The sequence below is a fragment of the Mycobacterium sp. genome (assembly GCF_035640695.1).
Lineage (GTDB): Bacteria > Actinomycetota > Actinomycetes > Mycobacteriales > Mycobacteriaceae > Mycobacterium.
The window spans coordinates 1-52,687 of record NZ_DASQVQ010000152.1 but is presented as its reverse complement, the minus strand read 5'-3'; the positions used below and the strand labels follow the sequence as shown (position 1 = coordinate 52,687).

General features: G+C 67.7%; 56 protein-coding genes and 1 pseudogene. 41 read left to right on the top strand and 16 right to left on the bottom strand.

What is annotated here, in order from left to right:
* The coding region (locus tag VE759_RS18225; RefSeq protein WP_324934999.1) for a TerC/Alx family metal homeostasis membrane protein at nt 1-775 on the top strand (775 nt) is incomplete at its 5' end.
* A 35-nt stretch (nt 776-810) separates the two neighbouring features.
* Here the strand turns inward: VE759_RS18225 and VE759_RS18220 are convergent.
* Nucleotides 811-1,653 carry an aldo/keto reductase gene (locus tag VE759_RS18220; RefSeq protein ID WP_324934998.1) on the bottom strand — a complete coding sequence of 281 codons (843 nt, stop codon included), beginning with the start codon at nt 1,651-1,653 and terminating at the stop codon, nt 811-813.
* Between the two features lies 1 nt (nt 1,654).
* Nucleotides 1,655-2,500, bottom strand: coding sequence for an aldo/keto reductase (locus tag VE759_RS18215; RefSeq protein WP_324934996.1), 846 nt, complete (start codon nt 2,498-2,500; stop codon nt 1,655-1,657).
* 196 nt (nt 2,501-2,696) lie between these two features.
* Between VE759_RS18215 and VE759_RS18210 the strand changes: the two genes are divergently transcribed.
* From VE759_RS18210 to VE759_RS18115, 20 genes are all read left to right on the top strand, one after another.
* Nucleotides 2,697-3,461 (top strand): DsbA family protein, encoded by a 765-nt coding sequence (locus tag VE759_RS18210; protein ID WP_324934995.1) that lies wholly within the window; start codon nt 2,697-2,699, stop codon nt 3,459-3,461.
* Nucleotides 3,462-3,480: 19 nt separating this feature from the next.
* On the top strand, nt 3,481-4,134 hold the full coding sequence (locus VE759_RS18205; protein WP_324934993.1) for a vitamin K epoxide reductase family protein: 654 nt from the start codon (nt 3,481-3,483) through the stop codon (nt 4,132-4,134).
* On the top strand, nt 4,134-7,517 hold the full coding sequence (locus VE759_RS18200) for a pyruvate carboxylase (RefSeq protein ID WP_324934991.1): 3,384 nt from the start codon (nt 4,134-4,136) through the stop codon (nt 7,515-7,517). Before VE759_RS18205 ends, VE759_RS18200 begins: the two co-directional genes overlap by 1 nt.
* Nucleotides 7,514-8,077, top strand: coding sequence for a 16S rRNA (guanine(966)-N(2))-methyltransferase RsmD (gene rsmD, locus VE759_RS18195; protein ID WP_324935009.1), 564 nt, complete (start codon nt 7,514-7,516; stop codon nt 8,075-8,077). Before VE759_RS18200 ends, rsmD begins: the two co-directional genes overlap by 4 nt.
* 186 nt (nt 8,078-8,263) lie before the next feature.
* The gene (locus tag VE759_RS18190; protein ID WP_324934990.1) at nt 8,264-9,841 is read left to right on the top strand and encodes an FAD-dependent monooxygenase; all 1,578 of its coding nucleotides are present in this window, start codon (nt 8,264-8,266) and stop codon (nt 9,839-9,841) included.
* 124 nt (nt 9,842-9,965) lie between these two features.
* Nucleotides 9,966-10,445 carry a pantetheine-phosphate adenylyltransferase gene (gene coaD / locus VE759_RS18185; RefSeq protein WP_324934988.1) on the top strand — a complete coding sequence of 160 codons (480 nt, stop codon included), beginning with the start codon at nt 9,966-9,968 and terminating at the stop codon, nt 10,443-10,445.
* A 100-nt stretch (nt 10,446-10,545) separates the two neighbouring features.
* The gene (locus VE759_RS18180; protein WP_324934986.1) at nt 10,546-11,112 is read left to right on the top strand and encodes a hemerythrin domain-containing protein; all 567 of its coding nucleotides are present in this window, start codon (nt 10,546-10,548) and stop codon (nt 11,110-11,112) included.
* Nucleotides 11,113-11,291: 179 nt separating this feature from the next.
* Nucleotides 11,292-12,029, top strand: coding sequence for a cell division protein SepIVA (gene sepIVA / locus VE759_RS18175; RefSeq protein ID WP_324934984.1), 738 nt, complete (start codon nt 11,292-11,294; stop codon nt 12,027-12,029).
* A gap of 59 nt (nt 12,030-12,088) precedes the next feature.
* The gene (locus VE759_RS18170; protein WP_324934982.1) at nt 12,089-12,667 is read left to right on the top strand and encodes a DUF177 domain-containing protein; all 579 of its coding nucleotides are present in this window, start codon (nt 12,089-12,091) and stop codon (nt 12,665-12,667) included.
* Nucleotides 12,668-12,681: 14 nt separating this feature from the next.
* Nucleotides 12,682-13,368: a ribonuclease III gene (rnc, locus tag VE759_RS18165; RefSeq protein WP_324935007.1), complete on the top strand. Its 687-nt coding sequence runs from the start codon at nt 12,682-12,684 to the stop codon at nt 13,366-13,368.
* A complete protein-coding gene (gene mutM / locus VE759_RS18160; protein WP_324934980.1) occupies nt 13,361-14,248 on the top strand; it encodes a bifunctional DNA-formamidopyrimidine glycosylase/DNA-(apurinic or apyrimidinic site) lyase in 888 nt (295 codons plus the stop codon). Before rnc ends, mutM begins: the two co-directional genes overlap by 8 nt.
* A 72-nt stretch (nt 14,249-14,320) precedes the next feature.
* Nucleotides 14,321-14,740, top strand: a complete 420-nt coding sequence (locus VE759_RS18155) for an OsmC family protein (protein WP_324934978.1) — start codon at nt 14,321-14,323, stop codon at nt 14,738-14,740.
* A complete protein-coding gene (locus VE759_RS18150) occupies nt 14,724-15,008 on the top strand; it encodes an acylphosphatase (protein WP_324934976.1) in 285 nt (94 codons plus the stop codon). Before VE759_RS18155 ends, VE759_RS18150 begins: the two co-directional genes overlap by 17 nt.
* A 26-nt stretch (nt 15,009-15,034) precedes the next feature.
* Complete coding sequence (smc, locus tag VE759_RS18145) at nt 15,035-18,628, top strand: chromosome segregation protein SMC (RefSeq protein ID WP_324934974.1); 3,594 nt, start codon at nt 15,035-15,037, stop codon at nt 18,626-18,628.
* A gap of 30 nt (nt 18,629-18,658) precedes the next feature.
* The gene (gene ftsY / locus VE759_RS18140) at nt 18,659-19,990 is read left to right on the top strand and encodes a signal recognition particle-docking protein FtsY (RefSeq protein ID WP_324934972.1); all 1,332 of its coding nucleotides are present in this window, start codon (nt 18,659-18,661) and stop codon (nt 19,988-19,990) included.
* 278 nt (nt 19,991-20,268) lie between these two features.
* Nucleotides 20,269-21,624, top strand: a complete 1,356-nt coding sequence (locus VE759_RS18135) for an ammonium transporter (protein ID WP_324935005.1) — start codon at nt 20,269-20,271, stop codon at nt 21,622-21,624.
* Between the two features lies 1 nt (nt 21,625).
* Complete coding sequence (locus VE759_RS18130; RefSeq protein ID WP_324934970.1) at nt 21,626-21,964, top strand: P-II family nitrogen regulator; 339 nt, start codon at nt 21,626-21,628, stop codon at nt 21,962-21,964.
* An 89-nt stretch (nt 21,965-22,053) separates the two neighbouring features.
* Nucleotides 22,054-24,549 (top strand): [protein-PII] uridylyltransferase, encoded by a 2,496-nt coding sequence (locus tag VE759_RS18125; RefSeq protein WP_324934969.1) that lies wholly within the window; start codon nt 22,054-22,056, stop codon nt 24,547-24,549.
* Nucleotides 24,550-24,558: 9 nt separating this feature from the next.
* A complete protein-coding gene (gene ffh, locus VE759_RS18120) occupies nt 24,559-26,130 on the top strand; it encodes a signal recognition particle protein (RefSeq protein WP_324934967.1) in 1,572 nt (523 codons plus the stop codon).
* Between the two features lies 1 nt (nt 26,131).
* Complete coding sequence (locus VE759_RS18115) at nt 26,132-27,211, top strand: amidohydrolase family protein (RefSeq protein ID WP_324934965.1); 1,080 nt, start codon at nt 26,132-26,134, stop codon at nt 27,209-27,211.
* A gap of 15 nt (nt 27,212-27,226) precedes the next feature.
* Here the strand turns inward: VE759_RS18115 and VE759_RS18110 are convergent, their stop codons facing one another.
* The 6 genes from VE759_RS18110 to VE759_RS18085 form a co-directional block, all read right to left on the bottom strand.
* Nucleotides 27,227-28,102 carry a D-alanyl-D-alanine carboxypeptidase family protein gene (locus VE759_RS18110; protein WP_324934963.1) on the bottom strand — a complete coding sequence of 292 codons (876 nt, stop codon included), beginning with the start codon at nt 28,100-28,102 and terminating at the stop codon, nt 27,227-27,229.
* 67 nt (nt 28,103-28,169) lie between these two features.
* Nucleotides 28,170-28,484, bottom strand: a complete 315-nt coding sequence (locus tag VE759_RS18105) for a MoaD/ThiS family protein (RefSeq protein WP_324934961.1) — start codon at nt 28,482-28,484, stop codon at nt 28,170-28,172.
* Entirely contained in the window at nt 28,477-29,592 is a 1,116-nt protein-coding gene (locus VE759_RS18100; protein WP_324934959.1) for a WD40/YVTN/BNR-like repeat-containing protein, read from the bottom strand. Before VE759_RS18100 ends, VE759_RS18105 begins: the two co-directional genes overlap by 8 nt.
* A gap of 94 nt (nt 29,593-29,686) precedes the next feature.
* The gene (locus VE759_RS18095) at nt 29,687-30,505 is read right to left on the bottom strand and encodes an SDR family oxidoreductase (protein WP_324934957.1); all 819 of its coding nucleotides are present in this window, start codon (nt 30,503-30,505) and stop codon (nt 29,687-29,689) included.
* The gene (locus VE759_RS18090; protein ID WP_324934955.1) at nt 30,502-30,936 is read right to left on the bottom strand and encodes a nitroreductase family deazaflavin-dependent oxidoreductase; all 435 of its coding nucleotides are present in this window, start codon (nt 30,934-30,936) and stop codon (nt 30,502-30,504) included. Before VE759_RS18090 ends, VE759_RS18095 begins: the two co-directional genes overlap by 4 nt.
* A gap of 175 nt (nt 30,937-31,111) precedes the next feature.
* Nucleotides 31,112-31,840 carry an MgtC/SapB family protein gene (locus tag VE759_RS18085; RefSeq protein ID WP_324934954.1) on the bottom strand — a complete coding sequence of 243 codons (729 nt, stop codon included), beginning with the start codon at nt 31,838-31,840 and terminating at the stop codon, nt 31,112-31,114.
* A 246-nt stretch (nt 31,841-32,086) separates the two neighbouring features.
* On the opposite strand from VE759_RS18085, the gene VE759_RS18080 reads away from it, so the two are divergent.
* The 7 genes from VE759_RS18080 (at nt 32,087) to trmD (ending at nt 37,546) form a co-directional block, all read left to right on the top strand.
* Nucleotides 32,087-32,962 (top strand): adenylate/guanylate cyclase domain-containing protein, encoded by an 876-nt coding sequence (locus tag VE759_RS18080; protein ID WP_324934952.1) that lies wholly within the window; start codon nt 32,087-32,089, stop codon nt 32,960-32,962.
* 109 nt (nt 32,963-33,071) lie between these two features.
* Nucleotides 33,072-33,491, top strand: coding sequence for a nuclear transport factor 2 family protein (locus VE759_RS18075; RefSeq protein ID WP_324934950.1), 420 nt, complete (start codon nt 33,072-33,074; stop codon nt 33,489-33,491).
* A 223-nt stretch (nt 33,492-33,714) separates the two neighbouring features.
* Entirely contained in the window at nt 33,715-35,304 is a 1,590-nt protein-coding gene (locus VE759_RS18070; protein WP_324934948.1) for an MASE1 domain-containing protein, read from the top strand.
* A 201-nt stretch (nt 35,305-35,505) separates the two neighbouring features.
* Nucleotides 35,506-36,072, top strand: a complete 567-nt coding sequence (gene rpsP, locus VE759_RS18065; protein ID WP_324934946.1) for a 30S ribosomal protein S16 — start codon at nt 35,506-35,508, stop codon at nt 36,070-36,072.
* An 8-nt stretch (nt 36,073-36,080) separates the two neighbouring features.
* A complete protein-coding gene (locus tag VE759_RS18060) occupies nt 36,081-36,323 on the top strand; it encodes an RNA-binding protein (protein WP_324934944.1) in 243 nt (80 codons plus the stop codon).
* Nucleotides 36,324-36,341: 18 nt separating this feature from the next.
* Nucleotides 36,342-36,866 (top strand): ribosome maturation factor RimM, encoded by a 525-nt coding sequence (gene rimM, locus VE759_RS18055; protein WP_324934942.1) that lies wholly within the window; start codon nt 36,342-36,344, stop codon nt 36,864-36,866.
* A gap of 2 nt (nt 36,867-36,868) precedes the next feature.
* The gene (gene trmD / locus VE759_RS18050; protein ID WP_324934940.1) at nt 36,869-37,546 is read left to right on the top strand and encodes a tRNA (guanosine(37)-N1)-methyltransferase TrmD; all 678 of its coding nucleotides are present in this window, start codon (nt 36,869-36,871) and stop codon (nt 37,544-37,546) included.
* On the opposite strand, the gene VE759_RS18045 is transcribed toward trmD, so the two are convergent.
* The gene (locus tag VE759_RS18045; protein WP_324934938.1) at nt 37,543-37,749 is read right to left on the bottom strand and encodes a hypothetical protein; all 207 of its coding nucleotides are present in this window, start codon (nt 37,747-37,749) and stop codon (nt 37,543-37,545) included. The two genes, trmD and VE759_RS18045, sit on opposite strands and share 4 nt — an antisense overlap.
* 269 nt (nt 37,750-38,018) lie before the next feature.
* On the opposite strand from VE759_RS18045, the gene rplS reads away from it, so the two are divergent.
* The 9 genes from rplS (at nt 38,019) to dprA (ending at nt 44,579) form a co-directional block, all read left to right on the top strand.
* Nucleotides 38,019-38,360, top strand: coding sequence for a 50S ribosomal protein L19 (gene rplS / locus VE759_RS18040; protein ID WP_324934936.1), 342 nt, complete (start codon nt 38,019-38,021; stop codon nt 38,358-38,360).
* 37 nt (nt 38,361-38,397) lie between these two features.
* Nucleotides 38,398-39,240 carry a signal peptidase I gene (gene lepB, locus VE759_RS18035; protein ID WP_324934934.1) on the top strand — a complete coding sequence of 281 codons (843 nt, stop codon included), beginning with the start codon at nt 38,398-38,400 and terminating at the stop codon, nt 39,238-39,240.
* Between the two features lie 6 nt (nt 39,241-39,246).
* Nucleotides 39,247-39,939 (top strand): ribonuclease HII, encoded by a 693-nt coding sequence (locus VE759_RS18030; protein WP_414687950.1) that lies wholly within the window; start codon nt 39,247-39,249, stop codon nt 39,937-39,939.
* Nucleotides 39,940-39,979: 40 nt separating this feature from the next.
* Nucleotides 39,980-40,285, top strand: a complete 306-nt coding sequence (locus tag VE759_RS18025; protein WP_267316933.1) for a DUF2469 domain-containing protein — start codon at nt 39,980-39,982, stop codon at nt 40,283-40,285.
* Nucleotides 40,286-40,387: 102 nt separating this feature from the next.
* Nucleotides 40,388-40,777 carry a hemophore-related protein gene (locus VE759_RS18020; RefSeq protein WP_324934930.1) on the top strand — a complete coding sequence of 130 codons (390 nt, stop codon included), beginning with the start codon at nt 40,388-40,390 and terminating at the stop codon, nt 40,775-40,777.
* A gap of 259 nt (nt 40,778-41,036) precedes the next feature.
* Nucleotides 41,037-41,435: a heme-binding protein gene (locus tag VE759_RS18015; RefSeq protein WP_324934928.1), complete on the top strand. Its 399-nt coding sequence runs from the start codon at nt 41,037-41,039 to the stop codon at nt 41,433-41,435.
* Nucleotides 41,436-41,566: 131 nt separating this feature from the next.
* Entirely contained in the window at nt 41,567-41,935 is a 369-nt protein-coding gene (locus VE759_RS18010; RefSeq protein WP_324934926.1) for a YraN family protein, read from the top strand.
* Nucleotides 41,935-43,446 carry a YifB family Mg chelatase-like AAA ATPase gene (locus tag VE759_RS18005; RefSeq protein WP_324934923.1) on the top strand — a complete coding sequence of 504 codons (1,512 nt, stop codon included), beginning with the start codon at nt 41,935-41,937 and terminating at the stop codon, nt 43,444-43,446. The genes VE759_RS18010 and VE759_RS18005 overlap by 1 nt, the downstream gene beginning before the upstream one ends.
* The gene (gene dprA / locus VE759_RS18000; RefSeq protein ID WP_414687949.1) at nt 43,443-44,579 is read left to right on the top strand and encodes a DNA-processing protein DprA; all 1,137 of its coding nucleotides are present in this window, start codon (nt 43,443-43,445) and stop codon (nt 44,577-44,579) included. Before VE759_RS18005 ends, dprA begins: the two co-directional genes overlap by 4 nt.
* Before the next feature lie 25 nt (nt 44,580-44,604).
* Here dprA and VE759_RS17995 read toward each other — a convergent pair whose 3' ends face one another.
* Nucleotides 44,605-44,964: an Rv2640c family ArsR-like transcriptional regulator gene (locus tag VE759_RS17995; RefSeq protein ID WP_324934921.1), complete on the bottom strand. Its 360-nt coding sequence runs from the start codon at nt 44,962-44,964 to the stop codon at nt 44,605-44,607.
* Between the two features lie 104 nt (nt 44,965-45,068).
* Between VE759_RS17995 and VE759_RS17990 the strand changes: the two genes are divergently transcribed.
* A complete protein-coding gene (locus VE759_RS17990) occupies nt 45,069-45,548 on the top strand; it encodes an ArsI/CadI family heavy metal resistance metalloenzyme (protein ID WP_324934918.1) in 480 nt (159 codons plus the stop codon).
* 87 nt (nt 45,549-45,635) lie between these two features.
* Here VE759_RS17990 and VE759_RS17985 read toward each other — a convergent pair whose 3' ends face one another.
* The 3 genes from VE759_RS17985 to VE759_RS17975 are packed head-to-tail and all read right to left on the bottom strand — an operon-like array spanning nt 45,636 to nt 47,430.
* Complete coding sequence (locus tag VE759_RS17985; protein WP_324934916.1) at nt 45,636-46,310, bottom strand: arsenate reductase ArsC; 675 nt, start codon at nt 46,308-46,310, stop codon at nt 45,636-45,638.
* Nucleotides 46,307-47,062: an MIP/aquaporin family protein gene (locus tag VE759_RS17980; protein WP_324934914.1), complete on the bottom strand. Its 756-nt coding sequence runs from the start codon at nt 47,060-47,062 to the stop codon at nt 46,307-46,309. Before VE759_RS17980 ends, VE759_RS17985 begins: the two co-directional genes overlap by 4 nt.
* Nucleotides 47,062-47,430, bottom strand: coding sequence for a metalloregulator ArsR/SmtB family transcription factor (locus VE759_RS17975; RefSeq protein ID WP_324934912.1), 369 nt, complete (start codon nt 47,428-47,430; stop codon nt 47,062-47,064). Before VE759_RS17975 ends, VE759_RS17980 begins: the two co-directional genes overlap by 1 nt.
* 180 nt (nt 47,431-47,610) lie before the next feature.
* On the opposite strand from VE759_RS17975, the gene VE759_RS17970 reads away from it, so the two are divergent.
* Nucleotides 47,611-48,468 carry a siderophore-interacting protein gene (locus VE759_RS17970; protein WP_324934910.1) on the top strand — a complete coding sequence of 286 codons (858 nt, stop codon included), beginning with the start codon at nt 47,611-47,613 and terminating at the stop codon, nt 48,466-48,468.
* 31 nt (nt 48,469-48,499) lie between these two features.
* Here the strand turns inward: VE759_RS17970 and VE759_RS17965 are convergent, their stop codons facing one another.
* Both VE759_RS17965 and VE759_RS17960 read right to left on the bottom strand, forming a co-directional pair.
* A complete protein-coding gene (locus tag VE759_RS17965) occupies nt 48,500-48,790 on the bottom strand; it encodes a DUF1330 domain-containing protein (RefSeq protein WP_324934908.1) in 291 nt (96 codons plus the stop codon).
* 129 nt (nt 48,791-48,919) lie between these two features.
* Nucleotides 48,920-49,249: a hypothetical protein gene (locus tag VE759_RS17960; RefSeq protein ID WP_324934906.1), complete on the bottom strand. Its 330-nt coding sequence runs from the start codon at nt 49,247-49,249 to the stop codon at nt 48,920-48,922.
* 209 nt (nt 49,250-49,458) lie between these two features.
* On the opposite strand from VE759_RS17960, the gene VE759_RS17955 reads away from it, so the two are divergent.
* Nucleotides 49,459-50,361, top strand: coding sequence for a tyrosine recombinase XerC (locus tag VE759_RS17955; protein WP_324935001.1), 903 nt, complete (start codon nt 49,459-49,461; stop codon nt 50,359-50,361).
* 4 nt (nt 50,362-50,365) lie between these two features.
* Here VE759_RS17955 and VE759_RS17950 read toward each other — a convergent pair.
* A pseudogene (locus VE759_RS17950) lies at nt 50,366-50,458 on the bottom strand (hypothetical protein); the annotation flags it as partial.
* Between the two features lie 99 nt (nt 50,459-50,557).
* Between VE759_RS17950 and VE759_RS17945 the strand changes: the two are divergent.
* Nucleotides 50,558-52,687, top strand: a 2,130-nt coding sequence (locus VE759_RS17945) for a patatin-like phospholipase family protein (RefSeq protein WP_324934904.1), incomplete at its 3' end; no start/stop codon positions are given.

The window sequence follows — 52,687 nt, the reverse complement described above, 5'->3', positions numbered from 1 at the left end:
CACCGAATACAGCTTGTCGGTCGACAACCTGTTCGTCTTCATCCTCATCATGGCCAGCTTCAACGTGCCGAAAAAGTACCAGCAGCAGGCGCTGATGGTCGGCATCGTGCTCGCGCTGGTCTTCCGTGGCGTGCTGATCGGACTGGGCGCGATCGCCATTCAACAGTTTTCGTGGATCTTCTACGTGTTCGGGCTGTTCCTGGTTTACATGGCGATCAATCTCGCCCGCGACACCGAACACCACGAAGCAGACAACACCGTGGTGCGGTTTGCCCGCAGCCACCTGCGCGCCACCGACCGGTGGGACGGTCTCAAGCTGTACATCAAACAAGGCTCCAACCGGTTGATGACGCCGATGTTCCTCGTCATCGTGGCGCTGGGAGCCACCGACCTGCTCTTTGCCTTGGACTCCATTCCCGCGATCTACGGGCTCACCCGCGAGCCCTACCTGGTGTTCACCGCCAACGTGTTCGCATTGATGGGTCTTCGGCAGCTTTACTTCCTGCTCGGCCGCCTGCTGCAGCGGCTGGTCTACCTCTCGCAAGGCCTGGCGTTCGTCTTGTTCTTCATCGGCGTCAAGCTTGTCCTGCACGCGCTGCACGAGAACCAGGTGCCGTTCATCAACAGTGGCGAGCACGTCGACGTCCCGCAGATCCCGACACTGCTCAGCCTCGCGGTCATCGTGGTCACCCTAGCCATCACCACCGCGGCCAGCCTTTACAAGACCCGCGCCGTCGACAAGACGCGCAAACCGATTCCGGCCGAGCGGAACTAGCGACCACAGACACGGCCGCCCGAATCCGCGATGGCCTACGTGCCGGTGTAGGTCGCCGGGTCCTGACCCCGAACCCGGGTGCCGTCGTTCAGCGCGTTCAGCGATCCCATCTCGTCGTCGGTCAATTCGAAGTCGAACACATCGACATTGCCGACGATCCGCTCCGGGGTCGCCGACTTGGGGATGACGACGTCACCAAGCTGCAGATTCCAGCGAATCAGCACCTGCGCTGGCGTCTTGCCGTGGGCGTCCGCAACAGCCACCACGGCCGGATGGTCGAGCAGCTTGCCGAGGCCGAGCGGGCTGTAGGCCTCGGTCACAATTCCGTGTTTGGCGTGCAGTTCCCGCAGGCTGGCCTGATTCAGCAGCGGATGCAGCTCGATCTGGTTGACCGCCGGGGTGTGGTAGGTGAGTTCGACGATCGTGTTGATGTGGTCTTCCAGGAAGTTGGACACCCCGATCGACCGGACCTGCCCCTTCCCCTGCAGCACCAGAAGTGCGCCGTAGGTGTCGACGAACTTGCCGAGCTGCGCGGCGGGCCAGTGCACCAGGTACAGGTCCACGTAGTCCAGCCCGAGCCGCTCGAGGCTTTTGTGCAGCGCCTCCTGGGTGGTGGTGAAACCCTGGTCCGCGGTGGCCACCTTGGTCGTCACGAACAACTCCGACCGCGGAATGCCCGACACGGCGATCGCCCGACCGACGGCCGCCTCGTTGCCATAGGCGGCCGCGGTGTCGATCAGTCGGTAGCCGGCATCCAGCGCGGTCGCGACCGCGCGTTCGGCTTGATCGTCCGATATTTCGGCGACACCCAGGCCCACTGCGGGAATCGAGTGGCCGTCGTTGAGGGGGATCGTCGGAACAGCCGGCGTCGGCGTCATTTCACCTGCCCGTGAAGTTGAAACTGCGTGGATCGGGACCCAGTCGGGTGCCGTTCTCGAGCGAGGCTATCGACGCCATGTCGTCACCGCTCAGCTCGAAATCGAACACGTCGAAGTTGCTCACAATCCGTTCAGGATTCACCGACTTGGGGATCACGATGTTACCCAGCTGCAGATGCCACCGGATCAGGACCTGCGCCGGGGACTTGCCGTGCGCGTCGGCGATCCCGGTGATCGTCGGGTTTTGCAGCAGTGAACCCTGCCCCAGCGGGCTCCACGCCTCGGTCGCGATGCCGAGCTTTGCGTGCATTTCGCGCAGCTCGGTTTGCGGCAGCAGCGGGTGCAGTTCGATCTGGTTGACCGCGGGCACGATGCCCGTCGCGTCGATCAGCGTGGTCAGGTGTTCCGGCTCGAAATTCGACACCCCGATGGACTTGATCCTGCCGAGGTCGTGCAGTGCGGCGAAGGCGCGGAAGGTGTCGACGAACTCGCCGAGCGCCGGCACCGGCCAGTGGATCAGATACAGGTCGAGGTAGTTGTCCGGCTGGTTGACGCCGAGCCGCTCGGCGCTGTGTTCGAACGCCGCCATGGTGTTGTCGTAACCCTGGTCTGAGTTCCACAGCTTGGTGACGATGAACACGTCCTCCCGCGGCAGCCCGGAGTCCCTGACGGCCTTGCCGACCTCGCGCTCGTTGCCGTATCCCGCGGCCGTGTCGATGTGCCGGTAGCCGGCCGTCAGCGCCGCGGCGACGGCCCGCTCGGTGACTTCCGGCGGTGTCTGCCACGTGCCGAGCCCGACGCTCGGGATCGAATTGCGGTCATTGAGCGCGATCGTGGGTGCAGCCATGGCGACAAGTCTGCCAGCGGTCGACGGGCGCTCACCCGATAGAAGGTAGCCGACCCTTCCGGCTCGGCCGGAAGGGTTCACCTGCAAAGTGTTTGGATCGGACGCCGGCCGACATCGCCGTTGCTTTGCGACGTGCCGCGGGCGCCTGGCTACCGGTGAGGTCAGCGCGCACGGCCACGCCGGTAGGCTGTGGGCCGTGGCCGCCAACTCCAAACGTCCGGTTCGCTATGACCTGAAGAAGCAGGACCGCCGCCGCAATCTGCTCATCCAGCTCGGATTGACCGCGATCGTGGTGGTCTTCGCGGTGGGTCTGGTGCTCTACATCGTGCTCTCACACGACAAGAAGGTCGCCGCGGGCCAGGCGAAGGCGATCCGCGTCACGTCGAGCAAGCTGATCACCAAGCCCGGCAGCAGCGAACCCAAGGCCGTGCTGTCGATGTACGAGGACTTCCTGTGCCCGCACTGCGGCGAGTTCGAGAAGCAGTTCGGCGCGTCGATCAGCCAACTAATCGACACCGGCGCCGTCGCCGCCGACTACTACATGGTGGGCATCCTCGACTCACCGCGGAACAACAACTATTCGTCGCGCGCCGGTGCCGCGGCCTATTGCGTCGCCGACGTGTCGACCGACGCGTTCCGGCGATTCCACGCAGCACTGTTCGCAATGCAGCCCCCCGAGACCTCGCCTAGCTATCCCGACAATGCGCGGCTGATCGAGGTCGCTCGTCAGGCCGGGGCCGCGGGTAGCGTCTCCGACTGCATCAACAGCGGCAAGTACGTCCCGATGGTGCAGGGCATGGCCGAGGCCACCAAGATCACCGCGACGCCGACGATCAAGATCAACGGGCAGGACTTCCCGATCACCCAGCAGACGACACCCGACGTGCTGGTGGGCAAGATCAAATCGATTGTCGGCAATGTTCCCGGGCTCGACGCGCCGGCGCCGGCACCGGCGCCATGACCGCCGCGGGACCGGCGTCATGACCGCCGCGGGACCGGCGTTGGGCACTCCCACGCCGGAGTCGGCGGAGCCGCCCGACAGCCCCCAGGCGGCCGGCGGGCGCGCCCGGGTGCGGCCCGCGAGTGCGTGGTGGGTGCTCATCGCCGGCGTGGCCGGACTCGCCGCTTCGGTAACGCTGACCATCGACAAGATCAAGATTCTGATCGACCCGTCGTACCGGCCGTCGTGCAGCATCAACCCGGTGCTGTCCTGCGGGTCGGTGATGGTCACCCCGCAGGCGGAAGCATTTGGTTTTCCGAACCCGCTGATCGGCATCGTCTCGTTCACTGTGGTCGTGGTCACCGGTGTGCTCGCGGTCGCGAAGGTCGAGCTGCCGCGCTGGTATTGGGTGGGGCTGGCGATCGGAACACTGGCGGGCGCCGGGTTCGTTCACTGGCTGATCTTTCAGAGCCTCTACCGCATCGGCGCACTCTGCCCGTACTGCATGGTGGTCTGGGCGGTGACGATCCCGTTGCTCGTGGTGGTGTCGTCGATCGCGCTGCAACCGGTTCTTGACCGCGGGGTCCTGCGGGTGCTTTACCAATGGCGGTGGTCGATTACCGCGCTGTGGTTCACCACGCTAATTCTGCTCATCTTGGTGCGGTTCTGGAATTACTGGTCGACCCTTATCTAGTGATCTCAAAAGTCCTGGTCGCCAACCGCGGCGAGATTGCGATCCGCGCGTTCCGCGCCGCCTACGAATTGGGCATCACGACGGTGGCCGTCTATCCGTACGAGGACCGCAACTCCCAGCACCGGCTGAAGGCTGACGAGTCCTACCAGATCGGCGAGAAGGGCCACCCGGTGCGGGCCTACCTGTCGGTCGACGAGATCGTGTCGACCGCGCGCCGCGCCGGCGCCGACGCCATCTATCCCGGATACGGCTTCTTGTCCGAGAACCCCGAGCTGGCCTCCGCGTGCGCGGCTGCCGGCATCACGTTCATCGGACCCAACGCCGAAATCCTGAAGCTGACCGGCAACAAGTCCCGTGCCATCGCCGAGGCCCGCGCCGCCGGGCTGCCGGTGCTGAACTCCTCGCCGCCCTCGTCGACGGTGGACGAACTGCTCGCGGCGTCCGACACCATGCAGTTTCCGCTGTTCGTCAAGGCGGTGTCCGGCGGCGGCGGGCGCGGCATGCGCCGGGTCACCGACCCCGACTCGCTGCCAGAGGCGATCGAGGCCGCCAGTCGGGAGGCCGAGTCGGCGTTCGGGGACCCGATGGTCTATCTCGAGGAAGCGGTGCGCAACCCCCGCCACATCGAGGTGCAGATCCTGGCCGACACCCACGGCAACGTGATGCACCTGTTCGAGCGCGACTGCAGCCTGCAGCGCCGCCACCAGAAGGTGATCGAGCTGGCGCCCGCGCCCAACCTTCCCGCCGCGCTGCGCGAGCGGATCTGCGCCGACGCGGTCGCGTTCGCCCGGCACATCACCTACACCTACGCGGGCACCGTCGAGTTCCTGCTCGACGAGCGCGGCCACTACGTGTTCATCGAGATGAACCCGCGCATCCAGGTCGAGCACACGGTCACCGAGGAGATCACCGACGTCGACCTCGTCGCCAGCCAGATGCGCATCGCCGACGGCGAATCACTCGAGGATCTCGGGCTGCGGCAAGACGCACTGCAGGTGCGCGGCGCGGCGTTGCAGTGCCGGATCACCACCGAAGACCCGACCAATGGGTTCCGGCCGGACACCGGCCGCATCACCGGCTACCGGTCGGCCGGCGGTGCCGGCATCAGGTTGGACGGCGCGGCGAATCTGGGCGCCGAGATCAGCGCTCATTTCGACTCGATGCTGGTCAAGCTGACCTGCCGCGGGCGGGACTTTTCCGAGGCGGTGGCCCGGGCCCGTCGAGCGCTCGCGGAATTCCGCATTCGCGGGGTGTCGACGAACATCGGATTCCTGCTCGCGGTCGTCACCGACTCGGATTTCCGCGCCGGACGGATCAACACGTCGTTCATCGACGAACGCCCCTATCTGCTGACCGCCCGCACGCCGGCCGACCGCGGCACGAAAATCCTGAACTATCTGGCCGACGTCACCGTCAACCAGCCGCACGGCCCACGGCCGTCGGCGGTGTACCCGCACGACAAGCTGCCGCCCATCGACCTGTCGGCCCCGCCGCCGTCCGGGTCCAAACAGCGGCTGATGGAGCTGGGCCCGGAGGGCTTCGCCCGCTGGATGCGCGACGACAAGGCCGTCGGGGTCACCGACACCACCTTCCGCGACGCGCACCAGTCGCTGCTGGCCACCCGGCTGCGCAGCACCGGATTGCTGTCCGTGGCGCCGTACGTCGCGCGGATGACCTCGCAGCTGCTGTCCATCGAATGCTGGGGCGGCGCGACTTACGATGTGGCGCTTCGGTTCCTGAAGGAAGACCCGTGGGAGCGGCTGGCCGCATTGCGTGCGGCGGTGCCCAACATCTGCCTGCAGATGCTTTTGCGAGGCCGCAACACAGTCGGCTACACGCCGTACCCGGAACAGGTGACCAAGGCATTCATCGAAGAGGCAACCGCCACGGGCATCGACATCTACCGCATCTTCGATGCGCTCAACAACATCGAGTCGATGCGGCCCGCGATCGACGCGGTTCGCGAAACAGGAACGGCGATAGCCGAAGTGGCGATGAGCTACACCGGCGACCTGTCCGACCCGCAGGAAAACCTGTACACGCTCGATTATTACCTGAAGCTGGCCGAGCAGATCGTCGACGCCGGTGCGCACGTGCTCGCGATCAAGGACATGGCCGGGCTGCTGCGTGCCCCGGCAGCAACGGCATTGGTCGGCGCGCTCCGCAGCCGGTTCGACCTGCCCGTGCACGTGCACACTCACGACACGCCGGGAGGACAGCTGGCCACGTATCTGGCGGCCTGGCACGCCGGGGCGAACGCGGTCGACGGCGCGGCCGCGCCGCTCGCGGGCACGACCAGTCAGCCCGCGTTGTCGTCGATCGTCGCCGCCGCCGCGCACACCGAATACGACACCGGTCTTTCTCTCACCGCCGTATGCGATCTGGAGCCGTATTGGGAGGCGCTGCGAAAGGTTTACGCGCCGTTCGAATCCGGGGTGCCCGCGCCGACCGGCCGGGTGTACAGCCACGAGATCCCGGGCGGGCAGCTGTCCAATCTGCGTCAGCAGGCCATCGCGCTCGGGCTGGCTGACCGGTTCGAGGAGATCGAGACGAGTTACGCCGCAGCCAACCGTATCCTCGGCAGACTGGTCAAGGTGACGCCGTCATCAAAGGTGGTCGGCGATCTCGCGCTTGCGCTGGTCGGCGCTGGTGTCAGCGCCGACGAATTCGCCGCGGACCCCGCCCGGTTCGACATCCCCGATTCGGTGATCGGGTTCCTGCGCGGCGAGCTGGGCGATCCGCCCGGCGGCTGGCCGGAGCCGTTGCGCACCAAGGCACTTGACGGCCGTCCGCCGGCCAAGCCGCAGGGCGATCTCGGCCCGGACGACGAAGCAGCGCTCGAGATCCCGGGATCCAAGCGGCAAGCGACGCTCAATCGGCTGCTCTTCCCGGGTCCCACAAAGGAATTCGAAGCACACCGTGACCTCTACGGCGACACGTCGAGTCTGTCTGCCAACCAGTTCTTCTACGGCCTGCGACACGGTGAGGAGCACCGGGTGCGACTGGAACGCGGCGTCGAGCTGCTGATCGGGTTGGAGGCCGTCTCCGATCCCGACGAACGCGGCATGCGCACCGTGATGTGCATCCTCAACGGCCAGCTGCGCCCCGTGCTGGTCCGCGACCGCAGCGTGGCCAGTGCGGTGCCGACCGCCGAAAAGGCCGACCGCAACAATCCCGACCACATCGCCGCGCCGTTCGCCGGGGTCGTAACGGTCGGCGTCTCCGAGGGCGACGAGGTCGACGCGGGTCAGACCGTCGCGACCATCGAAGCCATGAAGATGGAAGCGGCGATCACCGTGCCCAAGGCGGGGAATGTTGTGCGCGTGGCGGTTTCGGAGACCGCTCAGGTCGAGGGCGGCGATCTGTTGATGGTGGTCGCCTGACCCGGATCATCGGCGGCAGCGCCGGTGGTCGACGAATCACGGTGCCGCCGAAGGGAACACGGCCGACCTCTGACCGGGTCCGTGAGGCATTGTTCAATCTGCTGGCCGCCCGAATGGACTTCGACGGAATGGCGGTGCTCGATCTGTACGCCGGCTCCGGTGCCTTGGGCCTGGAAGCGTTGTCGCGCGGAGCGGCCGACGTAACGTTCGTCGAGTCGGATTCGCGCGCCGCGGAGGCGATCCGGCGCAATGTCGACGCCCTCGGACTGACCGGGGCCACGGTGTTGACCCGACCGGTCGCCGTGGTGCTCAGGGGCGACGCCGAGCGCCCAGTCGACCTGGTGCTGGCCGACCCGCCGTACGACGTCGACACCGCGGAGGTCGAGCGGGTGCTCGACGCGTTGGCCGCCGGTGGTTTCACCAGGCAAGGCACCGTCGTGGTGGTCGAGCGCGGGGTCGCCGGCCCGCCGCTGAGGTGGCCACGGGACTGGAGCGCGTGGCGAACTCGCCGCTATGGCGATACCCGTCTGGAGATCGCCGATGCCGGTAATCGGCCCTGACTCAGGGCAGGTCGGGGATCCGCCGGGTGGTGTCGACGCTCGATAGCCATCATTGCGCCCCCGGGACCGGCGGCTTTAACCTCCCCGGGAAGGCCATCTCGCGAACGTGGCTGCGATGGTCGGTACCGCAGATTTCGGCCGCGCGTTCCCGACGAGTGCCCAGACACCACGCAGGAGGAGCCCGACATGCCCGTCGCAGACGCCGAGGTGGCAGTTCTGATCGTCGGTGCCGGGCCAGTCGGCCTGACCGCCCGAGCGCTACTGGAACGCTGGGGGCTGACGACAATGCTGGTCGAGAAACAGCGCGAGCTGTCACCCTTTCCGCGGTCGCGGCTGATCAACGCGCGTTCGATGGAGATCTATCGCCAGCTCGGGCTCGCCGCCGAGATCACGGCCCGCGGGTTCGCGCCGGAGTATGGCCGCGTCCGCTTCCGCGACACCCTGCTTGACCGCGACTTTGCCACAGCGGCGATGGTCGGGATCAATGCGCCGATACCGGAAAGCCCCGTGATCGGTGTGGTCACCTCGCAGGATCGGTTGGAACCCACCCTGCTCGCCGGAGCAGACGCACGAGTGCGGTTCGGGGTCGAGCTTATCGACCTGGCCGAAGAGACCGATAGTGTCGTTGCCTTACTCGTCGACCACCAACGCGGTGAACACACCCGCATCCGTGCCCGTTATGTGCTCGCCGCCGACGGTGCGAATTCCACTGTCCGCCAACAGCTGGGAATCGACACCACCGGCCCTGGGGCGTTGGGGGACTTCACCACCGTCGTGTTCGATGCCGACCTTCACCGCTGGTGCGCCAATCAACCCGCCGGGGTCTACTTCACCGCCCATGGATTATTCGCACCGCTCTACCCCGAACGAGGCTGGGCCTGGTTCGTCGCCACACCCGAAGACGCGGCGCGCGCCGACTGGCCCGACCTCGTCTCGCGCGCCCTCGGCCCGGACAGCAACGTCCAAACCGACGTGTTGCGGGTTCAGCACTGGGTGATGAACGCGTTCGTCGCCGAACGCTTCCGCCACGGCCGGATCCTGCTGACCGGCGATGCCGCGCACGCGGTCCCCATCGTCGGTGGCCTTGGCATGAACACCGGCATCGCCGATGTGCACAACCTGTGCTGGAAACTCGCAGGTGTTCTCCACGGGTGGGCCCGACCAAGCCTGTTGGAATCCTATGAGACGGAACGACAACCCGTCGCCTACGAGACGCTCCGTCAAACGGTGGCCAACACCCAACTGCTGCTCCGCGTACAAAACACCCGGCGCGACCAGCAGCTAAACAGCGAGGCAGCGCCGGCCCAGGTCGAATTGCCCTGGTCGGAGCGGTATTTCGCCCAACTCGGTCTGGTGCTCGGCGTCGCTTACCACTCCGACGCCGTCCTCACCGACGACAGCACCCCACCCGAGGTATCCGACATTGGCACCGACTATGTCCCCACCGCAAAGCCAGGCCACCGCATGCCCCACCTCTGGCTCACACCCAACCGCTCCACGCTCGACGCCCTCGGCGAGTGGTTCACGCTGCTCACCCCAGACCCCGCCGGCTGGGAGCAACAAACCACCGCGGAATCGCCGCTACACATCGAGACCCTCCCCAACGAACACGCCGACCTCTGCGGCCTCGGCCCACACGGTGCGCTACTCGTCCGACCCGACGGCCACATCGGCGCACGCTGGAGCGACCGCCCACCCGGCGACTCCACCCTCCACCAAGCCCTCACCACAATCACCGGCTCGACTCCCCGCCGTGAGAACTGATCACTCTGGTTTGTCGAGATGCCGACCTCGATGCGCCCAGCCACCACTCAGCAGCAAACGGCTTCGCGGGCACCCCGCGCGGCGGAAAGTGCCTCGGCGCGCCGCCCTGCTAGCGTCTGCACCCATGAGTGGCGCGGTCTGTCCTGGGTCGTTCGACCCGGTGACGCTCGGTCACGTCGACATCTTCGAGCGGGCCGCCGCTCAGTTCGACGACGTCGTGGTCGCCGTTTTGGTCAATCCCGCCAAGCAGGGCATGTTCGGCGTCGACGAGCGGATCGCAATGATCGAGGAGTGCACCGAGCACCTGCCGAACCTGCGGGTGGAGTCCGGCGAGGGGCTGGTGGTCGACCTGGCCAGGTCGCACGGGCTGACCGCGATCATCAAGGGCCTGCGTACCGGCACCGACTTCGAATACGAGCTGCAGATGGCGCAGATGAACAAGCACATCGCCGGCGTGGACACCTTCTTCGTGGCGACCACACCGCGGTATTCCTATGTCTCCTCGTCGCTGGCCAAGGAGGTCGCGACGCTCGGCGGCGACGTTTCCGGCCTGCTGCCCGAATCGGTCAACCGGCGGATGCGGGAAAAACTGCGCGGTCGCTGAGCCGCGTTTAGGTAGCCGCACGCTGCGGGTATTTGGGTGTAGCGGCGCTTCAGCCGAGCGCCCGTTCATAATTCCCAGACCCAAGGGGAGGTAGTCCGTCGTGACCGAAGCATCGGGCAAGACGACCGAGGACGTCGTCGCCTTTCTCAAGCAACAGCACAACCGGATCAAGGAACTGTTCACCGAGACCATCAACGCCTCGGACAAGGACCAGCGCGAAAAGGCATTCTTCGAGCTACGCTCGCTGCTGGCCGTGCATGAAACCGCCGAGGAGATGGTCGTGCATCCCAAGGCGCGCAACGCAATCGAGGGCGGCAACGAACTCGTCGAGGCCAGGCTGAAGGAGGAGAACGAGGCCAAGCAGCAGCTGTCCAAGATTGAAAGCATGGACACCGGCTCGCCGCAGTTCGTCGACGCGCTGGCCAAGTTCGAGCGCGATGTGATCGACCACGCCAACCATGAGGAGAACGAGGAGTTCGACAAGCTGCACGGTGCAGTCGGCGAGCAGGACCTCAAGCGCATGACCGACGCGGTCCGCGCGGCCGAGGCGATTGCGCCCACCCGGCCCCATCCCGGAGTCGAGTCCGCGAAGGCAAACCTCGCTGTCGGCCCGTTTGCGTCGATGCTCGACCGCGCCCGCGACGCGATCCAGGCGGCCCTGCGGTAACGGCTTGTGCCCGGTGGCCGGCCCGCGGCGCGAAGGCTGGCCGCCTGCGGTTTACCTATCCGAAAGGGTGGGCCATTCTTGGCACGTGCCAGGCAGCCGACACACCGACGCGGGTCCCCAGTCACAGCAGCCACACCAGGCACACTGGTCACAAGAACTACGCCTGGAGGGGTGTTGCCGTGTACCGAGTCTTTGAAGCGCTCGACGAACTGGGCTCGATAGTCGAAGAAGCCCGCGGCCTGCCGATGACGGCGGGCTGTGTGGTGCCGCGCGGCGACGTCCTTGAGCTGATCGACGACATCAAGGACGCGATCCCCGGCGAGCTCGACGATGCGCAGGACGTCCTCGACGCCCGCGAGGCGCTGCTGCGCGACGCCAAGCAGCATTCGGAGTCGATGGTGTCGACGGCGACCGCCGAGGCCGAGTCGGTGCTGGGCCATGCCCGCGCCGAGGCGGACCGGCTGCTGGCCGACGCCAAGTCGCAGGCCGATCGGATGGTCGCCGAGGCCCGTGCACACTGCGAGCAGATGGTTGGCGACGCCCGTAACGAGGCGTCGCGCGTCAGCGCGACCGCCAAGCGCGAATACGAGATCCTGACGACCCGAGCAAAGGCCGAGGCGGACCGCCTGATCGAGAACGGCAACATTTCCTACGAGAAGGCCGTCCAGGAGGGCATCAAGGAACAGCAGCGGCTGGTGTCGCAGACCGAGGTGGTGCAGTCGGCCACCGCCGAGGCGACCCGGATGATCGACGCCGCCCACGCCGAGGCGGACCGGCTGCGTGGCGAGTGCGACATCTACGTCGACAGCAAGCTCGCCGAGTTCGAGGATTATCTCAACGGCACGCTTCGTTCGGTCAGCCGCGGGCGCCATCAGCTGCGCACGGCGGCGGGCACGCACGACTACGCGCACCGCTGAGCGCCGCCGCGACCGTCCCGGTCCCCGTCCCGGGATGGCTGCCGCCCTACGATGAAGACATGGCCACGCGATCCCGCGCGGCGGCCCACCGTAACCCCCGGTCACCGCTGACCTTCGATGTTTCTCGGCTCGGCCGTCGCCCCGGAGCGATGCTGACCGTCCGGGAGACGGTCCCCACCCCGTCGCGCATCGGTCTGGACCTGATTGGAATCGGCGAGGGTGCGCCCCTTGACCTGGATCTGCGATTCGAGTCCGTCTCCGAGGGCGTGCTGGTGACGGGCACGGTGTCGGCGCCGACGACGGGCGAGTGTTCGCGCTGCCTGACGCCGATCAGCGGGCACGTCGAGATCGGCTTGACCGAGCTGTTCGCCTATCCGGACAGTGCGACGGAACAGACCACCGAGGAGGACGAGGTCGGCCACGTCGTCGACGACACCGTCGACCTCGAGCAGCCGATCATCGATGCCGTCGGCCTGGCTTTGCCGTTCGCCCCGCTCTGCGGGGCTGACTGCCCCGGGCTGTGCCCGCGGTGCGGCGTGCCGCTGGCCGAGGCCGAACCGGGGCACCACCATGAGCTGATCGATCCGCGATGGGCCAAACTAGCGGACATGTTCGAAGCACCGCGAGGTGACGGGTGACCGAAGGCGAGCGCCTGGACCGTCAAGCCCTGGCCGAAGCCCTTGGCGTCGATTTGCCCGATGAACTGCTCACCCTCGCCCTGACCCACCGCAGCTACGCGTACGAACACGGCGGGCTGCCCACCAATGAACGCCTGGAATTCCTCGGCGATGCGGTGCTCGGATTGACGATCACCGACGAGCTGTTTCACCGGCATCCGGACCGGTCCGAGGGCGATCTGGCCAAGCTGCGCGCCAGCATTGTCAACACCCAGGCGCTGGCCGAGGTCGCCCGCAAGCTCACCGACGACGGGCTGGGCGTCTACCTGCTGCTCGGCCGCGGCGAGGAGAACACCGGCGGCGCCGACAAGTCCAGCATTCTGGCCGACGGGATGGAGTCGCTGCTCGGAGCGGTGTATCTGCAGCACGGCATCGACACGGCGCGCGAGGTGATCCTGCGGTTGTTCGCCACGCTGCTGGACACCGCGCCCACGCTCGGCGCCGGGCTGGACTGGAAGACCAGCCTCCAGGAGCTCACGGCCGCGCGCGGACTCGGCGTCCCGTCTTACGTGGTGACCTCGACCGGCCCGGACCACCACAAGGAATTCACCGCGACGGTGGTCGTGGTGGACACCGAATACGGCGTCGGCGTCGGACGGTCGAAGAAGGAAGCGGAGCAGAAGGCCGCGGCGGCGGCGTGGAACGCGCTGGAGCATGCCTGAGCTTCCCGAAGTCGAGGTCGTCCGGCGGGGCCTCGCGGCTCATGTGGCGGGCCGGACCATCACCGCGGTGCGCGTCCACCATCCCCGAGCGGTGCGCCGCCACCAGGCCGGTCCGACCGACCTGACCGCGCGGCTGATCGGGCAGCGCATCGAGGGCACGGGCCGGCGCGGCAAGTATCTGTGGCTGACGCTGCCCGATGAGGCGCTCGTCGTGCACCTCGGGATGAGCGGGCAGATTTTGCTCGGTGCCGTGCCCAACCGCGGCCACTTGCGCATCGCCGCGCTGCTCGACGACGGCACCGCGCTGAGCTTCGTCGACCAGCGCACGTTCGGTGGCTGGATGGTGGCCGACATGGTCACCGTCGACGGCACCGCCGTGCCCGTGCCCGTCGCGCATCTGGCCCGCGATCCGCTGGACGCGCGGTTCGACGCCGAGGCGGTCGTCACGGTGTTGCGCCGCAAGCACTCTGAGCTCAAGCGCCAGCTGCTCGACCAAACCGTGGTGTCCGGGATCGGCAACATCTACGCCGACGAGGCGTTGTGGCGGGCCCAGTTGCACGGATCTCGCATCGCCTCGTCGCTGACGCGTGGCCGGCTGCGCGGCGTGCTCGACGCCGCCGCCGACGTGATGCGCGAAGCGCTCGGGCAGGGCGGCACCTCGTTCGACTCGCTGTATGTAAACGTCAACGGCGAATCGGGTTACTTCGAGCGCTCGCTGGACGCCTACGGCCGCGACGGGAAGCCGTGCCGCCGTTGCGGCGCGGTGATCCGTCGCGAGAAGTTCATGAACCGCTCGTCGTTCTACTGCCCGCGCTGCCAGCCCCGCCCGCGGCGCCGGCCCCACCCGCGCACCCGGGTCTCACTCATTCGCCCAAACTGACGTTTTGGAGATGCCCACTCGCACTTCTGCTGTAAAACGTCAGTCTCGATGCGACCCGGTAGAAATAGAGCCATGACCGAACTGTGGGTCGAGCGCACCGGGGTGCGGCGATACACCGGGCGCAGCTCACGCGGAGCGCAGGTCCTCGTGGGTAACGAGGACGTCGATGGCACTTTCACCCCCGGCGAGCTGCTCAAGATCGCGCTCGCCGCGTGCACCGGGATGAGCAGCGACGCGCCGCTGCGTCACCGGCTCGGCGACGACTACCGGGCGACGGTCAAGGTGTCCGGCCCGCCCGACCGTGAGCAGGAGCGTTACCCGCTGCTGGAGGAGTCGCTCGAGGTGGATCTGGCCGGGCTGAGCGAGGATGAGGTGGCGCGGTTGCTGGTCGTGGTCAACCGCACCATCGACCAGGTTTGTACGGTCGCCCGCACGCTGAAATCCGGCACCAAGGTCACGTTCGAGGTCAACGGCAGTGGCCAACGCGCCTGATGTCCGGCTGACCGCCTGGGTGCACGGCTACGTGCAGGGCGTCGGATTCCGCTGGTGGACCAGGTCGCGCGCGGCGGCGCTCGGGCTGACCGGATACGCCTCCAACCAGCCCGACGGGCGAGTGCTGGTCGTCGCCCAGGGCCCGCGGGATGCCTGCCAGCGCCTGCTTGACCTGCTGCAGAGCGGCAAAACCCCGGGTCAGGTGGACAACGTCGTCGCCGACTGGTCGGAACCCGACCAATCGGTGCGTGGCTTCACCGAGCGTTAGCCCGCGCGCCGGTAGTCTGACCCTGCATGTACCTCAAGAGTCTGACGCTGAAGGGCTTCAAGTCCTTCGCCGCGCCGACGACTCTGCGCTTCGAACCGGGCATCACCTGCGTCGTGGGCCCGAACGGGTCGGGCAAGTCCAACGTCGTCGACGCGATCAGCTGGGTGATGGGCGAGCAGGGCGCCAAGACGCTGCGCGGCGGAAAGATGGAAGACGTCATCTTCGCCGGGACGTCGTCGCGGGCGCCGCTGGGCCGCGCCGAGGTCACCGTGACGATCGACAACTCCGACAACGCGCTGCCGATCGAATACTCCGAAGTCTCGATCACCCGGCGGATGTTCCGCGACGGTGCCAGCGAGTACGAAATCAACGGCAGCACCTGCCGTTTGATGGACATCCAGGAGCTGCTGTCCGACTCCGGCATCGGCCGCGAGATGCACGTCGTCGTCGGGCAGGGCAAGCTCGCCGAAATCCTGGAATCGCGCCCCGAAGACCGCCGCGCATTCATTGAGGAAGCCGCGGGCGTGCTCAAGCACCGCAAACGCAAGGAGAAGGCGGTCCGCAAGCTCGACGCGATGTCGGCGAACCTCGCCCGGCTGACCGACCTGACCACCGAACTGCGTCGTCAGCTCAAGCCGCTGGGCCGTCAGGCCGAGATGGCCCGCCGCGCCCAGACCATCCAGGCCGACCTGCGCGACGCCCGGCTGCGGCTGGCCGCCGACGACCTGGTGGCGCGCCGCGCCGAGCACGACGGCGCCGGCAACGCGGAGGCCGCGCTGCGCCGGGAACACGACGAGGTCGTCGCGCGGCAAAAGGCCGCTTCGGCCGAGCTGGCCGAGCACGAGTCTGCCGTCGCCGCCCTGACCGAGAAGGCCGAAACCGCCCAGCAGACCTGGTTTCGGCTGTCGGCGCTGGCCGAACGCGTGAGTGCGACGGTGCGTATCGCCGCCGAGCGCGCCCAGCACCTCGACGAGCAACCGCCGGCCGCCACCGGCACCGACCCGGACGCGCTGGAAGCAGAAGCCGACCAGGTGGCGGCCACCGAGTCCCGCCTGCTCGCCGAGTTGGCCGACCGGCGAACCGAACTCGAGGCCGCGCAGGCCGAACTGGCCGAGCGGGAGCGGGTGGCCGCCGAGGCCGAACGCGCTCACCTGGCCGCGGTGCGTGCCGAAGCCGACCGCCGTGAGGGCTTGGCTCGGCTGGCCGGCCAGGTGGAAACCATGCGCACCCGCGTCGAATCCATCGACGAAACCGTCACCCGGCTCACCGAACAGATTGAGGAAGCGGCCGCCCGGACCCAGCAGGCCCAGGCCGAATTCGAAGAGGTGCAACGGCAGGTCGGCGAGCTCGACGAGGGCGAGGTCGGGCTCGACGAACACCACGACCGCAGCGTCACCGCGTTGCGGCTGGCCTCCGAGCGGGTCGGCGAACTGCAAGCCGCCGAGCGTGACGCTGAACGACAGGTCGCGTCGCTGCGAGCCCGCATCGACGCGCTGTCGGTGGGCCTGAATCGCAAGGACGGCGCGGCCTGGCTGGCCGAACACCACAGCGGCGCAGGTCTTTTCGGGTCAGTAGCGAAGCTGGTGAAGGTCCGTGGGGGATACCAGGCGGCGGTCGCCGCGGTGCTGGGGGCCGCCGCCGACGCCCTCGCCGCCGAAAACTCTCACGCCGCACACGCGGCGGTGGCCGCGCTGAAGGAATCCGACGGCGGCCACGCCGCGATCGTGCTCGGCGATTGGCCCGCTCCGGCCGAGCCCGCCGAGGCGCCGCTACCCGGCGGCGCGCAGTGGGCCGTCGACCTCGTCGAGGCGCCCGACCGGCTGCGCGGCGCGATCACCGCGATGTTGTCGGGTGTCGCGGTTGTCGCCGACCTGTCCACCGCGCTGCAACTGGTGGCCGGGCAGCCGACGCTGCGCGCGGTCACCCGCGACGGCGATCTGGTCGGCGCCGGCTGGGTCAGCGGCGGGTCGGACCGGCGGCCGAGCACGCTGGAGATCAGCTCCGAGATCGAAACCGCGCGAACCGAATTAGCCGCCGCCGAAAAGCAGTCGGCCGAGCTGTCGGCGGCCCTTGCCGGCGCGCTGGCCGAGCAGGAGACCCGCCAGGACGCCGCCGAACAGGCATTGGCCGCGCTGAACGAGTCCGACGCGAAGATTTCGTCGGCCTATGAGCGACTGGGCCGCCTCGGCCAGGACGCCCGCAGCGCCGAGGAGGAGTGGCGCCGGCTGTCCCGGCAACGCGACGAGCTCGAGCAGGGGCGCACCCAGACGGTCGAGGAGCTCAGCGGACTCGAGCAGCGGTTGCACAACGCCGAACAATCCGCCGAACAGGCCCAGAGCGACACCGAAACGGCTGATCGTCAGCGCAGCGTCGCCGCCGCCGAAACCGCGCGCGCCACCGAGATCGAGGCGCGGCTGGCGGTGCGTACCGCCGAGGAACGTGCGAATGCCGTTCGCGGACGGGCGGGTTCGCTGCGCCGCGCCGCCGCCGCCGAACGGGAGGCGCGGCTGCGCGCCGAGCGTGCACGGGAAGCCCGCCGTCAGGCCGCGGCCGTCGCGGCGGCGGTCGCCGCATCCGGTCAGCAGCTGGCGATGAGGTTGAACCAAGCCGTCGCTGCGGCGTCCCGCGCCCGTGACGGCGTGGCCGCCGAACGCGCGCAGCGGATTTCGGCGCAGTCGTCGGTACGGGCCGTGGTCGCCGACCTCAACGCCAAGATCGCCAGGCTCACCGAGGCGCTGCACCGCGACGAGGTCGCCAAGGCACAGGCGGCGCTGCGCATCGAGCAACTCGAGACGCATGTGCTCGAGCAGTTCGGCATGGCCGCCAACGACCTGATCGCCGAGTACGGCCCCGGCGTGCCGCTGCCGCCGTCCGAGCTCGAAACCGCCGAGTACGAGCGGGCCCGCGACCGCGGCGAACAGGTCACCGCCCCGGCGCCGATGCCGTTCGACCGGCCGACCCAGGAGCGCCGCGCCAAGCGCGCCGAACGCGAACTGGCCGAGCTCGGCCGGGTCAACCCGCTGGCGCTGGAGGAGTTCGCGGCGTTGGAGGAGCGCTACAACTTCCTGTCCACTCAGCTCGAGGATGTGAAGAAGGCCCGCAAGGACCTGCTCGGCGTGGTCGACGAGGTCGACGCGCGCATCCAGCAGGTGTTCACCGACGCCTACGCCGATGTCGAACGCGAGTTCCGGACCGTATTCGAGGCGCTGTTCCCCGGCGGGGAGGGCCGGCTGACGCTGACCGACCCCGACGACATGCTGACCACCGGCATCGAGGTCGAGGCGCGGCCGCCGGGCAAGAAGATCAAGCGGCTGTCGCTGCTGTCCGGCGGTGAGAAGTCGTTGGCCGCGATCGCATTGCTGGTCGCGATCTTCCGGGCCCGCCCGTCGCCGTTCTACGTGCTCGACGAGGTCGAGGCCGCGCTCGACGACGTCAACCTGCGCCGGTTGCTCGACGTCTTCGAACAGCTGCGCGCGCAGTCGCAGCTGCTGGTGATCACCCATCAGAAGCCGACGATGGAAGTGGCCGACTCGCTGTACGGCGTCACGATGCGCGACGACGGCATCACCGCGGTGATCTCGCAGCGGATGCGCGGCCGGCAGCTCGTGGCCGCCGGGTAGCCGCCGCCACCGCCCTGGGACAATGTCCGCGTGCCGGATGTCTTGTGGATCGCGATCGCGGTCATCGCCGTTCTGGTCGTCGCTGCGCTGGTTGTCGGGCTGGTGCGGTACCGGCGGCGCCGGATCAGGCTGTCCGCCGCGGACACCGCCGCGCCCGCCGATCGTTCGGGCGGCTACACCGCCTCGTCGGGGATAACGTTCGCCGAATCGAGCACACCTGCCGCGGAAAAGGCCGCGGAAAAGGTCGAAAGGATCGACACCACGGGCCTGCCGGCGGTCGGCGACGACGCGACGATTCCGCGGGATTCGGTCAAGCGCCCGATCGCAGATGTCGCGCTGCCCGAGCCGCCGACGACACCCCCGCCGACGCCGCAACCACCGACGCCGCAACCGCCGACGCCGCAACCACCAAAGCCCCAACCGCCGCAGCTGGATGTGATCGCACCGCCCGAGGGCCGGCTGAGAAGGCTGCGCGGCCGGCTGGCGAAATCACAGAACACCCTGGGCCGCAGCATGCTTGGGCTACTCGGCGGCGGCGACCTCGACGAAGACTCGTGGCAGGACGTGGAGGACACCCTGCTGGTCGCCGATCTCGGCCCGACGGTGACGTCGTCGGTGGTTTCGGCGCTGCGGTCACGGCTGGCCAGCAGCAGCGTCCGCACCGAGGCCGACGCCCGCACCGTGCTGCGTGAAGTGCTGATCTCCGAGCTGCAGCCGGGCCTGGACCGCTCCATCAAGGCCCTCCCGCACGCCGACGCCCCCTCGGTGCTGCTGGTCGTCGGCGTCAACGGCACCGGCAAGACCACCACCGTCGGCAAGCTGGGCCGGGTCCTGGTCGCCGACGGGCGACGGGTGGTGCTCGGCGCGGCCGACACGTTTCGCGCCGCGGCCGCCGACCAATTGGAGATGTGGGCCGCGCGCGTCGGCGCGCACGTGGTGGGCGGGGCCGAGGGCGCCGACCCCGCATCGGTGGCCTTCGACGCCGTCGATGCCGGCATCAAGGATGGCGCCGACGTCGTGGTCATCGACACCGCGGGCCGGCTGCACACCAAGACCGGCCTGATGGACGAGCTCGGCAAGGTCAAGCGGGTGGTGAGCCGCCGGGCCGCGGTCGACGAGGTGCTGCTGGTGCTGGACGCGACGATCGGGCAGAACGGGCTCGCGCAGGCACGCGTTTTCGCCGACGTAGTCGACATCACCGGCGTGGTGCTGACCAAGCTCGACGGAACGGCCAAGGGCGGCATCGTGTTTCGTGTCCAGCAGGAACTCGGCGTGCCGGTCAAGCTGGTGGGACTTGGCGAGGGTGCCGACGACCTGGCGCCGTTCGAGCCCGCTGCGTTCGTCGACGCTTTGCTCGGCTAGTGACGTCGAGTGTGAACACCGGGCGAACTCAAGCTGCTTGAGCCCGGCGATTCCCCGCCGTCAGCGCACCCTCGCCGCCGTCAGCGCACACTCGACCCGCCCACGCCATCTCGTAACACCGGCGAAACGTCAGGGGCCTATCCGTTCACACGAGCGAAACACGCTGGCGTCTTCGCCGAAACAACCACTCAGCATTGTCTTGGACCAGGTCAATGGTCTCATTCCCGACGACCGTGACACCGGTAAGGAGGAAACCGCGAGTGGCTGATTTCCCTGTGATGGGTGTACCGGACACCGGTGACACCGCGTGGATGTTGGCAAGCTCGGCGCTCGTTTTGCTGATGACGCCGGGCCTGGCCTTCTTCTACGGGGGCATGGTGCGCGCCAGGGGCGTCCTGAACATGTTGATGATGAGCGTCAGCGCGATGGGCGTCGTGGGCATCCTATGGGTGCTGTACGGCTACTCGATGTCGTTCGGCAACGACATCCTCGGCACCGGCACCGGCGGGCTTCTCGGTAATCCGACCCAATACTGGGGTCTGAAGGGCCTCATCGGCGGCACGTACCTGCAGACAACGCCGGATGCCCCGCCGGTCAGCATTCCACTCGCGGGCACGATCCCGCAGACCGTGTTCGTCGCGTTCCAGGCGATGTTCGCGATCATCACCGTCGCGCTGATTTCCGGCGCGGTGGCCGACCGGCTGCGGTTCGGGCCGTGGCTGCTGTTCGCCGGCCTGTGGGCCACGATCGTGTACTTCCCGGTCGCGCACTGGGTGTTCTGCTTCAGCGGCGTCACCGGCGCAAAGGGCGGCTGGATCGCCAACAACCTCAAGGTGATCGACTTCGCCGGCGGCACCGCGGTGCATATCAACTCCGGCGCCGCCGGTTTGGCGCTGGCCGTGGTGCTCGGTCGCCGCCGCGGCTGGCCGGCCACGCCGATGCGGCCGCACAACCTGCCGTTCACGATGTTGGGCGCCGGCCTGCTGTGGTTCGGCTGGTTCGGATTCAACGCCGGATCGGCCGTGGCGTCCAACGGCGTCGCCGGGGCGACCTTCATCACCACGTTCACCGCAACCGCCACCGCGATGTTCGGCTGGCTGTTGGTGGAGCGCATTCGCGACGGGAAGGCCACCTCGCTGGGCGCCGCGTCGGGCGTCGTCGCCGGCCTGGTCGCGATCACCCCCTCCTGCTCGTCGGTCAACATCATCGGCGCAATCGTCATCGGCGCGTCGGCCGGCATCATCTGCGCGCTGGCGGTCGGCCTGAAGTACAGGCTGGGCTATGACGATTCGCTGGACGTCGTCGGCGTGCACCTGGTCGGCGGTCTGGTCGGCACCCTGATGGTGGGCCTGGTTGCCACCAGCGCGGCGCCCGCCGCGGTGACCGGTCTGTTCTACGGCGGCGGCCTGCACCAGTTGGGCATGCAGGCGATCGGTGCGTTCTCCGTCATGGCGTACTCGTTTGTGCTGGCATTGGTGATTGCATACGTCGTCAAACTCACGATCGGCCTGCGCATTCCGGCCGAGGACGAGGAGCTGGGCATCGACGAGGCCGAGCACGCCGAAACCGCATACGATCTGGCTACCGTCGGCGCGACGGGTACCGCCCTGAGCATGGCCGGCAAGGAGGCATGAAATGAAGCTCATCACCGCAATTGTCAAGCCGTTCACGCTGGAAGACGTCAAGACCGGCCTGGAGCAGACGGGCATCCTCGGGATGACCGTCAGTGAAGTGCAGGGATACGGCCGCCAGAAGGGTCACACCGAGGTTTACCGAGGCGCTGAATACTCGGTCGACTTCGTCCCGAAGGTGCGCGTGGAGGTCTTGGTCGATGACTCCGCCGTCGACAAGGTGGTGGATGTCATCGTGCAGGCGGCCCGTACCGGAAAGATCGGCGACGGCAAGGTGTGGGTCAGCCCCGTGGAAACCGTCGTGCGCGTGCGCACCGGCGAAAGGGGAACTGACGCACTGTAACTCGTGGCGTTATGTGACGACAGACTCTCTTGCGGTGGCCGCGCGAGTGTGAGCTGCGGCAAGTTTCGGGGGAGTCCGAATGAGACCGAATGACTAAGCGGACAACCGATCCCGCCGCCGGCGATTCCCGTTGGGAGCCGCCGGCGTCGGGATCGCCGCGCCCGGCAACCGATTTGGTCGCCGCAGCCGAACAGCTGCTGGCCAGCGGCCCCCGTCAGCTCGACACCGCAGCGCTGCGCGACGCACTGCTGGACCTGCACGAGTTCTGGCTTGCCACCAAGGCCACCGAGATCGGCATCACGGCGACGAGCGGCTTCGCGATCGTGGCCACCGGCGGCCTCGGGCGCCGGGAGCTGATGCCCTATTCCGACCTCGACCTGACGTTGCTGCACGACGACATGCCACCCGACGTCGTCGGCAAGGTCGCCGATCTGCTGTGGTACCCGTTGTGGGACGCCAACATTCGGCTCGACCACAGCGTTCGGACGGTTCCCGGAGCGCTGCGCGTCGCCGCCGAGGACATCTCCGCCGGGCTGGCGATGCTGGAGGCCCGGCACATGGCCGGCGACGCGGAGCTGTCGGCGCTGCTGATCAACGGTGCCCGAAGGCAATGGCGAACCGGAATCCGTTCGCGGTTCGACGAGCTCGTCCAGACGACCCACGCCAGATGGCAGCGCAGCGGGCAGATCGCCCACCGTGCCGAGCCGGATCTGAAGTGCGGCCGCGGCGGGCTACGCGACGTCCAGTTGCTCAACGCGCTGGCGATCGCTCAGCTGGCCGACCACTACGCCACCCGCAATCCCGACCGCCCGCTGAGTTCGCTGGCCAGCGCGCACCTCGCGCTGCTCAACGTGCGCACCGAACTGCACCGGGTCAGCGGCCGCGGACGAGAGCTGCTGCTGGCCCAGCACGCCGACGAGATCGGCGCCGCGCTGCGCATCGGCGACCGGTTCGACCTGGCGCGGATGCTCAGCGACGCGGCGCGCACCGTCAGCTATCACGTCGACGCCGGGTTGCGGACCGCTGCCAACGCGCTGCCCCGCAAGGGTCTCGCCGCGTTGCGCCGCCCGGTGCGCAGGCCGTTGGACGAGGGCGTCGTGGAATATGCCGGCGAGGTCGTGCTGGCGCGTGACGCGCGACCGGAACGCGACCCCGGCCTGATCCTGCGCGTCGCGGCGGCGTCGGCCACCACCGGGCTGCCGCTGTCGGCCTCCACGCTGGGCCGGCTGGCCGACTCGGCGCCGGAGCTGCGCACGCCGTGGCCGCGCGAGGCGCTCAAGGACTTGCTGGTGCTGCTGGCCGCCGGGCCGGCGACGGTCGCGACGATCGAGGCCCTGGACCGAACCGGATTGTGGGGCAGGCTGTTTCCGGAATGGGGAGCGGTGCGCGACCTGCCGCCTCGCGACGTCATCCACACTTGGACCGTCGACCGTCACCTGGTCGAAACCGTCGCCCGGGCAAGCGCTTTCACCACCCGGGTGGCACGGCCGGACCTACTGGTGCTCGGCGCGCTGTTGCACGACATCGGTAAGGGGCGCGGCGGCGACCACAGTGAGATCGGCGCCGAGCTCGCCACCCAGATCGGCATTCGGCTCGGGCTCTGGCCGTCGGACGTGGACCTGCTGTCCGACATCGTGCGCTACCACCTACTGCTGCCCAACACCGCGACCCGCCGTGACCTGCAGGACCCCGACACGATCGCGTCGGTCGCCGACACCCTGAACCGCGACCCGTTGCTGCTGGACCTGCTGCATGTACTGGCCGAGGCGGATTCGCTGGCCACCGGGCCGGGGGTGTGGGGGGACTGGAAGGCGTCGCTGATCGGCGACCTCGTCCGCCGCTGCCGCATGGTAATGGCGGGCGAGCCGCTGCCGCAGCCCGATCCGATTGACCCGGATTACCTTTCACTCGCCGTCGACCTCGGGGTGCATGTCGAGATGACGCAGGGCGACGGCGCGCACATCTACAACGTCACGATGATCGCGCCGGACCGGCGCGGGCTGTTGTCCAAGGCGGCAGGTGTGCTGGCGCTGAACTCGCTGCGGGTGCACTCGGCGTCGGTCAACAGCCGCGCGGGTTCGGCGATCAACACGTTCGTGGTGTCGCCGCACTTCGGATCGCCGCCCGCGCCGGAGCTGCTGCGCCAGCAGTTCATCAGGGCGCTCGACGACGAACTCGACGTGATCGGCGCGCTGGAGCAACGCAACCGCGACGCCGCGAAATACGGATCCACCCGGGCGGGCGAGGTGGTGGCCGCGGTGCCGGTCAACCGTGCCACGGCGCCGCCGAGGATCCTGTGGTTCGAAACCGCCGCACCGGCCCAACTGGTCGTCGAGGTGCGCGCCGCCGACCGGCCCGGCCTGCTGGCGGTGCTGACCGCGGTGTTCGAACGCGCCGGGGTCGACATCGCCTGGGCGAAGGTCAACACGCTCGGCTCGTCGGTCGATGACGTGTTCTGCATCGTGGTGCCACCGCGCAGCGACGGCGATGTCGGCCACGCCGAGGTGCGCGCCGCGCTGGAGCGCGACCTCTACGCTGTGCTGCCGACCACCGCGCCGAACAAGCAGGTGTCCGAGGCCAGCTAGGCTTGCCAGGTGTTTGAATCCCTGTCCGACCGGTTGACCGGTGCGCTGGCCGGGCTTCGTGGCAAGGGGCGGTTGACCGACGCCGACATCGACGCCACGACCCGCGAGATCCGGCTGGCGCTGCTGGAAGCCGACGTGTCGCTGCCCGTCGTGCGCGAGTTCGTGGCCCGCATCAAGGCCCGGGCCAAGGGCGCGGAGGTCTCCGCCGCACTGAACCCGGCCCAGCAGGTCGTCAAGATCGTCAACGAGGAGCTGATCGGCATCCTCGGCGGGCAGACCCGTCAGCTCGCGTTCGCCAAGACTCCGCCGACGGTGCTGATGCTGGCCGGCCTGCAGGGCTCCGGTAAGACCACGCTGGCCGGCAAGCTGGCGAAATGGCTTCGGGACCAAGGCCATACGCCGCTGCTGGTGGCGGCCGACCTGCAGCGCCCGGCGGCGGTCAACCAGTTGAAGGTCGTCGGCGAACGCGCCGGGGTGGCGGTGTTCGCCCCGCATCCCGGCGCGTCGGCAGAGGCGGGTCCCGGCGATCCGGTGGCGGTGGCGTCGGATGGCCTGGAGGAGGCCAAGGCCAAGCACTTCGACGTGGTCGTCGTCGACACCGCGGGCCGGCTCGGCATCGACGACGAGTTGATGGCCCAGGCCGCCGCGATCCGCGACGCCCTGGATCCCGACGACGTGCTGTTCGTCCTCGACGCGATGGTGGGCCAGGACGCGGTCGCGACCGCCGAGGCGTTCCGCGAGGGCGTCGGTTTCACCGGCGTGGTACTGACCAAGCTCGACGGCGATGCCCGCGGTGGCGCGGCGCTGTCGGTGCGTGAAGTCACCGGCGTGCCAATCCTGTTCGCGTCCACCGGCGAGAAGCTCGACGACTTCGATGTCTTCCATCCCGACCGGATGGCCAGCCGCATCCTCGGCATGGGTGACGTGCTGAGCCTGATCGAGCAGGCCGAGCAGGTCTTCGACGCGCAGCAGGCCGAAGCGGCCGCCGCCAAGATCGGCGCCGGCGAGCTGACGCTGGAGGACTTCCTCGAGCAGATGCTGGCCATCCGCAAGATGGGCCCGATCGGCAACCTGCTCGGCATGTTGCCCGGGGCCGGCCAGATGAAAGACGCCATCGCCAACGTCGACGACAAGCAGCTCGACCGGGTGCAGGCCATCATCCGCGGCATGACGCCGCAGGAGCGCGCCGACCCGAAGATCATCAACGCGTCGCGGCGGCTGCGCATCGCCAACGGTTCGGGCGTGACGGTGTCGGAGGTCAACCAGCTCGTCGACCGGTTCTTCGAGGCCCGGAAGATGATGTCGCAGATGGCCGGCCAGATGGGCATGCCGTTCGGCCGCAAGAGCTCGTCGCGAAAGCAAAAAGGTAAGGGCAAGAAGGGAAAGAAGGGCGCGAGGGGGCCGACGCCGGCGAAGATCCGCGGGCCCCTTGGCGCCGCCGGAAATCCGGCCATGCCCGGAAATCCGGCCATGCCCGCCGGGTTTCCGGACCTGTCGAACATGCCGAAGGGCCTCGACGAGCTGCCGCCGGGGCTGGCCGACATCGACCTGTCGAAGCTGAACTTCCCGAACAAGAACTGAGTTGGTCCTCCACGTTCGCGGCCGCGGATTGCCCGATGAACAGCCGGTGCAGTGGTGGATCGTCGATGGCACGCTGTCGGCCGAACCGGTCGACGGGGCGGACACCGTGTTCGGCGCCGATGACCCCGGCGGCTGGATTCTGCCGGGGCTGGTCGACGCGCATTGCCATGTCGGGTTCGACGCGCACGGCCCGGTCGGCCTCGACCAGGCGATCGAGCAGGCCGAGACCGAGCGCGAGGTTGGCGCATTGCTGCTGCGCGACTGCGGGTCGCCGACCGACACCCGCAGCCTCGACGATCGCCACGACCTGCCGCGCATCATCAGGGCCGGTATGCACCTGGCCCGTCCAAAGCGCTACCTGCCCAAGCTGGCGCTAGAGCTTGACGACGAATCGCAGCTGCCGGAAGCCGTTGCGGCGCAAGCCCGTTGGGGTGACGGCTGGGTCAAGCTGGTCGGCGACTGGATCGATCGCGACGTGGGCGACCTGGCCCCGCTGTGGTCCGACGATGTGCTCAAGACGGCGATCGCCGCCGCGCACGCCAACGGCGCGCGGGTCACCGCGCACGTGTTCGGCGAGGACGCCCTGCCGGGGCTGATCAACGCCGGCATCGACTGCATCGAGCACGGCTACGGAATCACCGACGACGTCATCACCCTGATGCTCGAGCACGGCACCGCGCTGGTGCCCACGCTGATCAACATCGAAAATTTTCCCGGCATCGCCGATTCGGCGTCGAAGTATCCGGCCTACGCCGACCACATGCGCGACTTGTACGCCCGCTGCGACCGGCGCATCGCCGCGGCACGGGAGGCCGGGGTGCCGGTTTTCGCGGGCACCGACGCGGGCGGGGTGGTCGACCACGGGCGCATCGCCGACGAGGTCGACGCGCTCAAACGCGTCGGGTTGAGCCCGACCGACGCCCTCGGGGCGGCGTGCTGGGATGCGCGGCGCTGGCTGGGCCGGCCGACTCTGGAGCACGGCGCGGCCGCCGACCTGCTGTGCTATGCCAACGACCCGCGAAAAGGCGCGTCGGTGCTCAACCAGCCCGATGTCGTCATCCTGCGCGGCCGGGTGTTCTAGCGGCGATGCTGCGGGCTACAGCGTGCCGATGCTGGCCTGCCGGTCCTGGGCGAAACCCCAGTCCAGCAGCGCGGCGGCCTGATCCCAGTACGTCGGGCCGCCATCCTTGACCAGCCCGTACATCATCGAGATGACCAGGCGGCGGCCGTCGCGCTGGGCCGCGGCGACGAACGTCTTGCGGGCGGCGTTGGTGTAACCGGTCTTGCCGCCCAGCGCGCCGGGGTAGCGGTGCAGCAGCTCGTCCTCGTTGACGATCGGCCGATCGCCGTTGTCACCGGGGAACATCGCCGACGGCTTCGACGTGACCTCGGCGAACACCGGGTTGGCCATCGCAGCGCGGAAGATGATCGCCAGGTCGCGCGGCGTCGTCCAGCCGGTGCCGCCGGGCCCGTCCAGTCCGGACGGTGTCGCGGCGTGGGTGTCGGGTGCGCCGAGCGCGGCGGCCTTCGCGTTCATCTTCGCCACCGCGGTGTCGAAGCCGCCGAGCGCGTCGGCCAGCGTGTTGGCGGCGTCGTTGCCGGACACCAGCAGCACCGCGTCGAGCAGCTGGCGCACGGTGTAGCTGCGGCCCGGCTTGACCCCGACGCAGTTGCACTCGACTTGGGTGTTGGCCGCCGAGGCCACGACCGTGGTGTCGAGGCCGACCTCGTCGAGCGCGGTCAGGGCGAGCAGCGTCTTGATCGTGCTTGCGGGTGGGTGGCGGACGTCGATCTCGCGGCCGGCGAGTATCTGGCCGGTGTCCATGTCGGCGACGATCCAGCCCTGTGCCGGCCCGGCGGGGATCAGCGCCGTGCCCGGCGGCTGGACTTCGGCGTCCGCCGAGGCGACGGGGGAGTGCAGACAGAACACGCCGGCAACGGCGATGGCGAGGACGGCGAAGACCTTTCGCATGGGCGGTGAGCCTAGCCGGGCCGAGCGATCGTGTTCAATCAATCCGTGCGCTCAGCCCCTCGCCAAGTCAGCCGCCTGCCATTGCCCCGACCACCAGCAACGGCTCGGTGCCCATGGCGACAGCGTCGGGGAGCGGGTCGTCGGGTGAATCGTGGGAGAGATCCTGTTCACAGGCGAACAACCGGATGAACCCTCGGCGCCGTCCTGTCGAGCGGTCGCGGATGGTGCCGCAGAGCATGGGATAGCGGCGCTCCAGCGCGTCGAGGACCGCGCGCTGGGTGACCGGCGCCTCGATCGGCAATGTCACGATGCCGTGGACGTGGGCGAGGTTTCGCAAGTGGTACGGCAGCACCACTTGGACGGCGGCGGGGTGTTCACTCAAGGGTCTGGACCTCGACGGAGAGCACGGCCGGAAGGTCGCGCATGACGGGCGTCCAGCTCTGCCCGGCGTTCGCCGAGGCGTATACCTGACCGCCGGTCGTGCCGAAGTACACGCCGCAGGGGTCCAGCGAATCGACCGCCATCGCGTCGCGCAGCACGTTGACGTAGCAATGGCGTTGCGGCAGACCGTCGGTCAGTGCTTCCCACTCGTCTCCGCCCGTCCTGCTGCGGTACACGCGCAGCTTGCCGTCCGGCGGATAGTGCAGCGAGTCACTGGTGATCGGCACGACGTACACGGTGTCGGGCTCATGGGCATGCACCGCGATCGGGAACCCGAAGTCGGTCGGCAGGTTGCCGCTGACTTCGTGCCATGACTCGCCGGCGTCGTCGCTGCGCATCACGTCCCAGTGCTTCTGCATGAACAGCACCTGCGGCCGGGACGGATGCATCGCGATGCGGTGCACGCAGTGGCCGACTTCGGCGTCGGGATCGGGGATGCCCTCCGAACGCAGCCCCCGGTTGATCGGCCGCCAGCTCTTGCCGGCGTCGTCGCTGCGGAACACGCCCGCCGCGGAGATCGCCGTGAACATGCGGTCCGGGTCGTTTCGGTCCAGGACTATCGTATGCAGGCACATCCCGCCGGCACCCGGCTGCCAGGACGGCGCCGAGGCGTGGCTTCGCAAAGCGGGCAGCTCCTGCCAGGTCTGGGCGCCGTCACTGGTGCGGAACAGGCCGGCGTCCTCCACGCCCGCATATACCGTGTCTGGATCGGTGGGCGACGGCTCCAAGTGCCAGACCCGGGCAAACTCCCACGGATGCGGCGTGCCGTCGTACCACTGGTGAGTTCCTGGCTCGCCGTCGTAGCGGAACTCGTTGCCTACCGGGCGCCACGTCGCGCCGCTGTCGTCGGAGCGCTGAATCAGCTGTCCAAACCACGCGGTGGACTGCGACGCGTACAACCTGTCGGGGTCGGCCGGCGAGCCGGCGACGTGGTAGATCTCCCAGCCCGCGAAGTGCGGCCCGCAGACCTGCCAGTCCGCCCTGTTGCCGTCGGCGGTCAGCACAAACGCGCCTTTGCGCGTGCCCACCAGCAGCCGTACTCCGGTCATGCGCACTCCCTCTCAGACATGCATGGTGTCATGACAGTAGAGACCGACCGGAGAAACCAAACTCATCGCTACCGAACACGGCGGATCCTGCATCTTACCGCGCGAGCTCGGCGATGAAGTCGGCGACTGAGCGCGGTCTGCGGTTCAGAATGGCGTGCAGGACAAGCGAATTGCCGCCGTGAAAGCCATGCCGGTCGTAGTCGGCGAACATCGTGGCTAAGCCCTCGGGTCCCGGGGGGACGTCGTCGGTATCCTCGGCCCGCAGCAGCCGCCCCGCCACCCGACTCATCATCTCGGCGATCTCGACCCGATCGACCATGCCGCCGGCGGCGAGCTCGAAAGTGCCGCGCGACAGGCGTGACTCGACGAATGCCAACGCGGCGACCTCCGCTACGTCGCGGTAGTCGACATAGGTCATCTTCGAGTGCTTCGACCACGGCGCAACGACGGCGCCGGTCTGCAGCGCGCTTCGATAGCTGGCCTCGAGGGCCTGGACGTACATCGCCGGCTGCAGCACGGTGAAGTCCAGATCGGACGCATACAGCGCCTCCTCGACCGGACGCGTTCCCGCGTGATTCGGCAGGCTCAGCGACGGGTGGTACACGCCGTTGTACACGAGCTTCTCGACGCCTGCGTCGACGGCGGCCGCAACGACGTTGAGCGCCATCAACGTGGCGTCGGGGTGAAACGCCGGGGTGATCAGGAAGACCCCTTCCACACCGTGCAGCGCCTCGGCGACCGCGTCGGCGTCGGCCAGATCCACCTGCACCGTCTCGGTCGCGCCAGCTCTACGAGCCTCGTCGGCCTTGGCCGGATCGTGGGCGGCGCCGCGGACGTCGATTCCATGCGCGACGAGCGCGGTGACGACGTGGTGGGCGTACTGCCCGGTCGCGCCGGTCGCCAGCACCTTCACTCGCGCGGCTCCGGCCGACCGGTAGGCGTGAGCGCGACCACGGGAATGGTCCGCGACGTCTTGCGCTGGTATTCAGCGAATCCCGGATACCGCTCGGCCTGCAGCGCATACTTCTCGTCACGTTCGGCGCCCTGCAGCTCGGTGGCGTGCACGTCGAGGATGTCGTCGCCGACTTCGATGCGGGCGTCGGGGTTGGCCTTGAGGTTCCAGTACCACGCGGGGTTTTCGTCGGCACCGGCCTTCGAGGCGAACACAAGATATCGGCCGCCGTCGGCGAGGTACATCATGATGTTGGTCCGCGGCTTCCCGCTGCGTGCACCGACGGTGTGCAGGACGACCAGCGGTGCACCCTCGAACTGGCCACCGACGCGACCGTGATTAGCGCGAAACTCGGCAATATTGCGCTCATTGAAATCGTTGCCATCGCTCATCGAGATTCCTCACATCGACTAACGTCTCGTACCGCCATGTAGCCGGCTACCCGATTGTCAAAGCCCACCCTGCCGTCCGCCGCGCGATTTTCGCAATGGCAAGGCGCACACAACGGGCGATCGCCCCGGCCCACCACTGCCAAGCAGTGAGCGGCTCAGAGCGGTCTGACCATGCTCAGTCAAATCCTTTGAGCCAGCTGGCTGGCGTCTCGCTTTGCAGCGACCAGGCCGCCGAGTACACCCCCGGTTCGCCGCCGAGCATCCGCACAGCGTTCTCCAGCTGGCTGTCATCACGCTGGTCGGTTCCCAGTTCAGCCTGTACGGCGGTCTGTCCCGGCGTGTTGATGGGAACGGCACCGATCGACTTCAGTTGAAAGCCGGTCTCGGCGATGACGTCGGTTACCTGTGCGCGCACCCGGTCCACCGCTTCCGTGTGACACACCACTTCGATCCGGTAGGCGGCGGGCAGTTCTTCCCGCAACGGCTCGAAGCGGAGCCGATCCATCCTTCTGCCGAGCGGGTGCAAGACACCGTTCGCGAGGATGACGATCCCGGCCCCGGTAAGCGCTTCACGCCACATCCATGCCCCGGCCAGCGCACCGATAGCGCCCGTCGCCCAGAGCGTGGCTGCGGTGTTGAGCCCGGTGACCGACATGCCCTGTTTCATGATCACGCCGCCGCCGAGAAAGCCGATCCCGGTCGCGATCGAGCCGGCGACCTGGGCAGGGTTCGAGTTCGGGTGGAAGGTGTAAGCCCCCAATACCACAAAGAGCGCGGCGCCCATGCTGACCAACGCCATGGTCTGCAGGCCGGTTAACCGGGACCGCCATTGACGTTCGATCCCAATCCCGACGCCGAGTAGGACCGCGAAACCTACGCGCACAAGCAAGTCGATACCGCTCATGGAACGAATCTTGACCGTGCGATCGCGTATGCGTACACCGGTTCGTCCGAACTATTGTCGAATATTCTTGCCCGCCAGACTCCACGACACCTGATCGGTGTTGGCCCTTTCGCTCGAATCGTGCTTGCGGCACAGCATCGGCGGCACTCGGCGACACCGCACCGGCTGAACCTGCGCTCGCTGAAATGCCTCGAAGGGCGAGTACGGCCGTTGACCGTTTGTGCGGCCGTGCCTGAAAATGCGTGCATGGGCGAGGTTCGAGCCAAGAACCTGATGAGCCCGGACGAGACACTCGAGTTCCGAGGGATCAAGATCCAGCAGGTCGACGTCGGTGACCTGACTGTAGGGCGGATTGTGACGCAGCCAGGATGGCGGTGGTCCACGCACGTGCGTCCACATGTCGGTGGTGACTGGTGCGAGGCGCGTCACGTGGGGGTCGTGTTGTCGGGCCGGTTCGCAGTCGTGATGCGCGACGGGACCACGCTCCGGTTCGGGCCGGACGACGTCTTTGAGATCCCACCCGGTCATGACGGGTACACCCTCGGGGACGAGCCGTGCGTCCAGATCGAGTGGTCGGGGTTGCGGGCCTTCGCGGGATTCCGGCTCGCCGGCACACACAACCGGGCGCTGGTCACGCTGCTGTTCACCGATCTCGTTGACTCTACGGCGATGGCGAAACGACTGGGTGACGTCGCCTGGCGAGATGTGCTCTCCGCACACTATGAGGCAACGCGGCTGGCGTTGGAACGCCACCACGGCCACGAGGTCAAGACGACCGGAGACGGGCTGCTCGCGACCTTCGATGGGCCGGCCGCCGCGTTGCGCTGCGCCGCCGCGGTAGGCCGGGCTGCTGGTCGGGAAGGCCTGCAGATCCGTGCCAGCGTTCACATCGGAGAAGTCCAACTAGTCGGGACCGATGTGCGCGGCCTCGCGGTGCATGAAGCGGCACGGATCCTCAGCGCGGCGACGGCCGATGAGATCCTGGTGTCAACCACGACGCGCGCACTGGCGGGCAACGCGGGGTTCGTTTTCCGGCCCCGGGGCACGCACATTCTCAAGGGCCTGCCTGGCGAATGGGAGCTCTTCGCATGCTTCGAGGAAGAAAAGCCCCAAGCGGACTGAAGCATCGACGACAGGCCGACCCCGACCGCGTCGAGCCGCCAGGATTGCGAGAAGCTTTCGCATAAGCTCTGACCTCGGCTTGGCCCGCCCGATCGTGTTCAATCAAGCCATGTTGAGCCTGGAAGAGATCTCGGATCGGTTGGAGATTCAGCAGCTGCTGATCGACTACTCCACGGCGATAGACCAGCGCCGCTTCGACGACCTGGACCGGATCTTCACCCCGGACGCCTACATCGACTACCGGGCGATGGGCGGCATCGACGGCAGCTATCCAGACGTCAAGGCATGGCTGAAGGAGGTGCTGCCGAACTTTCCCGCCTATGCGCACATGCTCGGCAACTTCGACGTCCGCATCAACGGCGACACGGCCTCGTCGCGGACGATCTGCTTCAACCCGATGGTGATGGGCGGCGAGCGGGGCCAGATCTATTTCTGCGGACTGTGGTACGACGACGAGTTCATCCGGACGGCCGAGGGGTGGCGGATGAGCGAGCGGGTCGAGACCAAATGCTTCGACAAGCTGCTCTGATCCACGCCTTCAGCGCGTCTGCACATGACGCCAATGGCCAGCGAACCGTTCATTTCCCGCAGGTGCCAAATCCGGCCGAAATGTTTGGGAACAAACGCTCTTCGCGGCGGGCTGCCCGATCCTGAGCAGCGCCCCAGGCCCTCTTATATGCTTCTTTTGGCACAGCTAACAGGAGGAGGCTGGTGCCGGATAGCCAGCCGTGTACCAGTCGGCGCGGGACCACATGACCCGGCCGCGATTCAGTGGCGGCCACACCAGCTCGGTGCTGCCGGCGAGTAGATCGGCAACTTCTCGCTCTCGCTGGTCTCAGGCAGTGGTGCTGTTCACCGCGGTTGCGGCGGCTCACGCCGTCGGCCAGGTGATTGTTTACCAAGAGAGTCACACTCCCTCGACTGGGGTCCCCTTTTTCCCCGGCGACGGGGTCACGGTCGCTGCCCTGCTCCTTGTACCCCGCCAGCTGTGGCCGGTGGTCTTGGTGGCCACGTATTCCACCGAGCTGGTGAGCCACTTCGCCTTGCACGAGACGCTGGCGACGGCATTCGGGCTGGCGCTCTCCAACACCATCGGCCCGGCGCTGAGCGCATGGCTGGTGCGGCGGTGGGTAGGTGGCGTCCCGCTGCTGAGCCGGCGCAAGGACCTGGTCGCGTTCGTGGTCGGCGGCGCCATCGCGGGGCCGGTGCTGGAAGCCCTGACCGGGCCGCCGTTCGCCAGGCTTTCCGTGCCGGCTTCGGGCCCGTATCTGGCCATGATGGCGCGGTGGTGGACCGGAGACGCTCTCGGCGTGTTGCTCGTCGGCGGGCTGATCCTGGCCTGGGCCACCGAGCGCGGCGGGCCCATCCGGTCCCGGTACGCGGTGTTCGAGGCCGCTGTCGTCGCGACACTGCTCGTCCTGGTGACGTGGGCCGTGTTCTGGCGCTGGCAACCGACTTTCTTCACCTACTTGACCCTGCCCATAGTCGGTTGGGCCTCGCTGCGATTCGGCACCCGGGGGGCCACCACGGCCGCCGCCGTCGTCGCCAGCCTCGCCCAATGGGCCACGCTGACCGGCCACGGCCCGTTCGCCGCCAGCGCCGGGACCGGGACCAACTACAACCTGGCGCTGTGGCTGGTGCAGCTGTTTTTGGCGGTCCTGACCCTGACCGGGCTGGTGCTGGCCGCCCAGGTGGCCGAGCTGACCGCTTCACGAACCCGGATCGTGACGGCCACCGACGAGGCCCGGCGGCGGATGGAGCGGGACCTGCACGACGGCGCCCAGCAGCGACTGGTTTGCCTGATCCTGCAGCTTCGCATGGCGCACGCGGGCGTGCCCCCTCACCTCGGCGAACTCAGCGCGGAGATCCACCGCGCACTTGCCGACGCAGTCGGCGCGCTGGACGACTTGCGGGAGATCGCCCGGGGCATCCACCCGCAGGTGTTGGCCGCCGGGGGGCTGCCTCCGGCCCTCAAGGTCCTCGCCAGCCGCGCCGCGGTACCGGTCGACCTCGAGGTGCATCTCGATGGCCGGCTCCCGGACGAGGTGGAGGTCAGCGCCTACTACCTGGTGGGGGAGGCGTTGACCAACGCGGCCAAGCACGCACAGGCCAGCGCCGTCACCGTCCGGGTCGACGTCGACGGGGATGTCCTGTGCGTCACGGTCCGCGACGACGGCGTGGGCGGCGCCTCCTTCGCCCAGGGCACCGGCCTGGGAGGGCTCAAAGACCGCGTGGAGGCAATCGGCGGCCGGATCTTCCTTGACAGCCCCCGGGGGGCGGGCACCAGCGTGCGCGCAGAGCTTCCACTCACCCCCGCCAACGGCGCCGTTACGACGCGCTAGATGTACTGTCCAGGCGGTTGTTAACGGGCGCCGGCCCGGTGGATTTCCACTGCCGACCGGCGTTCTGGCACAATGGTCGGCTGTCCGTGGACCCGACTACGGCCGGTTCGCGGTCAGACCCACGCGAGGCAAAACCGGATCCGGGCACGCCGCCCGGCATCGCTGAATTGCAGCGTGATACCCACAGGAGAAGTTTCGACCATGGCTGTCAAGATCAAGCTGACCCGGCTTGGCAAGATCCGCAATCCCCAGTACCGCATCGCCGTCGCCGACGCCCGCACCCGCCGCGACGGCCGCTCCATCGAGATCATCGGGCGCTATCACCCGAAGGACGAGCCGAGCCTGATCGAGATCGACTCGGAGCGTGCCCAGTACTGGCTTTCCGTCGGGGCCCAGCCCACCGAGCCGGTGCTCAAGCTGCTGAAGATCACCGGGGACTGGCAGAAATTCAAGGGACTGCCCGGGGCCGAGGGCACGTTGAAGGTCGCCGCGCCCAAGCCGAGCAAGCTCGAGCTGTTCAACGCCGCGCTGGCCGAGGCCGAGGGCGCGCCGACGACCGAGGCCACCACGCCGAAGAAGAAGGCCGCCGCGAAGAAGGCGCCGGCCAAGAAGACCGCCAAGGCCGCCGAAACGCCCGCCGAAACGCCCGAGGCCGCCGAAACCCCCGAGGCCGCCGAGGCCGAGGCGACCGCCGAGCCCTCGGGTGCGGCCGATAAGTCCGAACCGGCCGCCGAAGGTCCCGACGCCACCGCCATCGCCGAGAGCTGAGCACCGCAATGAGCTCAGTCGTCGTCGACGCAGTCGAGCACTTGGTCCGCGGCATCGTCGACTATCCCGACGATGTCCGCGTCGACATGGTGACCAGCAGGCGCGGCCGCACGGTCGAGGTCCACGTCCATCCCGACGACCTGGGTAAGGTCATCGGCCGCGGCGGTCGCACCGCCACCGCGCTGCGCACGCTGGTCGCCGGCATCGGCGGCCGCGGCATCCGCGTCGACGTGGTGGACACCGACCAGTAGCCGAGGCGCTCCGCCAACATGGAGTTGATGGTCGGCCGCGTCGTCAAGACGCACGGCGTCACCGGTGAGGTCGTCGTCGAAATCCGCACCGACGATCCGCAAAGTCGGTTTGCTCGGGGCTCCTCGCTGCGTGCCAAGCCGCCCGGCGACGGCGCCGAGCGCCGCTACACCGTCGAGTCCGTGCGCGAGCACGGCGGGCGGTTGCTGGTCCGGCTCGCCGGTGTCGCCGACCGCGACGCGGCGGACGCGCTGCGTGGCGTCGTCTTCGTCGTGGACTCCGACGAGCTGCCGCCGATCGATGATCCAGACGAGTTCTACGACCACCAGTTGGAGGGGCTGCACGTGCGCACGACCGCCGGCCGCGACGTGGGAATCGTCGCGGAGGTGCTGCACACGCTCGCGGGCGAATTGCTTGCCGTGCGACCGCCCGCCGGCGGGCAGGAAGTCCTGGTTCCCTTCGTCAGCGCCATCGTGACGTCAGTGTCGTTGCCGGAGCACATGATTGAGATCGATCCGCCCGAGGGCCTGTTGGAGCTGAGGTAGGCGTGCGCATCGACGTCATCACGATCTTTCCCGGCTACCTGGACGTCTTGCGGCAATCGTTGCCGGGCAGGGCGATCGAGTCGGGCACCGTCGTGTTCGGCGTGCATGACCTGCGGCGCTGGACACATGATGTGCACCGCTCGGTGGACGACGCGCCATACGGCGGCGGTCCCGGGATGGTGATGACAGCGCCGGTCTGGGGCGAGGCGATGGACGAAATCTGCACTCCTCAAACGCTTCTCGTTGTTCCCACGCCTGCGGGCAGACTGTTCGACCAGTCGACGGCCCAGCGGTGGAGCACCGAGGCGCACCTGGTTTTCGCGTGTGGCCGCTATGAGGGCATCGACCAGCGTGTCGTCGACGACGCGGCGCGCCGGATGCGTGTGGAGGAGGTCTCGATCGGTGATTACGTGCTGCCGGGCGGCGAGTCCGCCGCCGTCGTGATGATCGAGGCGGTCGTCCGGCTGCTGCCCGAAGTGATCGGCAATCCCCTATCACACCAAGACGATTCGCATTCCGACGGGCTGCTGGAAGGCCCGAGCTACACCCGCCCGCCCAGCTGGCGCGGCCTCGACGTACCCGATGTGCTGCTCTCCGGCGATCACGCGAAGATCGCCGAGTGGCGCAGGCGTGCGGCGCTGGAGCGGACCCGCGAGCGCCGGCCGGATCTGTTGGATTAGTCGACCCGCCGGCCAGGGAACATCGCCGGTGGCGCATCGGGCGGGGGCTCCGTCCGCGCCATCGGCCCGGGAGCCATCACGTGCGGACCGGCGTCGTGCCTGCCCAATGAATGCCCGTGGACCTTGGCTTGGCAGCCGGTGACCAGTGCCAGGCTCAGCACTGCTGCCATCGCCGCGATCAGGCGTGACGTGTCGGACCGCATACCCCTCCTTGGGTTTTCGACGTCAGGGCGCAGGGCTCGCCACGCCCCCGGGCACCGGTCAGGTTAGTAGCCGGCAGCACGCGCGCTGTCAGGTGGTGCTTCGGCCGATTTCACTGGCCGCCGCCCTTCTGGCACAATTGACCAGTTGTCTGCGCGGCCTGGGCAGCCGCCCGCGCGGAACACCACGACGCCAATCCATCGGCTCGGCGACCGCTTCGCGCCCCGCGCGAGCGCATGTGCTTCAGAGCCGCGACCGCAAGGAAGTAGCGATGAACACGCTGGACTTCGTCGACCAGAGTTCTCTGCGCGACGACATCCCGGCCTTCGGCCCCGGCGACACCGTCAACGTGCACGTCAAGGTGATCGAGGGCTCGAAGGAACGCATCCAGGTGTTCAAGGGCGTGGTGCTCCGCCGGCAGGGCGGCGGCGTCCGCGAGACGTTCACCGTGCGCAAGGAGAGCTACGGCGTGGGCGTGGAGCGGACGTTCCCGGTGCACTCGCCCAACATCGACCATATCGAGGTGGTGACCCGCGGCGACGTGCGCAGGGCCAAGCTGTACTACCTGCGCGAGCTTCGCGGCAAGAAGGCCAAGATCAAGGAAAAGCGCTGATCACGGCGTTGCGCCGGGCGCTGGCTACGCTGATCTCGTGACCGACACCGCCGATCCGGCCGACTCGTCATCGTCACCGGCCGCGACGAACGAACAAGCCGCGCCCGCCGAGGACAAACCGGACGACAAACGCGAGGACGAGCAGAAGAAGAAGTCCACGCTGCGCGAATCGGCGATCCTGATCTCGATCGCCGTGGTGCTCTACTACCTGATGCTGACGTTCGTGGCGCGGCCCTACCTCATCCCGTCGGAGTCGATGGAGCCCACGCTGCACGGCTGCACGGGCTGCGTCGGCGACCGCATCATGGTGGACAAGCTCACCTACCGTTTCGGCTCGCCGCAGCCCGGCGACGTGATCGTGTTCAAGGGCCCGCCGAACTGGAACATCGGCTACAAGTCGATCCGCTCGCAAAACACCGCGGTGCGTTGGGTGCAGAACACGTTGTCAGTCGTGGGGTTCGTGCCCCCGGACGAGAACGACCTGGTCAAGCGGGTGATCGCGACAGGCGGCCAGACCGTGGAGTGCCGGGCGAGCACCGGGCTGACCGTCAACGACAAGCCGCTTTACCAGCCGTTTCTGAGTCCGCAGACGATGATGGCCGATCCCGCCGTCTATCCCTGCCTAGGCCCGGAGTTCGGGCCGGTCACGGTCCCGTCCGGCCGGTTGTGGGTGATGGGCGATAACCGCACCCATTCGGCCGATTCGCGTGCGCACTGCACGAGCACGCCCGCCGATTCGCAACGCGGCATCCAATGCACCGGTGACCCGATGTCCGGCACGGTTCCGATAGACAATGTCATCGGAAAGGCGAGATTCATCGCCTGGCCGCCGTCGAGGTGGGGACTTGTGAGGTCGGTGAACATTCAGCGCGGGGAGTAGCAGGTCATGGGCACGTGGCCGCCTCGCGCGGTTATTCGGAAGTCGACGGGGCTGCGCACCCTGGAGTCGGCGTTGTACAACAGCGCCCTTGGGCCGGTGGCCGGGGTCGACGAGGTCGGCCGCGGCGCGTGTGCCGGCCCGCTGGTGATCGCGGCGTGTGTGCTCGGCCCGAACCGGCTCAAGAGCCTGGCCGAGCTGGACGACTCGAAGAAGCTCACCGAAAAGGCCCGGGCGGCGCTGTTCCCGCTGATCTGCCGGTATGCGCTGGCCTACCACGTGGTATTCGTGCCGCCCGCCGAGGTGGACCGTCGCGGTGTGCACGTGGCCAATATCGAGGGCATGAGGCGCGCGGTCGCGGGGCTGCGGGTCCGGCCGGGCTATGTCCTTTCCGACGGATTCCGGGTGCCCGGATTGCCGATGCCCTCGTTGCCGGTGATCGGCGGCGACGGCGTCGCGGCGTCGATAGCGGCTGCCAGCGTGTTGGCCAAGGTCAGTCGCGACACGCTGATGGTGAAGCTGGACGGGCAGTTTCCCGGGTATGGGTTCGCCGACCACAAGGGTTACTGCACACCCGCGCACGGTGCCGCGTTGGCCGCGCTCGGACCGTGCAGCGAGCACCGATACTCGTTTATCAATGTGCGCAACGCGGTTCCCGTCTTCAACGAGGCGATGGCCCAGGAGCGGCTGGAGAACGGGTGAGGAAAGATATGTGCACACCGAGCGAAGGACAGCTGTGTCGATGAGTGCCGAAGATCTCGAAAAGTATGAAACCGAGATGGAGCTCTCGCTCTACCGCGAATACAAGGACATCGTCGGTCAGTTCAGTTATGTGGTTGAAACCGAGCGGCGCTTCTACTTGGCCAACAGCGTGGAGTTGATCCCCCGCAACGCCGAGGGTGAGGTGTATTTCGAGCTGCGGCTCGCCGATGCCTGGGTCTGGGACATGTATCGTCCCGCCCGGTTCGTCAAGCAGGTGCGCGTGATCACGTTCAAGGACGTGAACATCGAAGAGGTGGAAAAACCCGAGCTGCGCCTGCCCGAATAGCCCCGGATAGCAGCGCCGTTCCGCCAACCCCGGCTTGTATCGGCCCGGCCGCGCGTAAATTCAGCCTTGCGTCGGGGAAACACAATGCAAGGGGAAGAAGAAATGCTGATCTTCAGCAGCAATATCCACCGCGGCGTCTTTGGTGCTATTGCCGTCGGTGCGCTCGGATGTCTGGCAGCCGCGACAATTGTGGTCCCAACGGCTACCGCCCAGCCGCAGTGCACCGCAGCCAATCTCACCACCACAATCGGTAAGGTGGCCGCGGACACGGGCGGATTTTTGGGGACTCATGCCGACGCCAATCAGGCCGTCACCAACTCCGGCTCGCAGGCGGACTCCGAGACGGCGCTTCGGACGTACTTCGTCGCCCACCAGGATCAGTGGGCCGAACTGCAAAGGATCGCCCGGCCGTTGGCCACCCTGCGCCAGCAGTGCCAGGTGAATGTGGCGCCTGCCCAGATTGCGCGCCTGTTCGACGCGATGGCCGCCTAGCATCGATCGCCGGCATCCACCGGCGCCGCACGACACCATCGCCGACGGTGCGACGGTCTTCAGCCGATCTTCCTCGGGCATCCGTCCCCGGCCTCAGCGGGATCGTTGCTGTGGTACCCACATCACGGTCTGATTGATGCAACGCCGGCGGTGTGCTGTTTCGCGCGCCCGCGCGGAGGATACTGCCCCCTATAGCTTTCCTGTACCCCGTGGCCGGGATCGGGGAAGCGACCCAATCGCAAACTCGAAGGAATCAGCAATGAAGATGAGTGCAATCAATGCGCGGCGGGTGCTCGCGGGGGTGTTTGCCGGCTGCGCGGTCTGCGCGGGCATCTCGATCGCGCTGCCGTCGGCGGGTGCCCAACCCGCCCAGTGCACGGCTGCGGGACTGGCCCACACGGTCAGCGGGGTAACCGCGCGGGCGGGAGATTATCTGGACGGCAATCCCGACGCGAATCAGGCCATTACCGGCGCCGGGACGGAGACGCCCGACCAGGCGCAGGCAAATCTGCGGGCGTACTTCGCCAGCCACATGAAGGAGTACAACGATCTGAAGGGACTCGCTCAGCCGCTCACGGATCTTCGGACCTCGTGCAACCAGACCGTGTCTGCGGCGCAGATCGCTGCGCTTCTGCAGGCGTTCGCCTCACCCTTGTAAGCGCCACAACGACAACGAGCCACCACCGCGGCACCCGCCGCGGCGGCGGTCTTTTGTGCATGACCGCCTGACTGTGGATAACCCGCCGGATCGCCGACGGGATTGTCGGCGCGGCACCCCATTGTGGCGCCATGACGACAATGACCCGTGCCGAACTGGGCGCACTCGGGGAGCGGCTGGCCGCCGAACATCTGAACACCCTGGGTTTGCGCCTGCTTGGCCGCAACTGGCGGTGCCGATATGGGGAACTGGATCTGATCGCGACCGATCCGGCGACACGGACCGCGGTATTCGTCGAGGTGAAGACCCGCACCACCGATGAATTCGGCGGGCTCGCCGAGGCGGTCACGCCGGCCAAGGTGCGCCGGCTGCGGCGGCTGGCCGGGCTGTGGCTGGCCGAGCAGGACAGTCGCTGGGCGGCAATCCGGATCGACGTGATCGGCGTGCGCGTCGGGCGGCGGCGCACCCCGGAGATCACGCACCTGCAGGGCGTGGGCTGATGTCGCTCGGTCGGGCGTTCTCGGTGGCGGTGCGCGGCGTAGCGGGCGAGATCGTCGAGATAGAGGCCGACATCACCGCCGGCCTGCCCGGTGTGCACCTCGTCGGGCTGCCCGACGCCGCGCTGCAGGAGTCCCGCGATCGCGTGCGCGCGGCGATCATGAACTGCGGCAACAGCTGGCCGATGTCGAGGCTGACGCTGGCGCTGTCGCCGGCGACGCTGCCGAAGATGGGCTCGGTCTACGACGTTGCGCTGGCGGCGGCGGTGTTGGCGGCCAACCGCAAGCTGGCTCCGGCCCGGTTGGACAAGACGGTGCTGCTCGGCGAGCTGGCGCTCGACGGGCGGATACGGCCGGTGCGCGGCGTGCTGCCGGCCGTGTTGGCCGCCAAGCGGGACGGCTGGCCAGCGGCGGTGGTTCCGACCGACAACCTGGCGGAGGCCGGCCTGGTCGACGGGCTCGAGGTGTTCGGCGCCGGCACGCTGCCGCAGGTGCAGGCATGGCTCAACGGCGCCGGCGAGCTGGCGCGCGGCACTGGCATCGACGTCGACGACTTACCCGCGATTCCCGATCTGGCCGATGTCATCGGGCAGCCGCAGGCGCGGTTCGCCGTCGAAGTGGCCGCGGCCGGCGCCCACCATCTGATGCTGACCGGCCCGCCCGGGATCGGCAAAACCATGCTGGCCCAGCGGCTTCCGGGCCTGCTGCCGCCGTTGACCGAGGAAGAAGCGCTTGAGGTCACCGCGATCCATTCGGTGGCCGGACTGCTCTCGGCGGCCACGCCGCTGATCACCCGGCCGCCCTTCGTCGCGCCGCATCACACGTCGAGCGTGGCCGCGCTCGTCGGCGGCGGGAGCGGCCTGGCCCGGCCGGGCGCGGTCAGCCGGGCCCATCGCGGCGTGCTCTTCCTCGACGAGTGCGCCGAGATCGGCGTGCGTGCGTTGGAGGCGCTGCGAACGCCATTGGAAGACGGGGAAATTCGACTCGCCCGCCGCGACGGCGTGGTGATCTATCCCGCGAGGTTCCAGTTGGTGATGGCGGCCAACCCGTGCCCGTGTGCGCCGGCCGACCCGCGGGACTGCATCTGCGCGGCCGCGGCCAAGCGGCGTTATCTCGGCAAGCTGTCCGGCCCGCTGCTGGACCGCGTCGACCTGCGGGTCGAGATGCATCCGGTGCGGACAAAGGCGCTGACCGACGAAAAGGGTGAGCCGACACAGGCGGTGCGGGAACGGGTGGCCCGCGCACGTGCCGCCGCGGCCGAGCGGTGGCGGCGCCACGGCGTGCGGACCAATGCCGAAGTGTCGGGTTCGTTTCTGCGCCAACGGTATCGGCTCGGCTCCGACGCGATGCAGCCATTACGCAAGGCGCTGGATCGCGGGCTGGTTTCGGTTCGCGGCGTCGACCGGACACTGCGCGTCGCTTGGACGCTTGCGGACTTGGCCGGCCGCACGCAGCCGGGCGTCGAGGAGGTCAAGGCGGCCATGGGATTTCGGCAGATGGGAGCGGACCGATGAACGAACCGATGAACGAACCGATGTCGTGGGCATACCTGTCCAGAGTCGCCGAGCCGCCGTGCGCGCAGCTCGCGTCCCTTGTTGCCGATGTGGGGCCGGTCGAGGCCGCCGAACGTGTCAGACGCGATGAGGTCTGCGAGGATCTGGCTCGCCACACGCGGGCGCGGCGACAACAGGATCACGCCGCGGAGGATCTGCGCGTGGCGGCGAGGCTGGGTGCCCGGCTTGTCACGCCCGCCGACGCCGAATGGCCCGCGCTCGCCTTCGCGGCCTTCGGCGGTGTGGATGACCGGCTGCATCCCGGCGGGACCGCGCCGCTGGTGTTATGGGTGATCGGCGGTGCGGCGCTGGACGACATCGCGCAGCGCGCGGCCGCGATCGTCGGCACCCGGGCCGCGACCGGGTACGGCGAACAGGTGGCCGCCGAGTTGGCCGCGGGCGTGTGTGAACGCGACGTCGCGGTGGTATCCGGCGCGGCGTATGGCATTGACGGCGCCGCACACCGATCGGCATTGTCGGTTGACGGGATGACCGTGGCGGTGCTGGCCGGTGGGGTGGACGTGCCGTATCCGGGCGGGCATGCGGCGCTGCTGCACCGCATCCGGTCGCACGGCGTCGTAATCAGCGAGTACCCGCCCAGCGTTCGTCCCGCACGACACCGGTTTCTGGTGCGCAATCGGCTGGTGGCGGCGCTGTCGGGCGTGACGGTCGTCGTGGAGGCGGGATTCCGCAGCGGCGCCGCCAACACCGCCGCGTGGTCGCGGGCGCTGGGCCGGGTCGTGTGCGCGGTGCCGGGACCGGTGACGTCATCGGCCTCGGCGGGTTGCCACGCGCTGATCCGCGCCGGGGCCGAGCTGGTTACCCGGGCCGACGACGTGGTCGAGATCGTCGGCAGGGCAGGAGAACTGGCGCTCGAGCCGGACCATCCGACGTCACCGTTGGACGGGCTCACCGACAGCGAGAAGCGTGTCTACGAAGCGCTGCCCGCCCGGGGTGCGCGGTCCACCGCCGAATTGGCCCTGGGGTCGGGGCTGCCGGTCGCCGAGCTGCAGGGCGGGTTGGCGATGTTGGAACTGGCCGGCCTGGTGGTGGAAAACGACGGAAAGTGGCGGCTGGCGAGACGCTTGGTTTAAGCGGGGCGGCACCCACCGATCCGGGTCAGCGGCAGCAGTTCGGGTCCAGGACGGTGCACAACGCCGCCAGCGAAGCGCGGCTCGGGCGATGGTAGACGTTCATTCCCCGGCGAATGGATTCGACGAGTCCGGCTCGTCGCAGCTGGCTCAGGTGATGACTCACCGTCGACTCGCTCAGGCCAAGAGTCGCGGCGAGCTCCCCGCCGTTTTCCTCGCCAGCCGCCGAGCTGAAGAGCAGCGACATCACTTTGACCCGGACGGGATCGGCCAAGGCCTTGAGCCGCAGCGCCACCTCCAGCGCATCGTCGTCGCTTATCGGGCCGGCGGCTACCGGAGGGCAGCATACCGGCGCGGTGATGTCGACCGGGGGAAGTGTTTTCGGCATACCCCAATCCTGCCAGGGATGTTGACATATATCAAAAAGGTGGCATGCTTAGCCACGAACAAGTTAGTTCGATATATGTCTCAAAGGTCTCGGAGGTCGCCACCATGTCCCGCATCCAACTCGCCCTGAACGTCGACGACCTCGACGAGGCGGTCAGGTTTTACTCGAAGTTGTTCAACGCCGAACCGGCCAAGCTCAAGGACGGCTACGCGAACTTCGCCATCGACGAGCCTGCGCTCAAGCTGGTGCTGTTCGAAAATCCAGGGCACGGCGGCACCCTCAATCACCTTGGGGTAGAGGTCAATTCCAGCGACAGCGTGCATGCCGAAATAGCTCGGCTAACCGCCGAGGGCCTGTTCACCGAAGAGGAAATCGGCACCACGTGTTGCTTCGCCACCCAGGACAAGGTGTGGGTGACCGGACCCTCGGGCCAAAAGTGGGAGGTGTACACCGTTCTCGCCGACTCCGAAACCTTCGGCACCGGCACGGAGGCGCCCGCGAGCGACCCGACCGGCGGCTGCTCGTGCGCGACAACCGACAACGCGTCGACCGACAGGGACGCGACAACCGCCGCGTCGTGCTGATGCGATGGCAGTCGGGTCGGCGGCCGCCGACCCTCGAGGCGCACTGTTCACCACGTCGTTTGCGGCCAGGTGTGTTGTGGTGGGTGTTTAGCCGCCGGAAGCGACGTTGAGTTCGCTCAGCAAGCGGCGCACGCGTTCTTCGATGTGGTCGCGGATCGGTCGCACCGCGTCGAGGTCTTGGCCGGCGGGGTCGGCCACCGCCCACTCCTCGTAGCGTTTCCCAGGAAAGATTGGGCAGGCGTCCCCGCAGCCCATCGTGATGACCACGTCAACGGCCTGCACGATCTCGTCGGTCCAGGGCTTGGGGAACTCGGCGGAAATGTCGATGCCCACCTCGGCCATCGCTTGCCGTGCGGCGGGGTTGATTTCGTAGCCGGGTTCGGATCCGCCCGACCAGGCCACCGCCCGATCGCCGGCCATGTGGGTGAAAAAGCCCAACGCCATCTGCGAGCGCCCGGCGTTGTGGGTGCACAAGAACAGCACCGTCGGTTTGCCGTCGCTGATCTTGCCCTCAACACGCGCGAGGGCGTTGAGGCGTTGGCGCGCAAAGCGTTCGGCCAAAAGCGGCAGGTAGTTCGCGACGGTGGCCCGGCCGGCGAACTGGTCATAGGAGCAGTAGAGGAACCGCTCGACCGTCTCCACGCCGAACGTTTCAGCGAATTCGCGTTGCAGCCGGGTCGCGGCGGTGCGCAGCGCCAGCTGCTGATCAATCGATAAGTCGCGGCGCACGTGGTGGGCCAACGGGGCGGGGCTTTCGGTCATGACGAACTCCATTGCTCGACAGTTGTTTTCCTGTTGTGGTGCGCGACGACGACCTCGTCGGCGACACGGGCCGCCTCCGGGTAAAGCGTGACGATCAGCGCCAGGCCGATGAGGGCGCCGACAATCTGCGCGGCGATGAAACCCGGTGCCGACGATGGGGAGATGCCGGCGAAACTGTTGGAGAACAGACGCCCTACCGTAACCGCAGGGTTTGCAAAGCTCGTCGATGACGTCCACCAATACGCGGCGCCGATGTAGGCGCCCACCGCGGCCGCCGACGAGGCCGCCCGCCCGGTGCGGGCCAACGCGAAGATCAGCGCGATCAACCCGGCGGTGGCCACCACCTCGCCGATAAGGTGGCCCGGGCTGATGCGGTTTTTTGTGGAGAGCTCCAAGATCTTCCGGTCGAACATCACGTTGGCCAGCGCCGCCCCGCCGATCCCGCCGGCCACCTGGACCACCAGATAGGCGGCGGCGTGTCCGGCGGTGATACCGGTGCCCGCGCGGCGGCCCAGCAGCCAGTCCGCCCCGGTGACCACGGGATTGAAGTGCGCACCGGAGATTGGCCCGAACAATAGAATCAACACCGCCAGCCCGAACGCGGTGGTCGTCGAGTTCTCCAGCAGCTGCAGCCCCACGTCGTTGGGCGACAGTTGGGCGGCCGCGATTCCGGACCCGATCACCACGGCCACCAGCAGGGCGGTGCCCACAAACTCGGCCAGCAGCCGCCGCGGCAACGCCGTCGCGCTCATTATCGGCTCGCACTGACTGCGTTGGCACCAAGGAGCTGGGAAAGCTGGTGCAGCGCTTGTGGAATCACGCGGTAATAGACCCACGAGCCGCGCCGTTCGCTGGTCAGAAGCCCCGCTGCTTTCAGCACCTTCAAGTGGTGGGAGATCGTCGGTTGACCGACTTCGATGCCGGCGGACACGTCACAGACGCAGGCCTCCCCACCGGTGTGGCTGGCCACCACGCTGAGCAGCCGGAGCCGCACCGGATCCGACAGCGCCTTGAGCTTTTTGGCCAGTTCGGCGGCCGCCTCCGCAGACAGCGGCTCATGCACTAGCGGCGCGACCTCACAGCCCGACACCTCGATCAACGGCAGCCGGGACTTCGACATCCATCGATATTGACAGCGATCGAAACGGGACTCAACCGAACATCACGTGAATTTCGCTGAAGTGGCGACCCGCCGGCCAACCACTGGCCGCCGTCCGGCCGATCCGCGACGACCCCGAAAGGCGGGTGCGTCAACCTTCCGTACCATTGAAAGATTAGCTAACAAACCTCGGGAGGATAAGTGGCTGGACGCCCGGTGCACAGCTTCGAAGTCGTTCGCAAGGAACAGCTGTCGCCACACCTCGTCCGGGTGGTGCTCGGCGGGAGCGGCTTTGACACGTTTGTGCCGAACGAATACACCGACGGGTACTGCAAGTTGCTGTTCGTCCGCGAGGATGTCGACGTCAGGGCGTTGCCGGCACCGCTGACGCTGGACAGTTTCCGCGAACTGCCCGCCGAGCATCAGCCCGCGATCCGCACCTTCACTGTGCGCTGGGCCGATCCGGAACGTCGCGAGATCGCGATCGATTTCGTGGTCCACGGCGGCCACGGCGTGGCCGGGCCGTGGGCCGCCGCCGCGCGGCCCGGTCAACCCTTGTACTTGATGGGGCCAAGCGGCGCCTACGCCCCCGACCCAGCGGCCGATTGGCATTTGCTGGCCGGCGACGAGTCGGCCATACCCGCGATCGCCGCGGCCTTGGAGGCGTTGCCCGCCGAAGCCGTCGCGAAGGTGTTTCTCGAGGTGGCAGGCCCCGACGACGAGATCTCGCTGCGGTCTCCGGCGAGCGCGCAGATCAACTGGATATACCGCGGCGGTCGCGCCGACCTGGTGGGAGAGGACCGCGCCGGTGATCATGCCCCGCTAATCGGCGCGGTCAAGGAAGCCCACTGGCTGCCCGGTCAGGTGCAGGTGTTCATCCACGGCGAAGCCCAGGCCGTGATGCACAACCTTCGGCCCTACATCCGCAAGGAACGCGGCGTCGACGCCAAATGGGCGTCGTCGATCTCCGGGTACTGGCGCCGCGGCCGCACCGAGGAGACGTTCCGGCAGTGGAAGCGCGAACTCGCGGAGGCGGAGGCCGAAGCCGGCGCCGGCTAGTCGATCGCCCGGTGCCGCGCGAGTTCTGGTTTTACGGCAAGCCCCTGACGAGCAGCAGGACTGTGTCGGCGCCCTGGTGGCGGTGCTTGGCGATCTCCTGGTACTCCGGCGAGTTGGCGAAGCGATAAAACGCCACCTCGTCGGGAAAGGCCAGCAGCACCACCTTGTCCCGGTCCCACTGCCCCTCCACCACCCGAGGCGACTCGTCGCTGGCCAGGACGGTTCCGCGGTGCTGGCCGAACACCTGCATGAATCCCGCCTGATACCGATCGTAAGCCGCGCGGTCGGTGAACCTCAGTTGGGCGATGGCATAAACGGTCACCGCGTCACCGTACTCGCAGCATCAAGCTCGTTTTCCTCTGCACCGCAAGCGCTTCGAGATTCTCACGTGAACGACAAAACCGCACCGAGCGGGTCTCCCCACGACGGTGCGGCTTCCAGGCAGCCTGCGTCAGCGACTTTGGTGAACGCTGGAGTCGACCTGCGGAACGTCAACCACACCAGGGCCGTACAGCTGTTGCTCAACCCACAGATGCTTGTGGCTGCCGCCGTAGATGCTGACCTCCTGCTCGCTGGGGGCGCCAACCCTGGCACCGGTGATCGATTGGTAGTCCGGGCCGGTGTGGTGCCCGCCGACGGCCTGCACCGACGGGGCGCCGGAGTCGGCGACGGCCACGACGACCGGTGCCGACAACGCTGCGCCGGCCAGTACGCCTGCTGCGACAAGCCGTCGCGCCCACGATGCCTGTGCGGACCGTGTGGCAGTTGTAATGCTCTTCATTTCGGTGCCTCCTCTTGATCTGGTCGCACAAACAGGCAGGTCAGCCGGTTTAGTTCGGGTTGGCAGGATGTGAATCAGGCGTGGCAGGATCACGAAGTTGATGTCCATTACTGCCAGCAAGGCGGGGTCCCGTCGAGACACGCGGTCGTGGCTGAGGCGGTTTAACCGCCGCCGTCTGCGACGGTAGAAGCGTGCGCCGGCCGCCCGCGTTGTCCGCGATACTCGACGATTTCGCCGACCACCTCACGCTGGAGCGCGGACGTTCGAATCACACGCAGCGGGCCTACCTCGGCGACATCGGCTCGCTGCTCGACTACCTCGCCGCGCGCAAGGCGGATGCGACGCTGAACGATCTGACCTTGCCGCTGCTGCGCTCGTGGCTGGCCGCGCAGGCCGCCGCCGGGGCCGCCCGCACCACGCTGGCGCGTCGCACCTCGGCGGTCAAGACATTCACCGCGTGGGCGGCGCGACGCGGGCTGCTCACCGTCGATCCGGCGACTCGCCTGCAGCTGCCCAAGGCGCGCCGCACGCTACCCGCCGTGCTGCGCCAGGACCAGGCGCTCGATGCGATGGCTGCCGCGAAATCCGGTACGCAGCAAGGTGATCCGTTGGCACTGCGCGATCGGCTGATCGTCGAGCTGCTCTACGCGACCGGTATTCGGGTCGGCGAGCTGTGCGGTCTGGACATCGACGATGTCGACACCGGTCGCAGGCTGATCCGCGTTCTGGGAAAGGGCAACAAGCAACGCACCGTTCCGTTCGGCGAACCCGCACAGGCAGCCTTGACGGCTTGGCTCGCCGAGGGCCGACCCGCGCTGGCCAACGGCGCGTCGGGACCGGCGCTACTGCTGGGCGCCCGCGGCCGGCGGCTCGATCAGCGGCAGGCGCGCACGGTCGTGCACCAGACCATCGCCGCCGTCGATGGCGCACCCGACATCGGCCCGCACGGGCTGCGGCACAGCGCCGCGACCCATCTCCTCGAGGGCGGCGCGGATCTGCGGATCGTGCAGGAGCTGTTGGGTCACTCCACGCTGGCCACCACGCAGCTCTATACGCACGTGTCGGTCGCACGCCTGCGTGCCGTGCACGACCAGGCCCACCCGCGCGCATGATCCGCCACCGCAGCAGGGCGATGACCTCGGCGATGTCGGGCATCGCCGACGCGCGGCCCCGCCACGCGTCGAACACCGTCCAATAGCTGACACCGAAATGCGAGGCGCTGCTGCGCCGAACAGGTAGTCGACTACGCAAGTCCGCGCCGCACGACGGACCTACGCTGCGCTCACAGCTGTCACAGCGGAGGGAATGATGGCCGAGCCCGTGATGAGTGAGCTGACATCGAGCACGGCGAAGACTCGGGTGCTGCGGTTGGCCTTGGCGATGCGCGGCGGCGTCAGCCTTGCGGTGTGGATCGGTGGCGCGGTGGCCGAACTCGACCTGTTCCGGCGCGCGTGCAGCTGCCCAAACACTTCCGCGACGGAATTAACACTCGCCGACGGCGAAAACCAACGCCATCACGAACGGGCGATCATTTACCGCCAACTTCTCGCCCTGACCAAGTACCACAGTGTGGAGATCGACATCCTGGCGGGCGCGAGCGCGGGCGGCTTGAACGCGGTGCTGTACGGCTTGGCCCAGACCGCCGGCACCGTGATGGACGATACGGTGCGTCGCACCTGGGTCGAGTGCGGCGCGATATGGGACCTATTGCAGAAGCCCGGATTCTCTCGAGTGACGTCGATCCTCCAGGGCGACGGACGCTTCTTCACAGTCGTCCGCACCGCGCTCGGCAAGATCGCGAATCCGGACAGTGCGGAAGGGAAATGGAAACCCCTCGTCAACCCAGACGCGCGAACTGACCGGGTCGCGGTCGAACTTGCCGCGACCCTGTTGGACGACATCCACAATCCGCATCGCGACAACCGCGCTCGCTTCTCGTTCGTAAAGAATCCGGGTGATCTAGCCTCGAATTACACCACGATTCCAGGCGGTCATGACACCCGGCAATCAGCCGGAATTGCGTTGGACCGCATGGCATTAGCCGCACGCTCGACGTCGTCGTTCCCGGGTGCATTCGAACCCGCCGACATCTATTCCACGGCCGAAGACACCCCTGGCACTGGCCTTGACGTCGACATGGCCCGGGCGTTCTTGTATGCACGGTCAAATGCCAAGTCAGACAAGCCATTCAACGTCATCGACGGTGGGGTCTTCGACAACATCCCGATCGATCGCGCCATCCGCTGTATTCAGCGAGCTCCGGCGTCCATGCCGTCCAAGCGGTGGCTGATCTACCTGGACCCCGAGCCGCCCACCCCGAGCGAACCAACGAAAAGCTCCAAGAATGCATCGAGCGCCCTGGGTTTGGTTCCGGTCATCCGTGGTTCGATGGCGCTCAAGCAGCGCACGGAATCGGCCGCGGACGAGCTCGGTCCACTGCGTGAGAACAACGACCAAGTGCTCCAGATACGGGCCCGGCAAGAAGCATTGGCGGCCGCGTTGGCAGACACAAAAGGCGAGGACCTGACCATCGAGGACCTGATTACCAAAGAGGCGTACCTCAAGTGTCGTATCGCGCTGGACGCCGAGCGGATTGCGATTCTGTTAACCGACCCGTGGTCGGAACTCTGCCGACCGCCACGTCCAGCAGTCGACTATGCCGCCCTCAATTCCTCGCAGGCATTGGAGATCAAGGATTGGCTGCGGCATATATATTTTCGGGCCCAGAACAGTTGGGATTTCTCGACGGACATCTTCGCAATGCTGGGTTGGGTGCGCACCCTGATCGCATGGGTTCATGCCTTAGAGGACGTTCTCGAAGGCCTTGCGAACGACTCCCCACAGCGGCCGTCGGGTCAGTCGTATCTGGCCGAGATGCTCGAAAGCTGGAAGCACCGGCTGTACCGCTGCCTCATCGTGCTGATCGAGGCCAAGCAGCAAGCTGTGGATTCGATTCTCGCGCAACCACTTGCGGACAATCCCGTCGCGAACCACACGTATAGCGAAGCAACACTTGGTGACTGCCTATGCGATAGTTATGACCACCAACGCAGACTGAAGATTTCCAGCCAACTCATTTGGTTCCTCTGGTATGACGATCCCGACGACGCCGGCTTTTACAATTGGTTGGGAAACGTGGACGCCTTGGGAGACGATATCGATGGCCAGCCACTCGGCGAGTTCATGCGATGGACCTTGGACGGAATCAAGGTCAGTATCGCCAAGTACTCGCGATGTGTGGTCGACAACTTGCCCGACATCCACAAGGCGTGGCTTCAAAACTGGGAAAATTCGGTATTCAGGCGGTTCTACGATCAGCCATTGAGCGCATTTCCGATCGAGAACTTGGCAAAGCTGTTCGTCGTGACCGGCGGTCCGGCCGCGGTGCCGATCATTACCTTCGACCAGATTAACAGCGACGAAAGGCCGGCCATCGCG

Bases quoted from the DNA above. Each gene is read 5' to 3' on its own strand.
- smc (WP_324934974.1), top strand. From the start codon at position 15,035: ATGTACCTCAAGAGTCTGACGCTGAAGGGCTTCAAGTCCTTCGCCGCG.
- VE759_RS17995 (WP_324934921.1), bottom strand. From the start codon at position 44,964: ATGCCGAAAACACTTCCCCCGGTCGACATCACCGCGCCGGTATGCTGC.
- VE759_RS18085 (WP_324934954.1), bottom strand. From the start codon at position 31,840: ATGAGCGGTATCGACTTGCTTGTGCGCGTAGGTTTCGCGGTCCTACTC.
- VE759_RS17980 (WP_324934914.1), bottom strand. From the start codon at position 47,062: ATGAGCGCGACGGCGTTGCCGCGGCGGCTGCTGGCCGAGTTTGTGGGC.
- VE759_RS18070 (WP_324934948.1), top strand. From the start codon at position 33,715: ATGACCCGGCCGCGATTCAGTGGCGGCCACACCAGCTCGGTGCTGCCG.
- VE759_RS17990 (WP_324934918.1), top strand. From the start codon at position 45,069: ATGTCCCGCATCCAACTCGCCCTGAACGTCGACGACCTCGACGAGGCG.
- VE759_RS18010 (WP_324934926.1), top strand. From the start codon at position 41,567: ATGACGACAATGACCCGTGCCGAACTGGGCGCACTCGGGGAGCGGCTG.
- VE759_RS18075 (WP_324934950.1), top strand. From the start codon at position 33,072: ATGTTGAGCCTGGAAGAGATCTCGGATCGGTTGGAGATTCAGCAGCTG.
- coaD (WP_324934988.1), top strand. From the start codon at position 9,966: ATGAGTGGCGCGGTCTGTCCTGGGTCGTTCGACCCGGTGACGCTCGGT.
- VE759_RS18125 (WP_324934969.1), top strand. From the start codon at position 22,054: ATGACTAAGCGGACAACCGATCCCGCCGCCGGCGATTCCCGTTGGGAG.
- VE759_RS18190 (WP_324934990.1), top strand. From the start codon at position 8,264: ATGCCCGTCGCAGACGCCGAGGTGGCAGTTCTGATCGTCGGTGCCGGG.
- VE759_RS18130 (WP_324934970.1), top strand. From the start codon at position 21,626: ATGAAGCTCATCACCGCAATTGTCAAGCCGTTCACGCTGGAAGACGTC.
- rpsP (WP_324934946.1), top strand. From the start codon at position 35,506: ATGGCTGTCAAGATCAAGCTGACCCGGCTTGGCAAGATCCGCAATCCC.
- VE759_RS18030 (WP_414687950.1), top strand. From the start codon at position 39,247: ATGGGCACGTGGCCGCCTCGCGCGGTTATTCGGAAGTCGACGGGGCTG.
- VE759_RS18100 (WP_324934959.1), bottom strand. From the start codon at position 29,592: ATGACCGGAGTACGGCTGCTGGTGGGCACGCGCAAAGGCGCGTTTGTG.
- VE759_RS18135 (WP_324935005.1), top strand. From the start codon at position 20,269: ATGGGTGTACCGGACACCGGTGACACCGCGTGGATGTTGGCAAGCTCG.
- VE759_RS18110 (WP_324934963.1), bottom strand. From the start codon at position 28,102: ATGCGAAAGGTCTTCGCCGTCCTCGCCATCGCCGTTGCCGGCGTGTTC.
- VE759_RS18215 (WP_324934996.1), bottom strand. From the start codon at position 2,500: ATGGCTGCACCCACGATCGCGCTCAATGACCGCAATTCGATCCCGAGC.
- VE759_RS18005 (WP_324934923.1), top strand. From the start codon at position 41,935: ATGTCGCTCGGTCGGGCGTTCTCGGTGGCGGTGCGCGGCGTAGCGGGC.
- VE759_RS18155 (WP_324934978.1), top strand. From the start codon at position 14,321: ATGACCGAACTGTGGGTCGAGCGCACCGGGGTGCGGCGATACACCGGG.
- VE759_RS18170 (WP_324934982.1), top strand. From the start codon at position 12,089: ATGGCCACGCGATCCCGCGCGGCGGCCCACCGTAACCCCCGGTCACCG.
- rimM (WP_324934942.1), top strand. From the start codon at position 36,342: ATGGAGTTGATGGTCGGCCGCGTCGTCAAGACGCACGGCGTCACCGGT.
- VE759_RS17985 (WP_324934916.1), bottom strand. From the start codon at position 46,310: ATGACCGAAAGCCCCGCCCCGTTGGCCCACCACGTGCGCCGCGACTTA.
- dprA (WP_414687949.1), top strand. From the start codon at position 43,443: ATGAACGAACCGATGAACGAACCGATGTCGTGGGCATACCTGTCCAGA.
- VE759_RS17960 (WP_324934906.1), bottom strand. From the start codon at position 49,249: ATGAAGAGCATTACAACTGCCACACGGTCCGCACAGGCATCGTGGGCG.
- rplS (WP_324934936.1), top strand. From the start codon at position 38,019: ATGAACACGCTGGACTTCGTCGACCAGAGTTCTCTGCGCGACGACATC.
- VE759_RS18045 (WP_324934938.1), bottom strand. From the start codon at position 37,749: ATGCGGTCCGACACGTCACGCCTGATCGCGGCGATGGCAGCAGTGCTG.
- VE759_RS18090 (WP_324934955.1), bottom strand. From the start codon at position 30,936: ATGAGCGATGGCAACGATTTCAATGAGCGCAATATTGCCGAGTTTCGC.
- VE759_RS18020 (WP_324934930.1), top strand. From the start codon at position 40,388: ATGCTGATCTTCAGCAGCAATATCCACCGCGGCGTCTTTGGTGCTATT.
- VE759_RS18060 (WP_324934944.1), top strand. From the start codon at position 36,081: ATGAGCTCAGTCGTCGTCGACGCAGTCGAGCACTTGGTCCGCGGCATC.
- VE759_RS18080 (WP_324934952.1), top strand. From the start codon at position 32,087: ATGGGCGAGGTTCGAGCCAAGAACCTGATGAGCCCGGACGAGACACTC.
- VE759_RS18015 (WP_324934928.1), top strand. From the start codon at position 41,037: ATGAAGATGAGTGCAATCAATGCGCGGCGGGTGCTCGCGGGGGTGTTT.
- VE759_RS18205 (WP_324934993.1), top strand. From the start codon at position 3,481: ATGACCGCCGCGGGACCGGCGTTGGGCACTCCCACGCCGGAGTCGGCG.
- VE759_RS18025 (WP_267316933.1), top strand. From the start codon at position 39,980: ATGAGTGCCGAAGATCTCGAAAAGTATGAAACCGAGATGGAGCTCTCG.
- mutM (WP_324934980.1), top strand. From the start codon at position 13,361: ATGCCTGAGCTTCCCGAAGTCGAGGTCGTCCGGCGGGGCCTCGCGGCT.
- VE759_RS17975 (WP_324934912.1), bottom strand. From the start codon at position 47,430: ATGTCGAAGTCCCGGCTGCCGTTGATCGAGGTGTCGGGCTGTGAGGTC.
- VE759_RS18220 (WP_324934998.1), bottom strand. From the start codon at position 1,653: ATGACGCCGACGCCGGCTGTTCCGACGATCCCCCTCAACGACGGCCAC.